At 68.7% G+C, this 57,671-nt stretch carries 44 protein-coding genes, 7 pseudogenes and 2 CRISPR repeat arrays (1 of these 53 running past the window's edge); of the genes and pseudogenes, 26 read left to right on the top strand and 25 right to left on the bottom strand.

What is annotated here, in order from left to right; all coding sequences use genetic code 11:
• The 10 genes from OHS33_RS36880 to OHS33_RS39930 all read left to right on the top strand — a co-directional run.
• Positions 1–435, top strand: partial view of a CpaF family protein gene (locus tag OHS33_RS36880; protein ID WP_330335339.1) — the final stretch only. 1,092 nt of this gene lie to the left of the window's left edge; the window shows 435 of its 1,527 coding nt (coding positions 1,093–1,527); its start codon lies beyond the left edge, outside the window; the stop codon is at positions 433–435.
• A complete protein-coding gene (locus OHS33_RS36875) occupies positions 432–1,358 on the top strand; it encodes a type II secretion system F family protein (protein ID WP_330334775.1) in 927 nt (308 codons plus the stop codon). Before OHS33_RS36880 ends, OHS33_RS36875 begins: the two co-directional genes overlap by 4 nt.
• Positions 1,355–2,248, top strand: a complete 894-nt coding sequence (locus OHS33_RS36870) for a type II secretion system F family protein (protein ID WP_330334774.1) — start codon at positions 1,355–1,357, stop codon at positions 2,246–2,248. The genes OHS33_RS36875 and OHS33_RS36870 overlap by 4 nt, the downstream gene beginning before the upstream one ends.
• A gap of 46 nt (positions 2,249–2,294) precedes the next feature.
• Positions 2,295–2,474 carry a hypothetical protein gene (locus OHS33_RS36865; RefSeq protein WP_443065497.1) on the top strand — a complete coding sequence of 60 codons (180 nt, stop codon included), beginning with the start codon at positions 2,295–2,297 and terminating at the stop codon, positions 2,472–2,474.
• A gap of 40 nt (positions 2,475–2,514) precedes the next feature.
• The gene (locus tag OHS33_RS36860; RefSeq protein ID WP_330334772.1) at positions 2,515–2,949 is read left to right on the top strand and encodes a TadE/TadG family type IV pilus assembly protein; all 435 of its coding nucleotides are present in this window, start codon (positions 2,515–2,517) and stop codon (positions 2,947–2,949) included.
• On the top strand, positions 2,946–3,413 hold the full coding sequence (locus OHS33_RS36855) for a TadE/TadG family type IV pilus assembly protein (protein WP_330334771.1): 468 nt from the start codon (positions 2,946–2,948) through the stop codon (positions 3,411–3,413). Before OHS33_RS36860 ends, OHS33_RS36855 begins: the two co-directional genes overlap by 4 nt.
• 2 nt (positions 3,414–3,415) lie before the next feature.
• Complete coding sequence (locus OHS33_RS36850) at positions 3,416–3,868, top strand: pilus assembly protein TadG-related protein (RefSeq protein ID WP_330334770.1); 453 nt, start codon at positions 3,416–3,418, stop codon at positions 3,866–3,868.
• A gap of 29 nt (positions 3,869–3,897) precedes the next feature.
• Positions 3,898–7,146, top strand: coding sequence for a LysM peptidoglycan-binding domain-containing protein (locus OHS33_RS36845; protein ID WP_330334769.1), 3,249 nt, complete (start codon positions 3,898–3,900; stop codon positions 7,144–7,146).
• Positions 7,147–7,222: 76 nt separating this feature from the next.
• Positions 7,223–7,954, top strand: a complete 732-nt coding sequence (locus tag OHS33_RS36840) for an SMI1/KNR4 family protein (RefSeq protein ID WP_330334768.1) — start codon at positions 7,223–7,225, stop codon at positions 7,952–7,954.
• Between the two features lie 67 nt (positions 7,955–8,021).
• Positions 8,022–8,782: a CRISPR direct-repeat array (repeat unit 29 nt; unit sequence CGGATCACCCCCGCGTCGGCGGGGAGCAC).
• 169 nt (positions 8,783–8,951) lie between these two features.
• Positions 8,952–9,215: an HD domain-containing protein gene (locus OHS33_RS39930; protein ID WP_443065496.1), complete on the top strand. Its 264-nt coding sequence runs from the start codon at positions 8,952–8,954 to the stop codon at positions 9,213–9,215.
• Here OHS33_RS39930 and OHS33_RS36835 read toward each other — a convergent pair.
• The 9 genes and pseudogenes from OHS33_RS36835 to cas3 form a co-directional block, all read right to left on the bottom strand.
• Positions 9,193–10,172 (bottom strand): annotated as a pseudogene (locus OHS33_RS36835) (IS481 family transposase); the annotation flags it as partial. The gene OHS33_RS39930 and the pseudogene OHS33_RS36835 overlap by 23 nt on opposite strands.
• A gap of 104 nt (positions 10,173–10,276) precedes the next feature.
• Complete coding sequence (gene cas2e / locus OHS33_RS36830) at positions 10,277–10,597, bottom strand: type I-E CRISPR-associated endoribonuclease Cas2e (RefSeq protein WP_330334767.1); 321 nt, start codon at positions 10,595–10,597, stop codon at positions 10,277–10,279.
• 1 nt (position 10,598) lies between these two features.
• Positions 10,599–11,528, bottom strand: coding sequence for a type I-E CRISPR-associated endonuclease Cas1e (gene cas1e / locus OHS33_RS36825; RefSeq protein ID WP_330334766.1), 930 nt, complete (start codon positions 11,526–11,528; stop codon positions 10,599–10,601).
• 59 nt (positions 11,529–11,587) lie between these two features.
• The gene (gene cas6e, locus OHS33_RS36820; RefSeq protein ID WP_330334765.1) at positions 11,588–12,238 is read right to left on the bottom strand and encodes a type I-E CRISPR-associated protein Cas6/Cse3/CasE; all 651 of its coding nucleotides are present in this window, start codon (positions 12,236–12,238) and stop codon (positions 11,588–11,590) included.
• A complete protein-coding gene (cas5e, locus tag OHS33_RS36815) occupies positions 12,235–13,038 on the bottom strand; it encodes a type I-E CRISPR-associated protein Cas5/CasD (protein ID WP_330334764.1) in 804 nt (267 codons plus the stop codon). Before cas5e ends, cas6e begins: the two co-directional genes overlap by 4 nt.
• Positions 13,035–14,144: a type I-E CRISPR-associated protein Cas7/Cse4/CasC gene (gene cas7e, locus OHS33_RS36810; RefSeq protein ID WP_330335337.1), complete on the bottom strand. Its 1,110-nt coding sequence runs from the start codon at positions 14,142–14,144 to the stop codon at positions 13,035–13,037. Before cas7e ends, cas5e begins: the two co-directional genes overlap by 4 nt.
• A gap of 17 nt (positions 14,145–14,161) precedes the next feature.
• Positions 14,162–14,863, bottom strand: a complete 702-nt coding sequence (casB, locus tag OHS33_RS36805) for a type I-E CRISPR-associated protein Cse2/CasB (protein ID WP_330334763.1) — start codon at positions 14,861–14,863, stop codon at positions 14,162–14,164.
• The gene (gene casA, locus OHS33_RS36800; RefSeq protein WP_330334762.1) at positions 14,860–16,488 is read right to left on the bottom strand and encodes a type I-E CRISPR-associated protein Cse1/CasA; all 1,629 of its coding nucleotides are present in this window, start codon (positions 16,486–16,488) and stop codon (positions 14,860–14,862) included. The genes casB and casA overlap by 4 nt, the downstream gene beginning before the upstream one ends.
• A gap of 461 nt (positions 16,489–16,949) precedes the next feature.
• Complete coding sequence (gene cas3, locus OHS33_RS36795) at positions 16,950–19,847, bottom strand: CRISPR-associated helicase Cas3' (protein ID WP_330335336.1); 2,898 nt, start codon at positions 19,845–19,847, stop codon at positions 16,950–16,952.
• A gap of 174 nt (positions 19,848–20,021) precedes the next feature.
• A CRISPR array of direct repeats spans positions 20,022–21,941; the repeat unit is 29 nt; unit sequence GTCCTCCCCGCCGACGCGGGGGTGTTCCG.
• A 17-nt stretch (positions 21,942–21,958) separates the two neighbouring features.
• On the opposite strand from cas3, the pseudogene OHS33_RS36790 reads away from it, so the two are divergent.
• Positions 21,959–22,450: pseudogene (locus tag OHS33_RS36790) on the top strand (winged helix-turn-helix domain-containing protein); the annotation flags it as partial.
• Positions 22,451–22,589: 139 nt separating this feature from the next.
• Here OHS33_RS36790 and OHS33_RS36785 read toward each other — a convergent pair.
• Positions 22,590–24,218 carry an IS4 family transposase gene (locus OHS33_RS36785; RefSeq protein WP_330334760.1) on the bottom strand — a complete coding sequence of 543 codons (1,629 nt, stop codon included), beginning with the start codon at positions 24,216–24,218 and terminating at the stop codon, positions 22,590–22,592.
• A gap of 128 nt (positions 24,219–24,346) precedes the next feature.
• Positions 24,347–25,507: pseudogene (locus OHS33_RS36780) on the bottom strand (IS110 family transposase); the annotation flags it as partial.
• Between the two features lie 547 nt (positions 25,508–26,054).
• Here OHS33_RS36780 and OHS33_RS36775 point away from each other — a divergent pair.
• Positions 26,055–26,663: pseudogene (locus tag OHS33_RS36775) on the top strand (transposase); the annotation flags it as partial.
• Positions 26,664–26,668: 5 nt separating this feature from the next.
• Here the strand turns inward: OHS33_RS36775 and OHS33_RS36770 are convergent.
• Positions 26,669–27,499: a HEAT repeat domain-containing protein gene (locus OHS33_RS36770; RefSeq protein WP_330334758.1), complete on the bottom strand. Its 831-nt coding sequence runs from the start codon at positions 27,497–27,499 to the stop codon at positions 26,669–26,671.
• Between the two features lie 192 nt (positions 27,500–27,691).
• On the opposite strand from OHS33_RS36770, the gene OHS33_RS36765 reads away from it, so the two are divergent.
• Positions 27,692–28,381: an SMI1/KNR4 family protein gene (locus OHS33_RS36765; protein WP_330334757.1), complete on the top strand. Its 690-nt coding sequence runs from the start codon at positions 27,692–27,694 to the stop codon at positions 28,379–28,381.
• Positions 28,382–28,556: 175 nt separating this feature from the next.
• Positions 28,557–29,957 (top strand): SMI1/KNR4 family protein, encoded by a 1,401-nt coding sequence (locus tag OHS33_RS36760; protein ID WP_330334756.1) that lies wholly within the window; start codon positions 28,557–28,559, stop codon positions 29,955–29,957.
• 288 nt (positions 29,958–30,245) lie between these two features.
• On the opposite strand, the gene ltrA (OHS33_RS36755) is transcribed toward OHS33_RS36760, so the two are convergent.
• On the bottom strand, positions 30,246–31,676 hold the full coding sequence (gene ltrA / locus OHS33_RS36755; protein ID WP_330334755.1) for a group II intron reverse transcriptase/maturase: 1,431 nt from the start codon (positions 31,674–31,676) through the stop codon (positions 30,246–30,248).
• A gap of 766 nt (positions 31,677–32,442) precedes the next feature.
• Between ltrA (OHS33_RS36755) and OHS33_RS36750 the strand changes: the two genes are divergently transcribed.
• Positions 32,443–32,841, top strand: a complete 399-nt coding sequence (locus tag OHS33_RS36750) for a hypothetical protein (protein ID WP_330334754.1) — start codon at positions 32,443–32,445, stop codon at positions 32,839–32,841.
• A 282-nt stretch (positions 32,842–33,123) separates the two neighbouring features.
• Positions 33,124–34,314, top strand: coding sequence for an IS110 family transposase (locus tag OHS33_RS36745; RefSeq protein WP_330334753.1), 1,191 nt, complete (start codon positions 33,124–33,126; stop codon positions 34,312–34,314).
• A gap of 48 nt (positions 34,315–34,362) precedes the next feature.
• Here the strand turns inward: OHS33_RS36745 and OHS33_RS36740 are convergent, their stop codons facing one another.
• Positions 34,363–34,800, bottom strand: a complete 438-nt coding sequence (locus tag OHS33_RS36740; RefSeq protein ID WP_330334752.1) for a VOC family protein — start codon at positions 34,798–34,800, stop codon at positions 34,363–34,365.
• Between the two features lie 297 nt (positions 34,801–35,097).
• Between OHS33_RS36740 and OHS33_RS36735 the strand changes: the two genes are divergently transcribed.
• The gene (locus tag OHS33_RS36735) at positions 35,098–35,325 is read left to right on the top strand and encodes a hypothetical protein (protein WP_330334751.1); all 228 of its coding nucleotides are present in this window, start codon (positions 35,098–35,100) and stop codon (positions 35,323–35,325) included.
• Between the two features lie 79 nt (positions 35,326–35,404).
• Here the strand turns inward: OHS33_RS36735 and OHS33_RS36730 are convergent, their stop codons facing one another.
• Complete coding sequence (locus tag OHS33_RS36730; RefSeq protein WP_330334750.1) at positions 35,405–36,223, bottom strand: hypothetical protein; 819 nt, start codon at positions 36,221–36,223, stop codon at positions 35,405–35,407.
• Here OHS33_RS36730 and OHS33_RS36725 point away from each other — a divergent pair.
• Entirely contained in the window at positions 36,123–36,710 is a 588-nt protein-coding gene (locus tag OHS33_RS36725; RefSeq protein ID WP_330335334.1) for a helicase associated domain-containing protein, read from the top strand. The genes OHS33_RS36730 and OHS33_RS36725 overlap by 101 nt on opposite strands.
• Before the next feature lie 209 nt (positions 36,711–36,919).
• Entirely contained in the window at positions 36,920–37,090 is a 171-nt protein-coding gene (locus tag OHS33_RS36720) for a hypothetical protein (protein WP_330334749.1), read from the top strand.
• A gap of 634 nt (positions 37,091–37,724) precedes the next feature.
• Here the strand turns inward: OHS33_RS36720 and OHS33_RS36715 are convergent.
• Together OHS33_RS36715 and OHS33_RS36710 are read right to left on the bottom strand one after the other, a co-directional pair.
• Positions 37,725–37,877 carry a hypothetical protein gene (locus OHS33_RS36715; protein ID WP_330328285.1) on the bottom strand — a complete coding sequence of 51 codons (153 nt, stop codon included), beginning with the start codon at positions 37,875–37,877 and terminating at the stop codon, positions 37,725–37,727.
• 310 nt (positions 37,878–38,187) lie between these two features.
• Complete coding sequence (locus tag OHS33_RS36710; RefSeq protein ID WP_330334748.1) at positions 38,188–40,407, bottom strand: ATP-binding protein; 2,220 nt, start codon at positions 40,405–40,407, stop codon at positions 38,188–38,190.
• Between the two features lie 630 nt (positions 40,408–41,037).
• Here OHS33_RS36710 and OHS33_RS36705 point away from each other — a divergent pair.
• Positions 41,038–41,806, top strand: a pseudogene (locus OHS33_RS36705) (transposase).
• Positions 41,807–41,876: 70 nt separating this feature from the next.
• Here the strand turns inward: OHS33_RS36705 and OHS33_RS36700 are convergent.
• From OHS33_RS36700 to OHS33_RS36685, 4 genes and pseudogenes are all read right to left on the bottom strand, one after another.
• Positions 41,877–42,308 carry a VOC family protein gene (locus OHS33_RS36700; protein ID WP_330334747.1) on the bottom strand — a complete coding sequence of 144 codons (432 nt, stop codon included), beginning with the start codon at positions 42,306–42,308 and terminating at the stop codon, positions 41,877–41,879.
• Positions 42,309–42,491: 183 nt separating this feature from the next.
• Positions 42,492–43,241: pseudogene (locus OHS33_RS36695) on the bottom strand (helix-turn-helix domain-containing protein); the annotation flags it as partial.
• 406 nt (positions 43,242–43,647) lie between these two features.
• A complete protein-coding gene (locus OHS33_RS36690) occupies positions 43,648–44,541 on the bottom strand; it encodes a hypothetical protein (RefSeq protein ID WP_330334746.1) in 894 nt (297 codons plus the stop codon).
• Between the two features lie 428 nt (positions 44,542–44,969).
• Entirely contained in the window at positions 44,970–45,173 is a 204-nt protein-coding gene (locus OHS33_RS36685) for a hypothetical protein (protein ID WP_330334745.1), read from the bottom strand.
• Between the two features lie 680 nt (positions 45,174–45,853).
• On the opposite strand from OHS33_RS36685, the gene OHS33_RS36680 reads away from it, so the two are divergent.
• The 5 genes from OHS33_RS36680 (at position 45,854) to OHS33_RS36660 (ending at position 51,079) form a co-directional block, all read left to right on the top strand.
• Positions 45,854–46,528, top strand: a complete 675-nt coding sequence (locus OHS33_RS36680; protein WP_443065395.1) for a HalD/BesD family halogenase — start codon at positions 45,854–45,856, stop codon at positions 46,526–46,528.
• Positions 46,529–46,848: 320 nt separating this feature from the next.
• The gene (locus OHS33_RS36675) at positions 46,849–47,649 is read left to right on the top strand and encodes a bestrophin-like domain (RefSeq protein ID WP_330334743.1); all 801 of its coding nucleotides are present in this window, start codon (positions 46,849–46,851) and stop codon (positions 47,647–47,649) included.
• Positions 47,650–48,233: 584 nt separating this feature from the next.
• Positions 48,234–48,950, top strand: coding sequence for a transposase (locus tag OHS33_RS36670; protein ID WP_330335333.1), 717 nt, complete (start codon positions 48,234–48,236; stop codon positions 48,948–48,950).
• A gap of 267 nt (positions 48,951–49,217) precedes the next feature.
• Positions 49,218–50,455 (top strand): IS3 family transposase gene (locus OHS33_RS36665; RefSeq protein WP_330334711.1). Its coding sequence is split into 2 segments (ribosomal slippage): positions 49,218–49,542 and positions 49,542–50,455, totalling 1,239 coding nucleotides; the frame shifts between segments, so codons are not numbered across the junction.
• 87 nt (positions 50,456–50,542) lie between these two features.
• Positions 50,543–51,079, top strand: coding sequence for a transposase (locus OHS33_RS36660; protein ID WP_330334742.1), 537 nt, complete (start codon positions 50,543–50,545; stop codon positions 51,077–51,079).
• Between the two features lie 37 nt (positions 51,080–51,116).
• Here OHS33_RS36660 and OHS33_RS36655 read toward each other — a convergent pair.
• Positions 51,117–51,629 (bottom strand): annotated as a pseudogene (locus tag OHS33_RS36655) (NF041680 family putative transposase); the annotation flags it as partial.
• A 227-nt stretch (positions 51,630–51,856) separates the two neighbouring features.
• Positions 51,857–53,182: a hypothetical protein gene (locus OHS33_RS36650; RefSeq protein ID WP_330334741.1), complete on the bottom strand. Its 1,326-nt coding sequence runs from the start codon at positions 53,180–53,182 to the stop codon at positions 51,857–51,859.
• Positions 53,183–53,673: 491 nt separating this feature from the next.
• On the opposite strand from OHS33_RS36650, the gene OHS33_RS39925 reads away from it, so the two are divergent.
• The gene (locus OHS33_RS39925) at positions 53,674–54,387 is read left to right on the top strand and encodes a transposase (protein WP_443065495.1); all 714 of its coding nucleotides are present in this window, start codon (positions 53,674–53,676) and stop codon (positions 54,385–54,387) included.
• Between the two features lie 6 nt (positions 54,388–54,393).
• Here the strand turns inward: OHS33_RS39925 and OHS33_RS36635 are convergent, their stop codons facing one another.
• Both OHS33_RS36635 and ltrA (OHS33_RS36630) read right to left on the bottom strand, forming a co-directional pair.
• Complete coding sequence (locus OHS33_RS36635; RefSeq protein WP_330334740.1) at positions 54,394–55,035, bottom strand: hypothetical protein; 642 nt, start codon at positions 55,033–55,035, stop codon at positions 54,394–54,396.
• A gap of 317 nt (positions 55,036–55,352) precedes the next feature.
• Positions 55,353–57,119: a group II intron reverse transcriptase/maturase gene (gene ltrA / locus OHS33_RS36630; RefSeq protein ID WP_330334739.1), complete on the bottom strand. Its 1,767-nt coding sequence runs from the start codon at positions 57,117–57,119 to the stop codon at positions 55,353–55,355.
• Between the last annotated feature and the right edge of the window lie 552 nt (positions 57,120–57,671).

Genomic DNA, 57,671 nt, shown 5'->3' with positions numbered 1-57,671 from the left:
ATGACGAACGGCGCGGGGGGCAACCTGTGCACCCTGCACGCCATCCACCCCAGCGTCGTATTCGACCGGATCGCCGAGCTGTACCTCCTGGCTCAGGCCAACATGTCGGAGGCTCTGGCCTACCGGCAGGCCGCCAACGGACTGCACTTCATCGTGTTCGTGTCGTCCGTGGACGAGACGAAGATCGGCGGCCACCGTCACCGGTTCGTCTCCCACGTCCTGGAAGTCACCGGCATCGGCGAGGGCGGACGCCCCGAGACCAACACCGTCTTCGGGCCGCGTCCGGAGTGGGGCGAGTACCGGGCCCTGCCTCTGATGCATCCCCGCTGCATTCCCGACCTGCGCCGGGCCGGGTTCGACGCCAACCTGCTCAACGACCCGTCCGGCACGTGGGGCGAACCACTGGCGCTGCTGGTCCAAGGGGAGGCGCTGTGACGGTCCTTCTGTGGGTACTGGCCGGCCTGGCTGTCGCGGGCGGGCTGGTCGCATTGGTCGTCGGGGTGGTCGGGACGACCGCGCCGAAGGGGCCGACGCTGTCCGCGAGGCTGCGGGCCGGGCGTCAGCTGGCGACCCGGGATGAGCGGATGGCCCGCCGGACGCGCCTGATCGGCGGTGCGCTGGCCGGGGTGCTGTTGTGGCTGGTCAGCGGGGTGTTCATCGCGGGCGTGATGGTGTTCCTGGCGGTCATCGGGGTGCCGTGGCTGCTGTCCCCGACGAAGTCGGCCACGGCCCGGATCGCGAAGCTGGAATCGCTGGGCGACTGGACCCAGCGCCTGGCCAACGTCCTGCGACTGGGACGTGGCCTGGACGAAGCGCTGCAGGTGTCGCGCAGGGGCTGTCCCGAGGCCATCGCCGGTGAGGTCGCCGACCTGGTGGACCGCCTCCAGGTCGGATGGCGGCCCACGGACGCATTGCGCGAGTTCGGTGACGCGCTGAACGATGTGACCGCGGACAAGGTGGTCGCCGCGCTCGTACTCTCGGCCGCCGATCGCGGCCCGGGCCTCGCCCAGGCCCTTGAGGACCTCGCGGAGTCCGTCCACGAGGAAGTCGCCCGGCGCCGGGCGATCGAGTCGGACCGCGCGAAGCCCCGCACCACGATGCGGTGGATGACGATCATCACCCTCGGCGTCATCGGCTGCGGATTCCTCATCCCCTCCTACACCGCCCCCTACGGCACCCTCCTCGGACAGCTGGTCCTGGCCGTCCTACTGACCGGCTTCGTCGGAGTCCTCGCGCTGATGCGGCAGATCGCCGACATCAAGCCGGTCCCCCGTTTCCTGATCGCCGATCCCCGCAGCGCCGTCGCTCCCGCTCCCGCGCCCGACACCGAGGAATCCACGATGGAGGTGAGCGCATGATCCCCGTCGCCGCGATCCTGTCCGGCGCAGCCATCGGAGCGGGCGGCGCCCTGCTGGTCCGCGAGATCCTGCGCCCGGCGCCCGCGCTCGGACCCGCGCTGCGCCGGCTCAACCACCCCGCACCCGCCCCGGCCGCTCCGGCGACCGGCGACGGCGGGGCCGACCGCGACGAACAGTGGGGGCAGTGGCTGCTGGAGCGCCTCGCCGGCGTCCCCGGTGTCCGCATCCCCTACAAGGACCTTGCCCTGACCGCAGCCACCCCGTCCCGGTTCATCCTGACGAAGGTGGCCCTGGCTGGGGCCGGACTGCTGCTGCCACCACTGTCCACGATCCCGCTGCTGCTCCTCGGCCTGCCCCTCTACCTGCCCGCGATCGTGGGCATCCTCGCCGCCGCAGTGCTGTGGTTCGCTCCCGACCTCGCGCTGCGCGACAAGGCCAGGCGGGCACGGGCGGAGTTCGCCCACGCCATGGCTGCCTACCTCGATTTGGTCGCGCTGCGCCGCGCGGGGAACGTGTCGGCCGAGCAGGCCATGGAACAGGCCGCGATGGTAGGCCGCGGCTGGGCGTTCGGGCGGATCCAGACGGCCCTGGCCCAGTCCCGGGTGGACAAAGTCCCCCACTGGGAATCCCTGGCCCGCCTCACCGCCGAACTCGACCTTCCGGTCATGGACGATCTCGCCGCCATCATGCGCCAGTCCGCCGACGACGGCGCCAGCGTCTACACCACCTTGCGCTCCCGAGCCCGCAACCTGCGCACCGAACTCCTCTCGCAGCAGGCCGCCGAAGCCAACGCCGACAGCGAGAAGATGACCGCCCCCGGGGCGCTCCTCGCCGTCCTGGTCATGCTGCTGATCGCCTTCCCGGCCATCATCCGCATGCTCACCACCTAGACCCGACCGATCAGAAGGAGACCCTCTCGTGAGGACCTACGTTCACCTGACCGCCGCGCTGCGTGCCCACTGGGAGAAGATCCAGGACCACGCTGCGCAGGACCGCGGTGACATCTCCATCACCACCATCATCATCTGGGTCGCCGCCGTCGCCGGGGCCCTGCTCATCGCCGGGACCATCGGCGTGGTCATCACCAAGTACAACGGCAAACTGTCCGGAATCTGACCGAGCCTCACCACGCACCACAGGAAGGAAGGGGGGACGGGTGTCATCAAGAGCAGGGCAACGGCTGCGCGCCAGGGTACTCGCGGCGCTGCGGCGACGGTGGGGCGGGGACCGGGGTGAGGCGTCCCTGCAGATGGCCATCGTCTTCCCCGTCGTCATCCTGGTGACGATCGCGGTGGTCCAGGCCGCGATGTGGGTGCACGCCCGGAACATCGCCCTGACCGCCGCCCGCGAAGGCGTCGCGGCCGCCCGCGTCTACCAGGCCCCAGACAGCGCGGGCACCGCCCGCGCCCGCGAGACCCTGCAGCGGATCGCGGGCGACAGCCTCACCGCCACCGCCGTCACCTCAGGGGGTTCTACGACCGAGGTACGGGTCACTGTCACCGGCAGCGCACCGTCCCTGATTCCTGGGGTGTCCGGGCTGAGCGTGTCGCAGTCAGCTGGTGCTCCGAGGGAACGGTGGACCAGCCCGTGAGCGGCAGTTCGGGATTTCTGGGTTGGGCGCGGCGCCGGTACGTGGGGGGTGACCGGGGCAGCGAAACGATCGCGGCCGCGATCGTCACCCCGCTGCTCCTGGTGCTGCTGTGTCTGGCCATCGCGGGCGGACGGATCGTCACCTCAGGGGCGAAGATCGACGCGGCCGCCGAGGACGCCGCCCGCGCCGCTTCGATCTCCCGTACATACGAAGGTGCGCAGGCCGAAGCGGCGGCCGCGGCCGCGCGCTCGCTTAACGACCAGGGCATCCACTGCGCTTCGACGAGCACGAGCGTGGACGCTTCCGGGCTGGCGGTGCCCGTCGGGCAGGTCGGCACCGTGACCGTGACGATCTCCTGCACCGTCGCCATGGGCGACCTTCTGCTGCCAGGGGTTCCGGGGTCCAAGACGATGACCAGCCGGTTCACGTCCGTTGTGGACGCCTACCGCTCGAAGGAGGGCTGACCATGACCGTGCAGCACGTGCGTGCGTGGTGGCTGGGCCGACTGCGGCAAGACCAGGGTGGGATCGCCGTCTACACGGCGATCGTGACCGTGGCCCTGCTGGGGATCATCGGGCTGGCCATCGACGGCGGCGGGAAACTCCGCGCCACCGAACGCGCCGACGCCGTCGCGATGGAGGCAGCCCGCGCGGCCGGGCAGGCCATCGATCCCGCGGCCGCCATCACCGGCGCCCCGGTCCGCGCCGACCCCACAGCCGCGCAGGTTGCCGCCCAGGCATACCTGGGGCGCGCAGGCGCCCAGGGCAGCGCGACTGTTTCCGCCGACGGCACCCAGCTGACCATCACCGTCCACGGCAGCTACCAGACCAAGTTCCTCGGCATCGTCGGTATCGGGTCCATGGACGTCACCGGACACGGATCCGCCCGCCTCCTCTACGGCACGACCCAGCCCCAGTAACCCCCGTCACCGCGAGAAGGAACCGGCCGATGCCGAACCCCACTGCCCCTACCCCGCCCCGGCGGCGCGGCCGGGCCCAGACCGCAGGCGCGCTCCTGCGCGGGCTGCTGGCCCTGACCGTGCTGGCCGCGCTCCTGGCCGGTCTGCCCGTCCTGCTGTGGTGGGCCACCTCCATCGTCGGACCGCCCGGATTCACCACTCTCTCCAGCCTCTTCTCCACCCAGGACTCCGGCCAGGTCTTCCTCCTCGCCCTGGCCACCGCCGGATGGGCCGGATGGGCATGCTTCGCGTTCGCGGCGCTCCTGGAGATCCCCGCGCAGCTCCGCGGCCGCGCCGCACCCCAGATCCGCGGCCTGGTCGGACAGCGGGCCGCCGCCGCGCTCGTGGGGGCCGTCATGCTCGCCCTGCCTGCCGGAACCGCGCTCGCCGCCCCCGCCACCGCCGCCGGTCCCCCGGCCAGCGTGAGCGCCTCCCCCGTCCCCGGCACCCCCCAGACCGCTGAGACCCATGCCGGCAGCACACCGGCCACTGCCGCTACCGCTACCGCCACGACCCACACGGTGCGGGACACACGACCGGCCGAGAGTCTGTGGTCCATCGCCGCGCAACGCCTCGGCGACGGCGAGCGGTGGGGCGACATCGCAGCCCTCAACCAGGGGCAGAGCATGACCGACGGCACCGTCTTCCACGCTGACCAGCCGATCCAGCCTGGATGGACCCTGCTTCTGCCTGCCGACGCCCGCCCCGCCGCCACGACCGCCAGCACCCCGCAGCAGAGCGCAGCAGAACCCACGACCTACACCGTTCAGCAGGGCGACAGCCTTACCGGGATTGCCCAGGCCATGCTGGGCAGCGCCGACCGGTTCCAGGAGATCTACGACGCGAACCAGGGCCAGGCCCTGCCCGGCGGCGGGACCTTCAACGACCCCGACCTCATCCGCCCCGGACAGCAACTCACCCTCCCCCAGACCCCACACACCACCCCCGCGCCCGCGCCCACCCAGCAGAAACTAGCTCCCACCCCGGCCCCATCCGCCCCGACGACACCTTCACCGACCACTCCGGCTCCCTCCGCGTCTTCACCCACGACCCCGGCACCCGCCGCATCCGCTACAGCCCCCACAGCCCAGGTACCGCAGCAGAGCACCCCCGCTCCTGCCACCCCCTCCCCCAGCACTCCCGCCAGGGCCAGCTCACACAGCACCGCAAGCATCAACTGGGCCCTGGTCGCGGGGCTGGGCACCCTGCTGGCCGCGTCCCTCGCCGGAGCCCTCGGCGTCCGCCGGATCCTGCAGCAACGCCAGCGCCGCGCCGGCCAGACCATCGCCCAGGACACCGACCCCACCACCCTGGAACAAGTCCTCGGCGCGGCCGCCGAGCCCGACGGAGTCGCCCTCCTGGACCAGGTCCTGCGCACCATGGCCCAGCACGCGGACACCAACAGCCACCCCGTGCCCGTACTACGCGGCGCGCTGCTGAACGGGCGGACTGTGCGGCTGCTGCTGGACGAGGCGGCCGACCCGATCTCCCCGTTCACTGCCCCGGACGATGCCCGGACGTGGGTCCTGGACCCCGGCGCCATCCTCGCTAACGCCGTAGACCTGCACGAGGTGCCGGCGCCCTACCCGCACCTCGTGACGCTCGGCGCCCACCAGGACGGGCTGCTCATGGCCGACCTGTCCACCTGCGGTGTCCTGCTCCTGGACGGCACCCCCGACGACATCCTCGAAGTCACCCGCGCCCTGGCCCTGGAGCTGGGAACGTGCGGGTGGGGCGGTTACAGCGAAATCCTGACCGCGGGTCTCGGTACCCGCCTGGCCCAGCTCCTGCCCCAGGGCCGCGTCCGGACGATGCCGCACCTACCCGCCGTCGCCGCCGACCTCGGCGAACTGCTGCTGGAAACCCATCAGAGCGGTGAACAGGCCCTGCCCTGGATGCTGATCGCCGCAGGCGAACACGACAGCGAGCACCTGATGCAGCTTGCCGACGCCCTGGCCGCCGCCCGCACCCTGACCACGGCGGTTGTCCTGCCCGCCAGCGACACCGCCCGGCAGGCCTTCCCACACGCCGAAATCCTGGACGTCACCACCAGTGCGGAGCCCACGCTGGAGCCGATCGGCCTGCCGGTCACCCTGCAGCGGATCACGGACGAGCAGTACCAGCAGTACCTCCACGCTCTGCAGGTCTCCACCCAGGAAGCACAGCCGGCCACCGGCGCATGGGGGTTCGCGGAAGGCCACGACCAGACGGCCGCGGCCGGGCATCCCCTAACGGTCCATGCCACCACCGCCGAAGCCCAGGACCCGGGCAACCCCTTCCCCGCACTCCTCACAGGAACCGGGCACGGGCCTGCCACCACCCCCCAGCCCGAGCCCGAGCCCGAGCCCGAGACCAAAACTGGTCAGGAGGTGCCTCAAGAGGAGGAGTCGGAGGGCGAGTCCGGCGCTGACGCCCCGGCCACCGCACAGGCCCGAACCCCGGAGCGCGCCCCCGCTGTTCTTCCGCGTCCTGCTGCCGAAGGCCCCGGGGTGCGCATCGACGTCTTGGGGCCCCTGCAGATCACCGGTACCGCGACGACCGCTCACAGCCCCCGCACCGCCGCCATCGCCGCGCTCCTGTGTCAGCGGCCCGGACGGGGGATCGAGTACCTGTGCCAGGCCATGGACCCGGTCACGCCCTGGTCCCCGCGCACCATGCACTCCCGCCTGTCAGAGCTGCGCTCGGCCCTGGGCCTCACCAGCGACGGCCGCCCGCTCCTGCCCCGCCCGAAAAACGGCGCCGGGTACACCCTGGACCCCTCAGTCAGTTCGGACTGGCGTGTCTTCAAAGACCTCGCCTCGCGTGGTCTTGCGGCCGGAGCGGGAGCCGGGACCGCCGACCTTGAGGCCGCGCTGGCCCTGGTCCGCGGCCGCCCCTTCGAAGGGCGCACGCTGCCCTGGGCCGAGCCCGACATCCAGGTGATGCTGTCCAGGATCACCGACATCGCACACACCCTCGCCCGCTGGCACGCCGACAGCAGCACACCCGACCTCGACGCCGCCCGCCGCACCGTCCACAAAGCCCTCACCGTCGAGGAGACCTCGGAAGTCCTCTACCAGGACCTGCTCCGGATCGAAGCCGCCACCGACGACCAGGCAGCCATCCGCCGGACAGTGGCCCGGCTCCAGCAGATGGCCCGGACCTACGACATCACCCTCACCGACACCACCGAAACCGCAATCAGCCACGCCCTCACCGGCACACCACCGCGTACAGCAGCAGGCACCACACACACCTGACCTCCCCCGCGCCTCAACGGACTTCGACGCTGCTGGCGCCAAAGGACTGCGTAGACGGAGCCGATATCGTCCTTCCATGACACATGAGTTCGATATGAAGCGGTCGCTCGCTGCGGGTATTGAAGGCAGCAGGGATGCCTGGGAGTTCATCCGAGGGTTCGTTGCGAACTGGTCGGAGGCGCTCGGCGATGACGACGGCTGGAGCGAGGCAGACCTCGTGGCCGCGGAGGAGAGACTCGGTATCCGGCTGCCACTGGCGCTTCGAGAGGCGTATGTGCTGTTCGGCCGTCGCCGGGACCTGACCAGCAACCATGACGACCTGCTCAGCCCGTCCGAGCTGTATGTCGACGAGGCCAAGGAAGCGCTCGTCTTCCGGCATGAGAACCAGGGGGCCGCCTCCTGGGGAATCCTCCTCGACACCCTCGTGGACGAAGACCCCGCCGTCTTCATCAGGGCCGACTTGGCCGACAAGGCTGCCGAACGCTGGGAAATCTGGCTGGAGCGGCTATCCCTGTGCTTCATCGAAATCGTGCTGTCGGAATCCCTGCAGACCAATGGCGAGCGCTGCGACTTCCTGATCGACTTCGACGACCATGGCATCGAAGTGCTGGAACAAAACTGTACTCAGCTGCCGTTCCCCGCCTATCCGATGGGCGAGGAAGAACACAGCACCCGCTGGTTCCTCGGCCATGACGTTCTCCTGCGTGACGACGACGGCATGGCTCTCCTGGCCCGTGCCCGCACCGAAGCAGCCCTCGACGCACTACGCGACCTGCTCCCAGGCGACTGGCTGAACGACTTCCGATAACAGGGCCGTGGCGACTGCGGGGACATACGGCTCCCGGCTACCCCGGGGCACCCGCCGCTACCTGGCCCGGATCACCCCCGCGTCGGCGGGGAACACCGCGCCGGCCCCACCCCGACACCGACCGCATGCGGATCACCCCCGCGTCGGCGGGGAACACTGCCGGGCGCGGTACTGCTCCCACTCGTACTCCGGATCACCCCCGCGTCGGCGGGGAGCACGGGGTGCACGGCCCGGACTTGTGGGCGGAGACCGGATCACCCCCGCGTCGGCGGGGAGCACTCCACCAGGGTGTTGGGCGAAACGCCCCACGCCGGATCACCCCCGCGTCGGCGGGGAGCACGTGCTGGGCGCCGTTTTCCTCCTCATCGGCATCGGATCACCCCCGCGTCGGCGGGGAGCACGGGTCTCGCGCCGTATTGTCAACAGGGCTAGCCGGATCACCCCCGCGTCGGCGGGGAGCACATTACAGCGAACGACTCCACCAACCTGCCCGCCGGATCACCCCCGCGTCGGCGGGGAGCACCCTCGGCGGGGAACCCCAGGACGACGGGCAGACGGATCACCCCCGCGTCGGCGGGGAGCACCCTGGCAGATGTGGAAGCAGTGGCGCGCAGACCGGATCACCCCCGCGTCGGCGGGGAGCACGGCCCGCCGCTCCTCGTCGCTCACTGCCACCACGGATCACCCCCGCGTCGGCGGGGAGCACGCGGCGGTGTCCCAGGCCTTCCGGCCCGCTGCCGGATCACCCCCGCGTCGGCGGGGAGCACGGGCCGATCCAGAGGGAACAGCTCCGTGAGGACGGATCACCCCCGCGTCGGCGGGGAGCACACTTCGCCACCTGCACCTTTCTAGCCGGTTTGCAATTGCTTTGCCAGATAAGGATCAGCAGGGATGACTGTCATGAAGGAAGCGTAAGGCTGTACCGCGACAGGTGTTGTCAGTTACCTCTGATTGAGTCCGTGTCAGGCAGTCGGTCTGCTGGAAGAGTCCAGCCGTGATGAAGAAACCGGGATATGAGCCGGACCAGACCCTGTGGGAGAAGGCGCGCAGGTTGGCGGAGGTGCTGCCGCCGTATCCGGTGGTGAGGCATCTCCTCGACGCCGCTGCTATGACCCTATTCCTCTGGGACCGCGGTCTCTCCGGGAATCAACGGAGGTGCATCGCTGTCGCGTTCGATCTCGGAGACGAGCCGGAGCGGGCCCGGACGCTAGGTGTGCATTTGCCGGAGCTTGATTACAGCGGGTCTGGGTCTTCTGCTTGAGTCGTTCGTATGGCGTTTGGCCGCCGAGGGCGCCGTGGGGGCGGTGATAGTTGTAGTAGTCCTCCCACTCGCGGAGCTTGTCGTTGAAGACGCCGGTGTCATCGATGACGACGCCGTCGAGCATGCGGTAGAGTTCCTCGGCGTCGATGCGGTGGGACCGTTCAACCTTGCCATTGAGGTGCGGGGATGCCGGTTTGATGTAGGTGTGGGCGATGCCCTTGTCGAGGACGTTCCAGTGGAAGGCGGACTGGAACTCGGCTCCGTTGTCTGTCTGGATCACCTCGACGCGAAAGGGCAGACTCTCCAGGACGTAGTCGAGGAACTGCACAGCGGTCTTCTGGACGCACCGCGGGTAGATCCGCAGGTCCCGCAGCCGGGTGCAGTCGTCGGTGGCGGTGAACTGGTAGCACTTCGCCCGCCGCCGTCGCTTGGGCAGGGTGGCGGTGACTGGCGCTGCGGCTGGGTTCTGGGCTGGGAGGCCGATCGGTTCGGAGAATTTTACGTCGATCTGGACTCGGTTGCCGGGCTGCTGCTTCTCATAGCGGGTGTAGCGCTTGTCGTGCCGTTTGTAGCGCTGGGAGGCCGGCAGACGGTTCATCCCGAGCCTCTTGAGGATGTAGTAGACGGCGGAGCAGGCGATGTCGATGTCGTGGTACCGCTTCAGGTACATCTTGATCTTCATCGGACCGAAGTGGTAGTGCTGCCAGAGGTAGACGATCTTGTTGACGACGTCGTCCTCGGTGGCGTGCGGGCAATGATGCGGCTTGCTGGAGCGACCCCGCAGGCCGTCGAGGCCCTCGTCTTGGTACCGGCGCAACCACTTGTAGAAGCACGTGCGGCTGATGCCGTAGTAGCGACAGGTCAGCGCGACGTTCCCGTGACTTCCTCGGCATGGCGCAGGACCGCCAGGCGATGCTGGGCCTGGCGGTCCTGCTGCTGTTGCAGCGAAGGGGGCATGGCAGATCTCCGTTTATTCGGAGACCCATGTGTAACCAACATCCGGCAGTTTTATAGCTAGGCAGTGTCTGATGGCTCTTTGATGAGGTCGCGGAGCCGGGCACCTACAGGTGCTCTGGCCCCGGCTTCTGCTGGGTCGCTGCCCCCGTCATTCGAATCAAGGTGAGCCCGTCGAAGTCCGTTGGGACCCGACGCCGGGTTCCAGCGGTGCGGAGGGCGTAGCCCTGTTCTGTGGGGGCGGTGTGGACAAGGACCGCCTGGCCGTCGCCGACCACAGCTGAGACTGCGGTCCACAGCTCGTCGCGGACGCGGGCGGAGATGGTGCCGACGAAGATCCCGGGGACGACTTCTGCTGTCCACCGGCTCAGGGCACCCCGAAGGTGATCGGGGACTGCGGTGGTCGCGATGACAGCCATTGATGGCATGTCAGCCTGATTCCGAGCCGTAGTTGACGCCTGCGGGCAGAATGCCGCCCTTGGGGTCCCACAGGTGGACCATGTCGACGTGGTGGCGCTCGGACGGGTCCTCGTCCGGGAGTATCGAGTCCGGTTTCAGAAGGGACTGCACGTCGTGCACGATGCGGGGCAGCAGCCGAAGGAGCCGGAGGTCCTCACGGAATTTACGGCGAGCCCCCCGTTCCGGATCCGGGGAGTCATGCAGGGAGAAGGCCAGCGGGAGGGTCGTCTGCGCCTTGTAGAGATCGGCGACGTCGTAGACGAAGGCGTGCTGCGTTCCACTGTGGACGAAGCCGAGTGCAGGTGAGCAGCCCAGCGCGAGGAGGGCCGCGTGCACGATCCCGTACAGGCACGTATTGGCGGCTGACAGTGCGAGGTTGACCGGGTCCTGTTCGTGCCACTGGTCGGGGTGGTAGTTGCGGCGGAATCGGCCGATGCCGTGCTTCTGTGCCAGGAGGCGGTACAGGGCCTTCATCCGCTGCCCTTCCATACCGCGGAGCTTGTCCAGGTCCACGCCCGCGGGTACTTCGTTGTCGAAGCGCATCTTGTACATGCGTACCGCGACCGCAAGACGGCGGTCGGTGTCTGAGACGGCGTGGACCTGGTGCTCGAGCCAGGTGGTGGTGAGGGAGTCCGGCAGCACTGCCGCGTAGGCGCGGACGCCTCCGGCTCCGGTCACCACGACGCTGGTGCCATGGCGGGCGAGCGTTGCCATCGCGCGGGTGGTGATGGAGACTCCAGGGCCCAGCAGGAGGCAGGACAGTGCGGCGGTCGGGAGGTAGACGAGGTCGGTGCGGTTGTCGTCTACTCGGATCTGCGCGCATACCCCGGTGTCGTCCTGTACGACGCGGACCATGTCGAGGTAGAGGAATGACAGGGAGTCGGCTACGCGCGGGAGCATGGCTAGGGTGGGGGCGGCCAGGCGCCGTCGTGCCTGGCCGCCCTTGCCGGAGGCTCCTGTCATGCCGCGGCCGGGGCAAGGGTCAGCAGCCCGGCACCGTACGGTTTGCCGCGTCCGATCCCGGACAGCAGCGCGGCCGTCAGGGTCTCCGGGTCGGTGACAGTGGCGGTGCCGTCGTAGCGGACCAGGCTGTGGCGTAGAGGCGCGGCGTCCTTGCCCCGTCGGCGGGCCGGCTCCATGGGTGTGGGCAGAAGCGAGTTGAGGTGCAGTCCGGCCTCGGTGGCGCGGCGCGTCCACCACTGGTCGGCCTCCGGCCCCGCGAGCGGTATCACCTTGCCCCGCTGGCTCTTCTGCTCCAGCGGCAGCCGCTCACGTTTGACGGGGTTGACGGCGATCCGGTAGCGGACACCCAGGCCCGGCCGGAGCGCGGCGAACATCGGGCTGAGGTCTTTGACCTCCATCTGCCCGTACCCGGCGGGCAGGCCCCGCCCGTCGAGCACCGAGTGAGCCTGCACGAGAAGCGTGGTGGCGTCCTCGGTGATCTCCACCCGGTAGAGCAGCCCGCTGCGCAGCCGAGGGCTGTCCCCCAGGCCGTCCGGGACCAGACGCATCAGGGTCCGGTGCATCTGGGTGGCATCACGCAAGTCCCTTTCCGCAGCGCGGTTGTCCGGGTTGAGGCGGATGCGGGCGAGGGCGACGCGCTGGTTCATGCGGGGATCTCCGTGCTCTCCGTGTTCGGTGCACTGCCGGTGGCGTAGTCGATGAGGCGCTGGTGCAGGGTGCGCTGGTTCGTCTCCAGGAGCTGGACGGGCAGCTCCTCCACCGTCCGGTACAGGTGACGCTTCGCGTGGCTGCGGGCATGCGGGGCGAAGGTGACCGGGTGGTCGTTGATGGTGAGGCGGACCGCTTCTCTCTCATCCGTGGGGGGCTGCTCCCACAGGAATTCCACCCGCGGCGCGTGCTGCGAGGCTCGGCTGGGGCGGCGTTCGTCGGTGTACGGGCTGCTCAGCGGGACGGCGGTCAGCAGCTCTGCGACCGGATCTGCGACGGCGGACCGCAGCAGGAACGGCTCGTCCGGAAGGCAGGACCGGCGCCCCAGGTAGGGCGCCCAGTGCGGGTACTGAAGGGCTCGGGCGAGCTGTTCGATCTGGTCTTCGTGGCCGCTGACGGCGGCCACGAAGACGGCGTCGGCAAGGTAGTGGCGCCGGGTGATCACGGCGTCGCCCTTGTTCTTCCCTCCGCTGGTGGCGGCGGTGAGATGTGTGGGCAGACCCCCGCCGACGGTGTGGAAGTCGCTGAGCAGGATGCCCGGCCGGTCGATGCGGATCGTGAATTCGAGGTCGTCGTATCGGGCGAGGGAATCACCGCGGGCCAGCCCCTGGGCGGCGGCGAGGATCCCGATGATCCCTGAACGGGTGGGGAAACGCGCGGTGTCCCGTACAGCGGAGAACACCGAGCGCTCCCCCCAGGACTGCAGTGGCCCCGCCAGGCGCAGCAGCAGCCCCGTCACTGGCCGCCGTCCCCGGTCTCGGGCAGCGCCGTGTCCACGGCGGCGCTGATCAGCTCGCTGTAGGACTGGTGCATCCCGCCCAGGTTTTCGTACGCGTCAGCGTTCACTCCGGCGTGCCCGTGGAAGGACCGGTTGCGGTCCCCGGTCAGCCGGTGCACCTGGCCCGCGTAGGCGGCCAGTGCGTCACGGGAGGGCCCGGAGAACCCGCCGCCTCGGTTCGCACTGACCGGGGTCTCGAACGCCGCGGCCAGCGAGAGCGGACGGTGTGAGCGGACTGCGAGGTAGGCGAGGTCGGGGATCGTGTGCGGGGCGGTGCTGTTGCGCTTGGCCTGAGGCAGCGACATTACGAAGTGCTCGGCGAACGACCCGAGGACGGTCCTCGCGGCCTTTGCGTCTCCTTCAAGGTTCTTCAGGAGGTCGGTGACGTTGACCGTCGCGAAACGGTAGAAGACCCCGGCGCTGAACTCGGCGGTGCTCAGGTGACCGCTGCCGGTGTCCGAATCGCCCAGCCAGTCGTCGACTGCGGTGAAGTAATCCCGCTGCGGCTCACTGGCATGCGTGGTGAACGCGTGTGCGACCTGCGCCGCACCGTCCACGTTCGCGCCGGGTAGCTCGGCCAGCATCCGGCCGAGGAGACTAATGGAGGCCGTGCGCCGCTTGAGGATCGCCTCGATCCGGTCGGTGGGCAGCACCGCCGCGGGCTTTGCCTTGCCTAGAGCCGCCTCCAGCTCCGCGCGCAGCTCGGTGCACACAGCTGCGAGTTCGTCGATTCCGGTTTCGGGAAGGAACAGGAGCACGGAGGTGTGTCCTGCCTTCTCAAGGGCCAGGCCCTTCTTGTTGGCGCTGGCGGCGACCTGGGCTCCGGCGAACGCCGCGAGGTCTTCGGGCCAGCCGGCCCGCATGAGGGTTTCCTTCACCTTGATGGGCACCTGGCGGGTCCGGGCGGCCTTCTCTCCGAGGTCCTGCTCCACGCCGTGGCGCATCACGCGCTTCCAGGACTGGCTGGAGACGCGGATACGGTTGACGTTGCCGTACCGGACGCTCTTGGGCGATCCAAGATCATCCCGGTTCAGGTTCGCTGCGGGAACCGACTGGATGGCGTTCATGTCCAGGAACAGGGAGGTCACTGATTCTCCTCAAGAACTTCGGTGGTCAGCTCGTCAGCGCCGCTGTCCGGGGCGCGGTCTTCGAGGCTGCGCAGGCGGAAGTAGCTCTCCAGCCAGCGCGTCGCGATGCGGTCCTGGTCGTTGTCCCACCAGGAGAGGTCTTCCAGGAGCACGGCCCAGTCGAGGTGCACGCCGGCGCCGGTGAGCTGGCGGGTGAGGGCCGGAAGCCGGGTGTGCAGGGCATCGCTGCCGACCCGTGCCATCAGGTGGAGTTCCGACTCGGCCGAGTTCGGTTTCAGCACACCCTTGTTGACGGCTTCGGCCAGCGCGGCCCCCAGATTGGGCCGATCCCACCACGCCCGTACCGGTGCGCTTGCTGCAACATCCGGGGCGGTATCCGTCGCGCGTACCTCGTCCCGGTCCTGATCGCTCTGGCGGGCGGTGCGGGAGCGGGCGGCGATCAGCGCGGCGAGAGCGTAGTACGGCCGGCGTGCATCCGGGTGGCGGCCCACCTCGCGCGGGACCAGACGCGTGAGATGGCGGTGCAGCCGGTGGCAGCGGTCATACGGCAGCGCGAGCCCGCTGCGCAGATCGGCCTGAGCGCCCTTGTCCCGCGCGCACAAGGACAGCACCCCGGCGACGAACTCCTCTGAGGGCCGGGGCTTGGACTGGCCCGCAGAGTCTGTCCTGGCGACGCCCGACGATTCGATGGTGGTCATGTGTTCCTCCCTGAGGACGCCTCGGCAGGCTGCGGTACTGTGCCCGCCCGGCGAAGCAGAGCCCGGAGCGTGCCGCGGGCCCTCACCCGCGCCCGGGCGACCCGGATATCGGCACTCCTGGCCCCTATCGCCGCATCCAACGCTTCGAGAGCCGCCTCCACGAACGGCAGCCGCAACGGATCACCGCTCTTTTCCGGGGTGAGCAGCATCCAGAACTCCCGCTCCGCCGCCGCCCAGTAACCGGCCTGGGCCACCTGTGCCCAGGGCCCGGGCTTCTTGAGATCCAGCTTGACCTTCGCCGTCGAGTCGATCCCGGCATCCGTAGCCAGCCTCCACGCCAGCCGCGCCGCGTAATACAGCCTGTCGCCGACCTGCTCCGCGAACTCCCGGCACTGCCCCACCCGTATGGCCATGCGGGGCTGGGGCCCGTCCTCCCGCCACTGCAGCACGGGGGGAGTCGTCGCCTCGAACCAGGAACTGTCCCGCTGCTGCCCGTCCTGATCAAAGCCGTACGCACGCACCCGCAGCCCGGTTCGCACCGTGCGCGGCAGACTCTCGAAAGCCGGCGGCCGTTGACTCTGCCCCCCGCCTTTGAGAAGCAGGGCATCCAAGTCGCGCCACAATGCCCGGTTGCCGTCGGCGGGGCGGGCGAAGGGCAGCCCTCCACCCGCCTTGGGCATGTCGAGAATGACGTACGGGTCCCGGGCCGCCGCGGCCGGCTGATGCGTGGACCAGGTGAGGTAGGCGTCGGTGACCATCGTGCCGTCCGCCGAAGGCTCCAGGAGGGCCGCGTGGCGGGCCCGGCCGGTCAGCAGGCGCCCCGGCCAGCTCGGCGGCGCAGCTGGCCCCAGCGGGTCGGGCAGAGCCTCCGCTTCCCAGGGGCACGCGTCGTCGACGTCGGGGTCCCCGCAGATACCGGGCTGCGGGACACCGAGCACCAGCGTGGTGAACAGGTCGTCCGCCCACGGGTGGTAGGACACCGATTTACGCAGCGGACCCGCATCGCCGTTGCCGGGCTTGACGGACGTGATCTTGCGCGGGGTGCACTGCCCGGCGGGCCCGTAGTACAACTGCGCGATCAGATGCCAGGCCGCCACCGCCGCAGGCACCGGAACCGGTTCGGTGTCGGTGAAATGCCCGAAGAGAACCGCTCCGTTGACGCCCGTCGGCCGGCCGAGAACTAGCTTGTTCACACCGGAAGGGTTCGGCCGGCCCTTCGGGTCTACACACTCTGTGCGCAGCCGCGGGTCCTGCAGAAAAGGACGCGTGGGATGGAACAGGTCGAGGTGGCCGTCGGGCACTTCCTCGTCCAGGTACGCATCCACCAACCGAGGATCGAAACGACCCTGCTCCAGCACCTGGTCTCGCTGGTTGAGCCAGTCTCGCGCGTCTTCAGCAAGGTCCTCGTCATCAAGCCGGACCCCATCACGGCCCACTGCAATCCTGGCCGTCATCGAGGCGAGAATCCGCAGCAGCCCGGACGCCGCCGGCGGTACCGGTAACTCCAGGTCCTCGATCTCATGAGCCCGGTGGAACAGATCCCGTAGCCCAACCGAAGCCGAACTCCCGCCTTTCAGCGCCACCGGGATCCACGGCATATCCCGTAAATCGAACCCGTCGGCCATGGCCTCCCCTCCTCTCTCTTTTTGGCCTGCACAGCCCCCAGGGCACAGCTCCGCCCCATCACAAGCAGGCTTCGCTTGTTCGCACCGATAGTGACAGCCACCACTGACAACGAGCCTGCCCTCGTGTGCGCAGCCACCTCAGCAGTGCTCCAGCCTTTCCGTCTTCATGTTGTGAGAAGTGGAGAAGATTTATGGCGAACGCCCTGAGCCAGGGCCTAGGTTCGTGTAGCCTGCCGCGGCGTGGCCCCAGCCCAACCGGCGACCCGCGCCAGTGGCACCTCGGGAAAGCGGTTCGGAGCGTTCCTCGCTGATGTGAGGGTGTGCCGTGGAGCAGATTGAGGTGGCTCAACCTGCCTCAAGACTCCCCGCCGACGCGGGGGCGCGGCCGGTGAACTCGCCCACTGGATGGAGATACCCGAACTCTCTGCCGGTACAGGGCCCGCTACCGGGCTGTGGGGCACTCACTCGCGCCGCAGGCCCAGTTCTTCGTCCAGCCAGATACGGTGCTTGCCGATGGCAACGCTCCCTGTCTGGCCATCGAGTGCCGGCTGCCGCAGCACAACGAGATCACCAAGCAGTGGATGATCAGCCCAGCTGGCAGGCGGGTCCAGATCAGCCCTGTCCGCATCCCGGAACCAGTCCTCGCTCACCGGAACGGTGCGCCCCATCACCTGTCGTACATCGGAGACCGCCAGCTTGCCGCCGACCGCCGCGGTGGGCAGCGGCCAACGGCCCTCCACATCCAGGGTCTCCTGGCCATCTTCCTGCCTGTACACGCACAAAAGCCGTACAGAGTCCGCTCCCAGCCGGGTCGCCGCCTCCCACTCATCCTCCGTACCGGGCTGCTGGTGAAGCAGGTGCAGCTGGGCCACACTCCTGGCTTTGGGGATGACGCTCATGTGCCCGGCACCGCGCTGCGCCGCCTCGTCTCCCAAGAACGCCGTCCACACCGCGGACTTATTAGGGTTCTGCCAGTCAAAACGGTCAGGACGGTCCCCGTGCACACGCTCCACCAGGCCCTGAACATCATCCGGAACCACCACGGGATCCCCGCCACGCTCAGCCAACACCTCGGAGGTCTCCCGCAGCAGCGCCTCGTGATACACCGTCCCCCACTGCTGTGGAACCGACCCTCCATCAGCCAGCGGGTCCAGGACAACCAGCCGCGGGCCCGCCTCCCGCGCCCACGCGGGCCGCTCCCGCCCGCCCGGCCTCCCCCGCTCTGCCCACCAGTTCTCGTGCCGCCAGCAGCGGCCCGCTCGCTGCAACAACAACGCCAACGGCGCGAGATCACTGATGACCAGATCCGCATCAAGATCGAGAGACTGCTCGACTACCTGCGTCGCGACAATGACACGACGCACCGGCCGCGGCCCCGAACGCCCCATCCCGGACGTCACACGCCCCGTCCGTTCCTCCCGGACATCAGCCGGGAACCGCGCATGCAGCAGCTCCAGATCCCCACCGCTACCCTGCTCCGCCATCAGGGCGCGCACGTACGTGTAGGTGTCCTGCGCCTCACCGACGGTGTTGCACACGACGAGAACACAACCCTCACCCCCCTCGAGCACCGGCTGCAGGAGCCTTCCGATCACTGCGAGACGTGACCGGTCGCCCTCCATCTCGCCGTGGACCACGGGCTCCACCTGCACCGTCAGCTCCATCCGGCGCTGACGAGCCTGCTCTTCCCTGTCGGCCTCACCGATCTGCGCGCACTCCCCGCTGCCCGCGTCCACGTACAGCCAACCCGGATACGGCACCGGGAACGTCATGCCCCGCAAAGCGCTCTTCTTGTGCCCCGCCCCCTGGAGATACTCCCTGACCAGCCGGTCACTGACGGAAGCGGGCAACGTCGCCGAAAGCAGAACCACAGGAACCCCATACGCCCCGAGCCAATTCAGCAGACGGCCCAGCAACACCTGCATATACGGGTCATAGGCATGCGCCTCATCGACAATGAACGTCTTGCCCGAAAGGGCGAGAAGCCGCAGCGCATTGTGGCGCACCGGGAGCACTGCCATCAGCGCTTGGTCGATGGTCCCCACCGCATACTGGGCCAGGAGCGGCCGCTTGGCACCCCTCAGCCAGCGCGTAGGGCGCATATCCGCCCGATGACGCGCAGCGCTTGGGCCTCCCGCCGCCTCATCGCCGTCACAGACCAGCACCCGCTCACCCTCCGAGAGCTCGTCCTCTCCATAGGCACGGCTGAGCCAGGCCATGCTGTGGGTAAGGGTCAGGCTGGCCCCGACACCGCTCTGGCGGGCAAGGACACCCGCGACACGGCCATGCATCTGGTCGCTGGTGGCCATCGTCGGCAGCAGAAAAGCGAACCCACCCGTGCCGAACGCCTCCGAGAACACACGCTCGGCTTCCAGAGCAGCCTCGGTCTTCCCGTCACCGGGAGCCGCGGTGACCACCAAGATCCCCGCCCCGCCATCCCTGTACCCACCCTCCGGCCGGCACTTCGCGAGCGCGGCCCTCAGCCCGGACGCGAGCGACCGCTGCAAGGCATTCGGTTCCCCATCGATGCCATAGGCCTTCGAAAACCCCCCGCGCACCAACTCCACCGGCAACAGACCGGCCTCCCGCACCAGCGCCTCCGCATCGGCACACGACCGCGTGAAGTGGTCATCCAGGCTCGTCCCGGGCGAGCAGCGCTGGCGCAGCCTGACGTACCCCTCCTGGCTGACCAGCCAGTCGGCAAGGATCACCACACCTGTTACCAAGACCGCAGCGTCAGCCCTGAATTCCCCCGGCGGCAGCGGCCCGCCCACAGCAGCGAAAACAGCCGCGGCGTGCACGGCACGCTGCTCGGCCCACGCCGCCCCGCCCAGCAAGTCCCGGTACTCCGCCCCCGCGTACAGATCCTCGTGACGGTGGAAGCGCCCATGATGGCCGCCGATCACCTCGGCAATCCGATCGATGGCCTCGGCAGCACCGTCCTGGCCGGGCCCCTCACCGAACCCCAGCGCGGCGAGAACAGCCGACGCTGCCCGCATCCCGGCCACATCATGCCCCACACGCTCGGCCCCGATCGCACCCAGGTCACCGACGAGTTCCCCACTCAGGTAACCGGCAGCACGACGGTCACAGAACTGAAACCCGGAAATCTTACCAATGTCATGCAAACCAGCACACAGACCCACCAGCACCCGCGCCCGCTCCTGCTCGGCACCAAGGCCGAACCCGACAGCGATGCAACACCGTTGATTCACGGACAGATACCGGTCCCAGAGAAACAGGGCCATAGCAGCAGCGTCGAGAAGATGCCGCACCACCGGGTACGGCGGCAGCGCTTCCTCCAACCCACGCGCCTTCCCCCACAAAGTCTGGTCCGGCTCACATCCCGGTTCCCGCACCACAGCTGAACTCCTCCGACACAGCGACCGCCCAACTGGCACCGACTCAATCAGAGACCACTGACAACACTCCCCGCAGCCAGACCGCTAGGATTCGCCCATGTCCTTCACCCCTGCCGACCCGTACCTGGTAAAGCAACGGCAAACCAGCTAGAAAGACGCAGGTGACGAAGGGTCCTCCCCGCCGACGCGGGGGTGTTCCGGCCCTCACCCTCGACGCCATGGCCACGCTCGCGTCCTCCCCGCCGACGCGGGGGTGTTCCGGCCCGCATGAACGGGCGCAGCGAGGCGAACAGGTCCTCCCCGCCGACGCGGGGGTGTTCCGCCACCCGCCGCGGAACGCGCCCCCGTGCCCGAGTCCTCCCCGCCGACGCGGGGGTGTTCCGGCCCTGTACGACCTGGTCGCTCTGGCACTGGCGTCCTCCCCGCCGACGCGGGGGTGTTCCGCCGTCAGCCTCGCGAGGCCGGTCGGAGGGGTTGTCCTCCCCGCCGACGCGGGGGTGTTCCGTCGCGCAAGAACCGTGCGTTCCGCCCCGGTTCGTCCTCCCCGCCGACGCGGGGGTGTTCCGATGTAGTGGAGCGTCTTGCTGGGCTCACGGACGTCCTCCCCGCCGACGCGGGGGTGTTCCGTCGACACCCGTGACCATCACCCGGCGTCCGAGGTCCTCCCCGCCGACGCGGGGGTGTTCCGAATCAGGATGAGCATGTCGGACAGGGCTTCCTGTCCTCCCCGCCGACGCGGGGGTGTTCCGATCCACAATGATCGGATGAGGGCGCTCTTCGCGTCCTCCCCGCCGACGCGGGGGTGTTCCGGCGCTTCTACCCGGTCCACCCCCGACAGGTCGGTCCTCCCCGCCGACGCGGGGGTGTTCCGTCGAGTCCGCCAAAGGTTCCAAGCTTCGTCCAGTCCTCCCCGCCGACGCGGGGGTGTTCCGGCGCTGCCGCCGTACGGCCTGCCGTGCCGCGCGTCCTCCCCGCCGACGCGGGGGTGTTCCGGATGCGCTGGACAGCGCGCGGGACACCCTGGAGTCCTCCCCGCCGACGCGGGGGTGTTCCGTCGGAGGCGCCCATCTTGTAGCCCGGGGGCACGTCCTCCCCGCCGACGCGGGGGTGTTCCGGACGGCCTGGGCAACGGGCTGGACTGGATTCCGTCCTCCCCGCCGACGCGGGGGTGTTCCGACGAACTCCCAGTGGACCCAGTACGCCTCGAAGTCCTCCCCGCCGACGCGGGGGTGTTCCGGTCGGGGCGGGTGACCGCGGTCAGCGGGGGCCGTCCTCCCCGCCGACGCGGGGGTGTTCCGGTGGAGATCGCCGCGGCGGACAGCTGTGGGTTGTCCTCCCCGCCGACGCGGGGGTGTTCCGGCGCGGCAGGCAAGTACGTCGATCTCGCCGACGTCCTCCCCGCCGACGCGGGGGTGTTCCGGCCTACGCGATCGCACAGGCCGCGGTGAACGTGTCCTCCCCGCCGACGCGGGGGTGTTCCGGCGTTGAGGAGGTGCGGGTTGAGGGAGGACGAGTCCTCCCCGCCGACGCGGGGGTGTTCCGGCGTTGAGGAGGTGCGGGTTGAGGGAGGACGAGTCCTCCCCGCCGACGCGGGGGTGTTCCGCCAGTGATGTCCCCCCTCGTGACTGAACGGATGTCCTCCCCGCCGACGCGGGGGTGTTCCGATCCGCGAGTTCGCGGTGACCTTCGTGGTGCTGTCCTCCCCGCCGACGCGGGGGTGTTCCGATCGCTGCGTCGCCCGCGACGCCGGAGGTAACGTCCTCCCCGCCGACGCGGGGGTGTTCCGAAGAAGCCTCCGTCTACTCTTCGCGGCTGACCGTCCTCCCCGCCGACGCGGGGGTGTTCCGTCGGATGACGCAACGGGCCTCGTCGCCTGCCGGTCCTCCCCGCCGACGCGGGGGTGTTCCGCAGCTGGCGGACGAGTACGACGCGGGGACGTCGTCCTCCCCGCCGACGCGGGGGTGTTCCGCAGCCCGAGTCGGCAGCCCGCCTCAGGATGTCGTCCTCCCCGCCGACGCGAGGGTGTTCCGGTCCGGCTGACCTACTCCCATGGCTACGTCGAGTCCTCCCCGCCGACGCGGGGGTGTTCCCTGCGGTACTCCGGTGGTATGCGCTATCCGGAGGGTGGGGGCCTGACTGCTGAGCATCGGGCGTCTCGGGAGAGGATCCGGCTCCAGGCCGGGGAACGGTTCGCGGTGGGTGAGAAGTCCGCGGTGATCGCGAAGGATCTGCGGGTGAGTGTGCGGTCGGTGGAACGCTGGCGCCGTGCCTGGCGCGACGGTGGCATGGAGGCCCTGCGCTCCGCGGGCCCGGCCAACTCCCCGACCGTCACCGAGGCCCAGTTCGCCGCGCTTGAGGAGGAACTCGGCAAGGGGCCGTCAGCGCACGGCTTCGACGATCAGCGGTGGACCCTGGCCCGGGTCCAGACGGTGATCCGCCGCCGTCTGCGGATGAGCCTGTCATTGGCGACGGTGTGGCGGCTACTGAAACGGCACGGCTGGTCCTGGCAGGCACCCGCCCGCAGAGCACTCGAACGCGACGAGCACGCGGTGGAGCTGTGGAAGAAGGAGACATCCCACGCGGACAAGGAGTCAAGCCGCTTCGGTGCAGACCTCTCCCGAGGGCTGGTGGGGGAAGGCCTTCGTCTCGTCGTAGGTCGTTCCGTTCTGGAGGCAGTGGAAGAGCATTCCCATGAAGCGGTTGAAGCAATGCCACGAAGTTAGCGCTGCGGCCGCCGCGTCAAGGGCGGTGTCTGTCGGTCGGGGAAGGCTGAGGGGGTAGGCAAGCGGGGGCGATCTTGTAGGTCGCGTTCGAGACCTTTTCGAGGAGACCTTCCTTCGTCCAGCGGCTCAGCTGGACGCAGAAGCTGTCGTAGTGGGTGAAGTCGAGGACTGTGGCCAGCTCGCGCGCATGCCAAGACCGGTGGGGTGCGGTTCGCATGTGCTGGAGGACTTGATTGCGTTGACCGCTGCGGCCGGGTGCTGCGGATGACGGGGGCTGGGTGTGGATCTCGATGGCGAGGATGGTGATGTTTTGGCTGGTCAGGGGATGCTCACTGGTTGGATTCGCCGGATATCGGGAGGTCGGACATTTGACCTTCCGGGCGCTGGTGCGTGAGCGCCTGGGTGGCAGCAGAGCGGACAAGACGGCAGTGGAAATGCCGCTGGCGGTGTGGTTCGACGGGGCCGGCAGGACGTGGTCTGCGCGGATCACCTGGTCGCGGACGGCCTGAAGGGCGACGGTGAAGCTTGCCCGGTCCGGGTCGGCCCCGGGCACGGACTCGACGGCCTCGGCCATCGCCATGCGGAGCGCTTGATAGAGAGTGAGCAGAGCCCATACTTCCTGCTCGAGTCCGCGCGGTTCTTGGGAACGCAGGACCCGTCCGGTCAGCAGCGTGTGTCGCAGTGAATAGAAGGCGGACTCGATCTCCCAGCGCTCGTGGTAGAGACGGACCAGGACCTCGGCCGGGTCGTGGCGGTGGTCCAAGAGGGTTGTCGCGAGCCCGTAGCGACCCGTGATGCGCTGTCCGCTGCTGGTGGTGAGGGTGATGTCGGCATCGATGACGCGGACACGCAGACCGTGGAAGAGGGTGAGGTAGGACCCATCGGGAAGGACCGCCAGAACCGCAGGGCGTCGATGAGCACACAGTCGGACCAGGAACTGAGAGCCGGTGCCGGCGACGCCGCGAAGGAAGTCGTCGCCGTCGAAGGCCCGGTCTGCCAGGAGGAGCATCTGTGGGGTCAGCCTGGGCAGCAGCTGGGTTGCCTGGACGGTTTCCCCGTTCTCGGACGGGCCGAAGACCGCACCGAGCAGCCCGCGGGTCCCGGTCTCGCACAGGACGGTCAGCCTCAAGGACGGGTAGCCGGACATGCCCCAGTGGTGTCGGACCTTGCCCAGCAGAGCCCGGACGCGTGGCAGGTCAGGAGCCTTGAGGGAACTGCAGCCATCAAACGCCACTGTCCGCCAGCGCCGGTAGCTGACGCCGGGCGTTGACGGCCGCGCCAGCGGCACCGCCAGAACGTCGAACAGAGCTTTCATCGGCTCGGGCCCGAGACGTCGGCGCAGCTGTCGCAGGGCGGCTTCCGAGGGAGTGCACAGGTTCAGGTCCGACAGGCCGGCTACGAGCTTGTCCCACACACGCCGGTATCCCAGGGTGGGGAACAGTCCCAGGGCCAGGACGAAGTAGATGCCGACTCGCGACGGAAGCGTACGCACGCGAGCCTGAACGGTTCTGGTCTCATCGAGAACGTCATCGACGAGCTCGAACGGTATGTGCTGAGTCAGCCCACCGAGGTGGCCCGGCGCGAAGGCGCCCGCGGCAACTGTCGTAGTGCGTGTCATGGTGCACGTGGAGAACTGACTCGGCAACGGATCCCCTGGCCAGGAATGTCTTGGTCAACTTCCTCCTACCCGGGGATCACGCTCTGCACTGCCAGAACCACCCATCTCGGACCCGCCCTTGACGCGGCGGCCGCAGCGCTAACTTCGTGGCATTGGCGGTTGAAGAGGTTCCGCTGGGCGGCGACGTGGCGGTCTCCGGCTTCTTTGCGGCGGTCGTAGTGGGCCCGGGCCCCTGGTGACCTTGTGAGGGAGACGAAGGCCCACACGTAGCCGACTGCTGCTAGTCGCTGGTTCTTGACCCTGCGGCTCATGACAACGCAGCTCTTGCCGCTGGCACGGGTGACGGGTGCGCTTCCGGCGTAGGCCTTGAGTGAGCCAGCGTTCGCGAAACGGGTCCGGTCGTCGCCGATCTCCGCGAGGACCCGGGCACCGGTGAGGGATCCGAGGCCGGGAAAACTGCGGATGATCGGCGCGTCCGGATGCTGCTCGAAGGCCTCGGCCGCGGCTTCTTCCAGCTGGTCGGCGTTGCGGCAGGTGGTGTCGAGCTGTCGCAGCAGCGCCGACGTCTGCTGGCCGAGGGCGGCTTCGACCTGCGGGAGCTGGTGGAGGTACTCGCGTTGGAAGACCTCGTGGAGTCGGCCAGCTTCCGCTTCGATCCCGCGGAGCCGGCCGGCTTGCCGTAGGAGGGACTGGAGCCGTCGGCGCGTGAGTTTCGCTGCCGCGGTGGGTGTGGGAGCCGCGGCGAGGATGGTGCGGGCTTCGCGCGAACACAACCCGTCGCGCTTGTCGGCGAATGCTGCGAGGACGCTCGGGTAGAACTCCCGAAGCTGGGAGCGGAGTTTGTTGTGGGCCTGGCCGCGGTCCCAGACCGCGTCCTGCTGAGCCCGGGCGAGCACCGCAACTGCCTGGGCCAGCTCAGAATCCGCAGGCAGTGTGCGGTGGGCGGCCATGTCGACTCGCAGAATGTTGGCCAGGGCCGCGGCATCGACGGCGTCGGACTTCTTCCGGGCGACGGAATGCCGGTCGCGGTAGCGGGCGACCGCCAGGGGGTTGATCGCGAAGACCCGTCGGCCGGTGGCCCGCAAGCGGGCGACGAGCAGTCCGCGGGAGGTCTCGATCGCGACAGGGATTGGATCCTTCTCCGTGTCGCCGTGCTCGGCCAGCAGCCCGGTGAGCTGGGTGAACCCGGCAGCGTCGTCACTGATCCGCAGTTTGGCCAGTTGCTTGCCGCCTGAGTCGACCAGGGCGATGTCGTGGTGGTCTTCGGCCCAGTCGATGCCGCAGAACACGGGTGTCGGCAGCCCGACGATCTCCATCCAGCACTCCTTCCATCACAACGTTTGTGCAGGCCAGAGCCTGTGCAGGGTGCGCGTGCTCCCTAATGGAAGTGCTCAAGGCACGACATCCCACCAGCCGTTCGCAACCCCAGCGAGCTGCACGGCCCTCGGTCTTCCCAAGGGCTGGTGGGCCCGCGATGGGATGAGAGGTGATCCGTGCAGATGGCTCAGGCCACGGACATCGAATCCGTGCAGGTCAGCAGCAAGTGAGCGACGGTCGGAACTGCCCCCTCTGGGATCACAGCAGGACATTCCTGTCGTCCGGAGGGGAGATTCTGCCCGGACAGGGACCGGATCCGTCTCAGTACAGGACCGAAGACCTGGGTGCGGTGGCGGAGAGATCTGATCCCCGACCGGAAGCACCCCCCGGGAGCGGACCGGCTCCCGCTCTATTGCTAGCGCTCAAGGCGCCGGGTGGAGCCAGGGCTACCAGCCCGCTCCCGAGGTGAAGCGGGACCCGCTGTCTCCTTCAAGGCTTCGAGGAGCCTGGTATGGCCTGGCGGTGCCTCACTTCGCTGCCCATTAGGTGTGGCCCCAGGTAAGGCTCGCGGCGGCGTGTGACGGCTGGATCGTCTTCGAGGACGAAGCCGGATTCTCGATGACGCCGCCCCGCGCCCGCACCTGGGGCCAGCGCGGACACACCCCCGTCATCCGGGTGAGAGGCAGGTCCCGCCGCCGGACCTCGGTCGCCGCCCTGTGCTGCTACAAACCCGGCGAGCCGAGCCGTCTCATCCACCGGCCCCGCACCCACCTCCTGCTCAAGGGCGCCCGCAAGAGCTTCTCCTGGCCGGACTACCGCGACCTGCTGGTGAGGGCACACACCCAGCTCGGCGGCCCCATCGTGGTCGTCTGGGACAACCTCAACACCCACCTGGCCGCCGGGCTGAAGCAGTATGAGGCCGAGCACGACTGGCTCACTACCGTCCGGCTCCCGCCGTATGCACCCGACCTGAATCCCGTCGAGGCCGTCTGGTCACTCGTGCGCAGAGCGATGGCCAACACCGCTTTCGACACACCCGACGACCTCGACCGCACACTCCGCCGCGAGTTACGCAGGATCCAGCTCCGGCCCCACCTGATCGACGGCTGCCTCACCGCCACAGACCTGACCATCGACCCACCGACCACACCCTGAAAACCTCAGTAGCTGCGGAGGGGCTTGCGCTGACGGGCTTCGGCTGCCTGGTCGCGAACGTACGGGTCGGCGTCTGCTGCCAGTTGGTCGAGCACAGCTGAAGTCGCGGCGTCTACGGGCTCTGGGGTGGGAAAGCGGCCCAAGGCGATTGCGACCCAGGCTCGAACGCGGGGGTTGTCGTCGTTCGCGAGCAAGCGGATCTTCGGCAGGGTTCTGGGTTGCTGAAGGAAGCCGAGGGAGCTGAGGGCGGAGATGCGCACCTGCGGGGAAGGGTCGTCCAGCAGGTTCAATAGCAGGTCGATGGCCGCCGGCTCTGTCCCGTGGCTACCGAGCGTGCCCACGACCGCGCTGCGGACTCCTTCGTCCGAGTCCTGCGCAGCGTGGGCCAGCAGGTTGAGATCGGCTGCTTCGGGGACGAAGCCGAGCAGCCAGATTGCCGCCCTGCGAAGGTCCTCATCGTTGCCAACGGCGCACGGCAGGAGGATTTCGCGCGCGGCGGCGGGGTCCTCCTGCGCGAGTACATGGAGCCTCGTCGAGAGGGAGTCCTGGTCGTCACCCAGATTGCGGGAGTAGGCCCGCAACAGGGCGGCAAGGGACGTGTGGCTGGCGGTCTCGGCCAGAAGCCGGGCGAGCACATGACGGGCGTACCAGTTGCCCGCTTCCACGGCTGCCGCGAGATGCCGTTCGAGGTGCGGAATCAGCTCCCGCCGCCGGGCGGCTACGAGCTCCTCTTCGATTTCTGCAAGGTCGTCGAGGTCGCAGTCCGGATCCGTGAGTCCGGCCGCCAGCTCATCAAGGCGCAGGGTGAGATCATCCCCTGCCCGTTGATCTTCCAATCCATCCTCCTTGTGATCCTTCAGACCGCACCGAACCTGCCACTGCGGGTCCCCCTGCTGCGGTCACGGACCGGATTGTCCAACAGGCCTCTGACAACGGCGTTCGTGGCAGCCAGCGCACTCAGCGGCTCAGACCTCTCAACGTCCGCGCAGGGCCGGTCCGATGTCGGTGGCTCCCCGTACGGTCTGCGCATGGTTGATCAGCAGTGGAATGGTGTCCGTCAGCGTGTGGTCGCGTTGGGTGCACAGCCGCCGAGCGGCGAGGTGTTCGGCTCTCACGGGCATCAGTGGGTCCTGGAAGACCCACTGCCCGATGACGGGCTCGCCGACCTCGAAGCGCAGGTAGGAGTGCGGTTGCCGGATGACTACCGGAGCTTCCTCACCTGCGTGGGCGCCGGCGGCGCGGGTCCCGCATACGGCCTCTTTCCCGTTCGACGCGTGCAGGGCCGCTGGCGCTGGGAAGGGGACAGCGCCGACCTGGCCGACCTGGCCATGCTCGCTCAGCCCTTTCCTCAACACGGCCCGGACCCCGAAGCCCTCGACGCACTTCTCGCCGCGCGTCCAGAAGAGGGAGACTTCGAGGAGATCGAGGACTTCGACGACGCCATCGAGGCGTGGGACGAACGCTGGGAACCTCTGATGTTCGCCCCCGAGCGCACCGCTGGCGCCATCGTGATCTCCCACCTCGGCTGCGCCCAGTGGGAGTGGCTGATCATCAGCGGCGCCCACCGCGGCACTATCTGGTCCGACCGCCGGGCAGACGACGTAGACCTCGTCCCGCTCCTCGACCAGGGCGGGAAGCCGGTCACCTTCACCCGCTGGTACACCGACTGGCTGCAGGAAGCGGAGCTCACCGCACACCAACGAGATCCGAACGCCTGACGCCCGATGGCGGGCACGGCACTTCGCCGTCGACACGATGAGTGCCGTAGTTGGCCTTGAGCGCCATGGTTGGCCCGACGTATGCACGCTCGCTGGCACGTACTGTTCAGTGGCCTGCCCGCGGCATGTGGGGCCGGTGCCTTCTGATGTCAGCGGCCCCGCGTACGGTCTGCGCATGGTTGATCAGAGGCTCTCCACTGCATCGATAGGCGACTTCGCGACATGGGAGCCGGTGCTGCGGCTCCTTCTGGCCGAACAGGCGCGGGGGCACGTTGCCAGGCCCGTTCGAGTGGCCGGGCGTATAGGGCGAGGGGGCTGGAGTCTGGCTCTGACGCGACGGATGCCGCCGCCCGGTCGGGCCGCTCAGGTAGAGGACATGCGGGAGGAGCTCGACGCGGTGGAGCGGGTGCAGGGCGCGCTTGCGGCCACTGGAGTCGACGACGTCTCGTTCACGGCGGAGATACACCCGACCGGGAAGACCATGCTCCGCCTGCTGGGTCCCAGCCCCGCCGTCGAACCCGGCATAGGTACCCCGCACCCGGGGGCGCTCATCCTGGTCGACGGTGCTCTCCCCGAGCCCTGGCGCCGTCTCCCTGAACCGGCTCCTGGGGCAGCGCCTGCCCCTTCGGCGGACCTGGCGTTGCTGGAGCGGACACTGCGTGAACGCTTGCCGCACGCCATCGGCGCGACGGAGGAAGAGATATCCGCCGCCGAATCACGCCTGGGCGTCGCGCTCCCCGACGAGCTCAAGACCCTCTACCGGGTGACGCGGGCACGGTGGGAGGACCTGGGTGACGACTACGAAGCAGCGATAAGCGAGTGCGAAGCGGTCGGATGCGAACTGTTCGATCTCGACAGCTTGTACGTCGCCGACGCGGCGTCGCGTGACTGTCGCTGGGAGTTCGCGGCGACGAAGGCGGTCGTCACTCGGCCCGACGCCATGGTGCAGGGCCTCGTCGGCTCACCGGGCTGGATCGCCTTCGGCGACAACGGGGGCGGAGACCGGCTGGCCGTGGATCTGACGCCCGGCCCCCGCGGACACACGGGCCAAGTCATCATGCTCTCCCACGAGGAAAGTATCGGCGCCGAACTCGTTGCCCACTCCCTCACTGACCTGGTGCTGGGCCGACTCGGCGCGGAGCCCAGACCCCGAGAGAAGCGGCCTCCTGCCGTTGCCAGGGTCAACATCGCAAGCCTGACCAGCATCCAGGCCGCCGCGCACCCTGGCCTGGAGGCCCTGTCCATAGGCGTGTGGGACGATGCGCCGCTCAGTCTCGCCCTCGTCGCCGGGCTGCCCCGCCTACGCACCCTCACCGCTTACCCCGGCACCCTGGCCGACCCGTTGGAGATCGCCGAGCTCACGGGGCTGGAGTTCCTGGAGCTCGGCCCAGAGGAGTGGAGGGTTCTCCTGGACGCTGGAGCCGTACCGCGCAGCCTGTCGGCCGCAGCCATCGAGGTGCACGGCGACCAGGCCCCCGTGCCGATCGTGGCCATCGCGAACGAGATCCTGGCCCTTTGGGACCGGCCCCAGATCATCCAGACGGTCCTCGAAGGAGATCTCGGACCGCTGGCGTAGCCAGGAGGGCAAGCAACTGGTCGCAAGAACGTACCCCGGCCGCCGACCATCCGACCAGGGGACCGCTGCCAGCCCCGAACCGGTCTTCCCGCTGTGCGCCGTAGTTGGCCGGAGGGGCCAACTACGGCGCTGAGTCACAGCACGTGCGGTCGGTGGTGAAGTCGGCCCGGGGCGCGGTTCCGGTCTTTCGACCGGCCCGTTTCCCCGGAGCCGCTTCCCGAACCGGGCATGCGACTTGGCACCGCACCCGGCTCTCCACAAGCCCCGAGGGCTTCGTGGTGGTTGTTCTCATCCCGTGGCGTCCCAGGGAGTGGGAATCGTCAGTCCCCGGTAGCGGTAGCGAGTGGTGCCTACCGTGATCGGGTTGAACAACTCCCGGGTCTCCCCGGTCCACCATGATCTGCGACCGCAGTAGCGGCGGAAGATCTTCTTCCGGCCCGTCTTGGGGTGCTTGCGCTGGGCCCATCTCCAAACCGTGTGCCACATGTAGTTGCGCAGGTAGGAGAAGGTCGCGAAGGACACCCCGGGCCGGAAGTAGGCGCACCAGCCCCGTACTGCCGGCTTGATCCGGACAAGCAGGGCGTCGAGCGGCTGGTTCGTGCCGACCTCCCGGCACAGTGTCTTGACCTTGGCCATGACGGCCCGCAGGGCCTTCTTGGCCGGGTAGGTATAGACGTAGTGCCGGTTGGTGCCTGGTTTCCGGTGGCGCTGGATGTGCCAGCCGAGGAAGTCCAGGCCCTGCTCGATATGGGTGATCAGAGTCTTCTCCGGCGACAGGCGCAAGCCCATCGTGGTGAGGACTTCCGCGATCTCTTCGCGAAGCGTTTCGGCGTCTGCCTTGGTGCCGTGAACCATCAGGCACCAGTCGTCCGCGTACCGGACCAGCCGGTAGTTGGGCAGACCTCGGCGTCGACGCCTGCGGCGCTCGTTGAGGTCAGTTCCGGCGCCTCCCGACGCCTGGGCGATGTGCTCGTCCAGGACCGAGAGAGCGACGTTGCTGAGCAACGGCGAGAGGATCGAGCCCTGCGGGGTGCCGGTGTCGTTGTCCCGCAGCTGGCCGTCCTCGCTGAGGATGCCCGCCTTGAGGAACGCCTTCACCAGGGCCAGGACGCGTTTGTCCCCGACTCGTGCCCGCACCCGCTCCATGAGAGCGGTGTGTGAGATCTCGTCGAAGCAGGCTTTGATGTCGCCTTCCACGATCCACTCGTACTTCTTGGACGTGAGCAGACGCACCTCGGCCACCGCGTCATGAGCCCGGCGGTTCGGGCGGAACCCGTAGGAACACGGGAGGAAGTCCGCCTCGAAGATCGGCTCCAGCACCAGCTTCAAGGACGCCTGCACCACCCGGTCGGTGATCGTCGCGATCCCCAGACGGCGGAGCTTGCCGCCCGCCTTGGGGATCATCCGCTCCCGCACCGGCATGGGCTGGAAACTGCGGTCCTTGATCTGCGACCGCAGTACGTCGAGGAACTCCTCGACGCCGACCCACAGCGCGATGGACGACGCCGTGCGTCCGTCCACCCCGGCCGTGCGTGCACCCTTGTTACCCCGCACCCGATCCCAGGCCACCAGCAGGAAGCCGGGATCGGCAACGAGATTGAACAGGTCGTCGAACCTGCGATGAGGATCATCACGAGCCCAACGGTGCAGCTTGGTCTGGATCTTCAGTACCTGACGCTCCGCCTCATACAAGGCGCGCTCCAGCTCGTCGGTATTCACCGGCGCCCCTCCCGACATTCCAGTGCTTCGGCCACTGACTTGCTGGCCCCCTTTGCCCTGCGACCGGCGTTCCCGGTCTCCACGACGGGTCGTTACTCCCGCGACTACTACGGGGCCTCCGCCCCACCCACGGCCATCAGTCGGCAACGGACCTGCCCACCACCGAACCGGCTGTCCGGCGGCTCGGGCGACCGCGGATGGTTCCCACGTTCACCACACAATCGATCGGTCAGGGAGACGCCCAGCTCTACTCCGGCAACATCGCCACGCCTACGCCGCAGGCTTTCAACATGGCCTCCCCACCGGAACAGGAAATCCGGCTTCGGAGTTGACCCACCCGTCCGAGGACAAGCAGGTCACGCGCTGCATACCGGCCCGTATCCACCAGGTTTGAGCCGGCTCGCTGCTTACGGAGCTTCAACCACTGGTTCGCTTTCGCTACACCTTCTGACCTCGCTAGACGGGCCCGCACCGTCCGGTAGTCCCGGCACGTCCCGCCGTTGTCGGGGGCTGCTTGCCACCCTCCCCGGCGTTCCCCGGATCAGGCTGCCCCCTGCTTCACCAGACCGCTGCGACGGCCCGGCAGAGAAGGTCTTCCACCTCCACTCGATTGCGTAGCGCCTCGTGGCGCACTCCCGTGACAGCGAAGATCGATCTTTGCCATCGAAGCTTGATGATCAGTAGGTTCGTGCCATCGAAGTTTGAGCGGCATGGGTGCTGCGGGGGTGCGACCTCCGGCCTGCCTCTCCGACAACCAGGAGCCTGCATGTCAATCGAACTCGACTTCCCGGAGTTCCCCTTTGAGGAGCCCCCCGGCTGGATCGGCTGTCTGCAGAAGCCTTGGAATGGCGTCCTCGTCGTGGTGGACCACATACCGTTCACGACCGGCGACCAAGTCACTTTTGAAGTCACGGTCTGCAGCGACACCGCCGGGCAGACCTTGGTCGCGCAGACCCAGGGCGCCGTGACCGTCACCGCCGACACCACCTCTGTCAGCTACACCATCCCCTGGGACGGGGTCCTGGATGCCGTCACCGAGGGCTCCATCATCGCCTTCTACACCCTCACCCCCGCCGATGGCAGCGCATCTTCGAGCTCGCAGGAAGCCATCGTCCGGTACTCCCGCCAACAGCCCGGTGGCACCGTCTGCGGTCCGGACAGCTGAGCCGCATCGCCATCTGCGCGAGCGCCGGCGCAGCACCTGCGTCGCTCAGACTTCCCTACGTTGTTCTGCGGGACCGGGCGAGCCCTTCGTATGGTTCTCCCACCCAGGGGCGTCGGGTGTGGCTTTCAGACTTCTGCCGCTTGTGGCTACCAACGATTGGCCGCCCGACGCCCCACGACGACTCGGCTGCCAATTAGGAATTGCGACTCGATCGCTCGGTAGGGAATCGACAGCGACGTCGTCCGTGGTACGTCCGCACAGTCCGACGCACGGAGGAACCAAGTGGCCGCCATCTGGGCCGGTATCGACGCAGGCCAGACCCACCACCACTGCGTGGTCATCGACGAGAACGGCCGCCGGCTGCTCTCGCGACGAGTCGCCAACGACGAGCCGGAGCTCCTCCAACTCCTCGCCGACGTCCTGGACCTGGGCGACGAGGTGACCTGGGGCATCGACCTGGCCGACGGCGGAGCCGCCCTGGTGATCGCAGTGCTCATGGGCCACGGCCAGCGCGCCTTCTACATCTCCGGACGGGCCATCAACCGCGCCTCCGAGGGCTACCGCGGCGAGGGCAAGACCAACGCCAACGACGCGGCGGTGATCGCCGACCAGACCCGCATCCGCCGCGACCTGCAGCTCCTGCGGACCGGCGACGAGGTCGCCACTGACCTCAAGATCCTCACCGCCCACCGCTCGGACCTGGTCACCGACCGCACCCGCACCGTCAACCGCCTCCACGCCCTCCTGACCGGCATCTTCCCCGCGCTGGACCGGGCCCTGGACCTCACCAATGCCGGGCCGCTGACGCTGCTGACCGGCTATCAGACCCCGGCCGCCCTGCGGCGCCTGGGCACCAAGCGGCTGGAGAGCTGGCTGCGGAACCGCGGCGTTCGTGGCGCCGGCCAGATCGCCGAGGCTGCGCTGGAGGCCACCGGCAGCCAGCACACGAGCGTCCCGGGCGAGAGGACGGCAGCCTGGATGGTCCACACCTTGGCCGCCCAGGCGATAGCCCTCAAGCAGCAGGTAGCCGAGATGGACAAGCTCATCGCGGCCCGGTTCCGCGAGCACCGCGATGCAGAGATCCTCGCCAGCCTGCCGGGCCTGGGTCCCATCCTCGGGGCCGAGTTCCTGGCCGCCACCGGCGGGAACATGGACGCCTTCGCCACTCCCGATCGCCTCACCGGCTTCGGTGGAGTCGCGCCCGCACCCCGTGACTCCGGCAAGATCAGCGGCAACCTCCGCCGCCCGCAACGCTACAACCGCAAGCTCCAGCGCGTCTTCTACACCTCCGCGTTGATCAGCATCCGCTGTTGCGAGGAATCGCGGCGCCTCTACGACCGCAAGCGCGCCGAGGGCAAACGCCATACCCAGGCCGTCCTCGCCCTGGCCCGGCGTCGCGTCAACGTCATCTGGGCGCTTCTGCGCGACGGACGGCGCTACGAGCCAGCTCCGCCGGCAAGGGCTGCCGCATAGGAAGGGACGCGACACACTGCGCGCGGCCAGTTGGTCCGACCGACCCCGTCAGACCAGGCAAAACTCGTTACCTTCCGGGTCTGCCATCACCACGTGATCCGGCCTGCCCTGCAACTCGTCCTCGCGGACCACGGTCGCGCCCGCAACGGTCAACCGCTCCACCGCCTCGACCACGCGCGGCCAGCGCACCTCCCACGGGGTTTCACGGCCGCCACCAACTTGCACGTCGATATGCAGCCGGTTCTTCGCCACCTTCGGCTCCGGCACCTTCAGGAAGGACAAGGTGGGGCCCACGCCGTCCGGATCTGAGAGGTACGCCCCGTCATCCCACTCGTCCTCCGGAACCTCATGATGCGAGAACCACTCCTCCCAGCTCCCGAACCCCGCGGGCGCGGGCTTCTCCTCGTAGCCCAACGCCAGCGCCCAGAACGCGGCCAGTTTCGCCGGGTACGCGCAGTCGATCGTCAAGCTCCACTTGGTCCCCATGAGCCCTCCCCAGTCGGATGAACGGACTGTACCGCGCACCTCCGACACATCCTGCCCGCTACCTCAAGCGTGCGCCGCGGCTTGACGAACAGCATCAGGAATCTTTGAAACTCGTCAAAGTTGAGACGGGTCAGCCGCGACGCCAATGGCGGCCGCGAGCGCAATGCGCGGGGTACGGATCACGCCGGGTCAACGACGTCCCCCCGCGAACCGGAACGCCCGGCCGACAACGTGGGTGCTCAGGCGACCGGCCGCCCTCGGAGTGCTGGAATGAGCGAGTAGCGGCAGGGTGGAGGGATGAGCCCTGCTCTACGCGTGGTCATCTATCCGCCGGACGCCGAGGGCGGGCGCCGGGTGCGCTGCGACGGCGAGATACTCGGCCGCGCCCTCGGCCCCGCCGATCTCCTGGAGTTCCTGCGGCGGGCCGGCCTGGACCCGGACAACGTCCGCCTGGACGATCCCCTGCTGATCGAGTGGCGCGGCGGCGGGCCGGCCGTCTGGAGTCCGGGCGGCGACGAGGAGTGAACACAGGCCACTGCGGCGCTGCTGACGACGGGGCCCAAGGAACGTCAGGGCCGGCCGACGCCACTGACAGGAGCCACCGTCATCCGGAACGGTGGCACCACCAGGAGTGGACTCCGTCCTCCAGGTCGATCATGTTCGCCGGTTCCCGGTCGTAATCGTCCACGCCGTCGCACGTGCAGGTGCCGCCCTCGTAGACGACGCGTTCGCAGTGGTCGCCGTGGTGGGGAGCGCGGGCCGCCTCCAGCGCAGGAGAGTCCCTGCGCGAGGCGGGCACGGTAGCCGCCGCTGGAGTGCCGGCGAGTTCGGCCCGGATGTCCGCGAAGGTGCGGCCCTCCCAGCCCTTGCACTCCTCGCAGCCGCCTCCGGGCAGGGTCCCCGGGCAGTCGTACATGTGGATCTCGGGGTCCTCGATGTACATCTCAGCTCTCCAAAGCGGTGGTCGGGATGGTGAGTTTGCCGTGGCCAGGAGCCACGCCGCGACCGCGCCGCGACCGAACAGCGGGCGCGTGGAGGTGCCGGCGGTCAGGGGCGGGGCGCCGGGCAAGGTACGGCGCCAGGAGACGACTGACGCGCGCCGCACTCCGGCGATCCGGGCGACGTCGTCCAGGGACACCACGTCCTGCCCCGGGGCGGCCGGGGTCAGGGCGGCGAGGAGGGAACGCCGGCCCGGGGCGGTGCGGCGGATTGCTGCCCAGTCCACCTCGGGCCGCACCACCGGGAGTAGGGCTACCTGGCGGGCCGAGTAGAGCGGGACTTCCACGGCACCGCCGTTCGCCTTCCCCCAGTCCACCCACACCCTGGCAACCTCAAAGATCCAGCCGAGGCGAACCACATGGGCGAAATCCGCCCGGCGCAACCAGGTCTTCAACACCGAGCGCCAGGACTGGCGCCGGGGCATCGAGGCAGCCTTCCGGTACCGGGAACGCGAGGGCGACCTCGACGTGCCGTACGGGCACGCCGAGGGCCCGTACCCGCTCGGCCGGTGGCTGTCCGACCAGCGGCGCGCCTTCCGGGCCGGGACCATGACCGGCGAGCACGCGGGCGAGCTGGAGGAACTGGGCATCGTCTGGGATACCGCCGACCAGGCCTTCGCCGAGAACCTCGCCGCCCGCGCCTACTACGAGCTGCACGGGACCCTGGCGGCCCCGCGGCACGCCACCGCCCTCGACCGCCCGGTCGGACAATGGCTCACCAACGTGCGCCGCCCCGGCGGACTCGGCACCGACCCCGGACGCGCCCGCCGGCGGGCCGAAGCGCTCGCGGCGATCGACGAGGACTGGAACCCCGGCGCGCGCGGCTGGACGGTGGACTGGCAACGCCACCTCGTCTACTTCGCCAAGCTCCTCGTCGACGGCGCCGCCTCAGCGCGATCGTCCCCGGGGTGACCCGCACGGAGAGGACATCGGACGGTGGCTCACCACCCAGCGCCGGGACTTCAGCGGGCTCGGCAACGAGCAGCGCGAACGGCCCGGCGCGCTCGGCGTCAAGGCTGCCGTACGGGCCCGCAAGACCGCCCCGGAGGCGCCTGCGGCCTTCCACGTCCGGGCGGGGTGCAGCGGCCTTCCAGGCGGGCGTTGAGGCCCTTGCGCAGTACGTGGAGCGGGAGGGCGGAGGTCTGCCGGGGCGCGGGCACGTCGAGCTGCTCCCAGACGGCAGTGAACACCGCACGGGGGTGTGGATCGTCAACCAGAAGCAGCGCCGCGACCGGCTCGACCCCTCGCAGCTCGCCGCGCTCGCCGAGCTGGGCGTGGACTGGGCCCGGTAACCGGGCCGGCCGGGCACCGCAGCCTGCCGCAGCCAAACGGTCTAGCTTCCCGTGCGGGGCAAGGGGTGCCCGTCGAAGGTGGGGACAGGCCGACACGGGGTCTGCCGTCACATCGCCGAAGGAAAGCCATCCATGCGCGCCTTGAAAACCACCACCCTGACCCAGGGACTACTTCTTGCCGTAGCCGCCACAGCGGCCATGATCAGCCCCGCAGCCGCCTCCCCGGCGCCTGCCGCCGCACCATGCCGCACGGACACCGCGATCCCCTGCGTTCCCCGTGCGCAGTGCACGCGGTATTACGGCGAGTACCCCACCGACATCGCCGAATACGGCATCGTTCTCCCCTGCCTGAGGCTCGGCTACGTCCGCTGCCTGGACTCCCTCCTAGGCCCCCGCCCTTCCGAAGAGCACGCATAGGGCCCCTCAGCCCGAGGGCCGATACAGCCCGGACCATCACCCGCCTCCGGACAACCCTCCACGAGGCGGGTGAACCAGCGAGAGCCCCCACCGGCACCCCACCCCGCAACAGCCGGTCACCCGGCGGACAGGACGCCCCCCGCCCGAGCCGCGGTACGTCCTCGACACCTGCATCGACGCACAGCTGCAGACAGGCAGCCCCGAGAAGGCGTCCGGTTCACACACGCGGGTATTCGTGGCCGGGCGGCGGGTACTCCTGGCCGGGGAGTTCGGCGACGCCGTAGAGGACGATCCACTCGAACTCCGACAGCTCCCCGCCCCGCCCGAGGCCGTCGTCGGCGGCTTCGTCGATCGCCTTCAACAGCCGCATCGACCGGCTCCCGGTCCGCCATGGTCCGCGCCAAGGACGGCCGGGGCAGACCGGCCGTGGTCTGCGGGCATTCGGACCGGATGCCGGGACTGCCCGCAGACAGCCCCAACCGCCCACCACAATTCTCAATACGCCTGCGGGACTCTCATCCAACTTGCGGCACCGCAGGTCAAGACCCCTCCGACACCGGAAACAACCATCACCGACCGCCTCATCGCCCCGCAGCACCACAGGCCAAAGAGACAACCTTTCAACGGCCACACCGCAACATGAACGAGAACGCACACGCGGGTGCTCCGAGTGACACTGGCTACCTCCGGTTCGCGGCGGCGACGTCGCGGTCCAGTTCCCGGGTGAGCACCTCGTCGTGGATCTCCTCGGCGATCCCCCGAGCCTGTGCGAACCGTCGCAGTGCCACCGCCGTGGCACCGGATTCGGCGCTCACTCGCCCCAGCCCTTGCAGCGCTCTGCCCTCGCCCCTGCGGTCCCGCAGCTGCCTCGTCATGTCGAGGCTCCTGCCGAACGAACGGCCCGCGGCGTCCGTGTCCCCGTTGTCCAGCTCGGCCTGAGCGAGGCCGCGCCAGGCGTACGCCTCGGCCCGCCGGTCCCCGAGGTTCTGGAACTCGGCCAGCGCCTCCTGGAACAAAGGGATGGCCTCGCCGACCCGCCGCTGGCCGCCCCGGACTACCGCGAGGCTCCGCAGGGCCTGAGCGGTGAGTCGACGGTCCCCGGCGTTCCTCAGATGCTCGGCCGCCTCTATCAGCCGCTCCGCGGCCGGCTCCCAATCCCGCCGGTTGCGGTGGATGATGCCTTGGAGCAGCATGACGGCGCCCGTGCCGTGCTGGTCGCCGGACGCTTCGTAGCCGGTCAGCGCTTCGCCGTACAGAACCATTGCATCGTCGAGGCGGCCCAGGTCTCGCCGGAGCGCACCGGTATCGAAACGCGTGATGGCCTCAGCCCAGCGATTGTTGGAGCGTCGAGCCGCGTCCAGCGCCAATTCGACCGCGGTCCCCCAGTCATCCCAGGTGGCCAACATCTCGAAGAACGGCGCGCCGATGTGGGTGAGTTCCCAGGAGGCGTCCCAGAATTCCCGCGCGTTCGCGAGCCGCACGCACGCCACGACGTTGTGCTGCTCGGTGATGAACCAGGTGACCGGGTCGCGCAGGAGCGCGTCGAGATGGACGTCATCGACCTCGTGCCGCGGGTGGGTGCTGATCTTGCGCACCTCGCCGGGCTGGAACCGGTCTTCCGCCGTGGCCGCGAGGGTGAGGTACGCGCCCAGGAGCCGACCCGTCGCCGTCGCGGACTCGGGTTCCGGCTGCTCGCGGGCGAGCGCGCGGAGCAGGTCGTGGAAACGGTAGCGGGCGGTGCCTGTCTCGTCGGGCCCGATGGCGTCGAGCATCTGGGCCGACACCAGCGCGCCGATGTGGCGCTCGGCGACGCGTAGGGACACATCCATCAGCGCGGCGAGCGGCCAGGCCGCGAAGTCGGCGCCGGGAAAGAGCCCGAGTAGTCGGAAGGCCCGCTGCTCCGCCTCCGGCAGCCCTCGGTAGCTGATCATGAAGGTGGACCGGACATCGAGGTCTCCGATTTCGAGGTGATCCAGCCGTTCACGCTCGTCTGCGAGTCGGTCGGCGAGGTCCGCCACTGGAATGTCCGGACGCTCGGCCAACCTGGCCCCGGCGATGCGTACGGAGAGCGGCAGGTGCCCGCACAGCGCCACCAGCCGCAATGCGGCGGCGGGGTCGCCAGCCACCCGGTCCGCGCCGGCAACCCGGCCCAGCAACTCGATCGCTTCTTCGGGCTCCAAGAGGTCGAGCACAATCGTCTGGGCTCCTTCGAGGGTACTCAACGGACTGCGGCTGGTGACGATTACCGCGACGTCCGAGGCGCCTGGCAGGAGCGGACGTACTTGCCCGGGCCCGTTGGCGTTGTCCAGGACGATGAGCAGGCGTCGCCCAGCTGTCAGGGTACGCAGCATCTGCTCGCGGTCGGGGCCGGCGTCCGGAATCGTCCGCGGGTCGGCGCCCAGGGACCGCAGGAAGGTGGCAAGGACCTCGTTCGGGTCGGCGGGCAGGGGGTCGTACCCCCGTAAGTTCGCGAAGAGCTGCCCGTCGGGGAACTCGGACGCCGAGCGCTGGGCCGCCCGCACCGCGAGGGTCGTCTTTCCCAGGCCTCCCTTGCCTGCGATGGCCACGAGCGGACCGGTCACCCGGTCTGGCGGGCCCAGTAGGGCTTGTATCCGGACGAGTTCCTCGCTGCGGCCGGTGAAATCGGCTATGTCGCGGGGCAGTTCACGCGGCACCGGATGGTGCGGCAACTCCGGGGCTTGCGGGGGGCGGCCGGCTTGCATCCAGGCGAGTGATCCGCCCACGAGCGCGGTCACCCCGGCGAACGCATACTGCGCCGGTCCGACCTCCCCGAACGCCTGCCATCCGGCGGCGGCCGCCGCGAACGCGCCGACGGTACTTGCCAGACCCACGAGCCATCGCGCCGCAGTTGGATTCACGACGCGGATGATAGCGAGCACGGAACATCCTTGCAGGGCTTATCACTTGGTCACTTGGAGGACGGTCACCGAAGAAACTCACCGTCGGTGCGGTGGGCGCGCTCACCACACCGCGACGCCCGGTCAATGTCGCTCCGTCGGAAGCCACTCGTTTCCGTCCAGCCCCGGGAACCTGATGCCCGGGCGCCGATGTGGCCTTCGACCTTGACGAGCAGCATCTGCCAACGAGCGGAAGAGCACGTGGAGCCCAGGCGGTCGAGCCAGATGTGGATCGCGGTCGAGAACTGCGGGTGGTCGAGGTTCCATCTGTCCTCCTCCGTCCACGTACCTGACCTCAGGGCTCGTCGTCAAAGGCGGCGACGAGGTCCACCATCAGGCGCGCCCGTACAGTTCGGACGCCCGGCCACTCACCGAGAAGGACGGCACCGCGCTGGCCGACAGGCTGCTGTCCGCCATGACGTCGACAGCGGCTCTTCCCGGCAGTCATCTCCTGGTGCTCCACGAGGTGGGCGACATCTCGCCGAACGGAACTGGACTCCAGTGGGCCCGTGCCGCGATGAACAGCACCGGTGAGAGCTCCCGCTCCATGAAAGCCCCCGCGCAGCGCTAGGGCTGTCCCGTAAGTGATCTTGCCGTGGAATGATCTCGGCCGTGGCTGGTGTGATCACGGCGTCTGAGCCGTCCTGGATAGCCCCGTTCGCCGGACTGAGCCCGCGCGCCTTCGGCAAGTTGATGAGGCAGCTGCGCCGCGAGGGCGGCTACGCGCCGGGCCGTGGCCGACCGTGGAAGCTGTCCCTGGAAGACCGGGTGCTACTGGTGGCCGCTTACTGGCACACCAACTTGACTCTGCGCCAACTCGCACCACTCTTCGGAGTGTCGAAGTCCACCGCCGATCGCGTCATCGACCATCTCGGCCCCAGGCTCGCGCTTGCCCCCCGTAGGCGATTCGCCAAGGACGCGGTGCTGATCGTGGACGGGACACTGGTACCCACTCGCGACCACCAGGTCGCCGAGCAGTCGAAGAACTATCGCTACTCGACGAACCATCAGGTGGTCATCGACGCCGACACTCGCCTGGTTGTGGTGGTGGGCCGGCCCCTGCCCCGGCAACCGCAACGACTGCACGGCATGGGAGGAATCCGGGGCCAAGGCCGCCGTCGGCCGGACAGCCACGATCGCCGACGGCGGCTCTCCTGGAACCGGCCTTGTCATCCCGCACCGCCGACCCCGAGGCGGCGAACTGACTGATTGGCAGGCCGAACACAACCACGACCACAAACGGGTTCGCGCCCGCGTCGAACACGCCTTCGCCCGGATGAAGACCTGGAAGATCCCGCGCGACTGCCGCCTGAGAGGCGACGGTGTGCGCCACGCGATGCACGGCGTTGCCCGTCTGTACAACCTCGCTCTCACGGGATGACTCCCGCCACGTGCGGGACCTGAAAGGTTCCCGGGAGAGGGCTCCCCACCTCGCAGTCTCGGAGGGGAAATCAGGCGAGGCAGAACTCGTTGCCCTCGATGTCCTGCATCGTGATGCACGACTCGTTGACGCCGTCGGCGCGCTGCGTCAGCACGTGTTTTGCGCCGAGCTCCGTCAGCCGTGCGCATTCGGCCTCGAGTGTGGCCAGGCGCTCGTCACCCACGAGCCCGACGCCGGCCCGCACATCGAGATGCACTCGGTTCTTGACGACCTTGCCTTCGGGAACTCGCTGGAAGAGCAGGCGCGGGGCCACACCCGAGGGATCAGTGCACGCGAAGTAGATCGCATCCTCGGGCGGCAGTGAGCGGTAGCACTCCTCCCACGTGGCGAAGCCCTCTGGGACCGCCGGCATGACGTACCCGAGCACCTCGCACCAGAAGGCGGCGAGGCGCACGGGCTCCGCGCAGTCGAAGGCCACTTGGAACTGTTTGATCGTTGACATTGGCGCACGATAACAGGGGACCTGCTCATCTCCCCAGGTCAGGAGGTCCGCACGTTGTCGGGAGGAGGGCTGCTACCCGCTGTCGTGTCGTGCGGTCGCAAGGGTGGACCGAGGTCAGCGCCTCCCCAGCGGGAACCTGGCCGGCCACTCCCGTGCTGTCGAAGAACAGTTACGGGACAACCCGTAGGCGCGGGTGAGCTTGCCGGCCGCGCCGAGGTCGGCAAGGACGGCCTTCCAGGCGAGGCCCTTGCGATAGGCCCAGGCGTTGTCCGTCAGGACCCGTTCGATGCGGGTGATGCCCTGGCTGTGGAAGAACGCGGCCGCGCGGCCGAGGAGGCCCGAGAAGGTCGCGACCTTCTCGTCCGCGTGAATCTCGCTGTAGGCGAGGCGGGAGTGGTCATCCACGGCGGAGTGAACGTAGTCGAATCCCATGGCGGAGCGGGTGGCCCGGCCGGCCTGGCGGCCCAGAGCCTTGTGGCCGCCGCCGTCGGGGATCCGGCCGAGTTTCTTCACGTCGACGTGGATCAGTTCGCCGGGACGTTCGCGTTCGTAGCGGCGGATTACGGTGCCGGTCGGACGGTCGAGCCAGGCGAGGCGGTTGAGGCCGTGCCTGGTCAGGATGCGGTGGACGGTCGAGGCGGGCAGTCCCAGGATCGGGCCGATGCGGGCCGGGCCGAGCTTGCGGGCCCGCCGCAGTTCGCAGACCCTCGCCTCCATCGCGGCCGGAGTGCGATGGGGTGTGCTGCAGGGTCGGCTGGATCGGTCATGGAGGCCCGTCTCGCCCTCGGCCCGCCACCGGCGGACCCGCTTATGGGCAGTGGCCCGCGATATGCCCATCTCAGCAGCCACGTGAGCGACCGGACGTCCCGATGCGACCCGTTCGACGAGCAGCCGCTTACCGAAGACCGTCAGCCGGGCATTACGGTGGGTCACGAAGACCTCCGTGCGGTGAGTTCCTAGACAGCTCCCACCACACCGGAGGTCTTCGCCATGTTCAAGACCTGCCCAGTGTCAACAACGCTCGTGACCAATACACCTAGCGCCAGACCACCACCCTCTAGTTCGCCCTTGTTGACACCGAGGGGAAGACCCTGCCTCTCTCCCCGGTCGGCCGGCTGCGCGCCGGTCCGCTCGTACGCCAGGTGCGGGCGATCCGCTGGAACCCCGCGGCGTTCGCGAGGCACAAGACCAGCGGTGATGGGCCGACGTCGACGACGACGTCGTGGCGGCCACGCGGTCGAACACGGAACGGGTCCCACTGCCCAGTACGAACGGAGCTGCCAGGCACCGGCCGGCGCCTGGCAGCTCCGCTGCGGGGCGGGCGAGCATCGTCCCGGTGTCAGCCGAGGAGGCCGGCGATGGGTCCGAACAGGCCGGTGAGCGCGACGGCCTTCACCGGGTCGGGCTGGGCCTGGCTGGGCTTCCAAGCGGCGAGGGTCCAGGTCTGGCCGGGGCCGCCCTTGCTCCTGCCGATCAGGGAGCCGCCCTCGTCGGTCCAGTAGGTCCGCTCGGCCGGCACCGTCTTGCTGTCCGCGCCGTAGATGTGGGTGCCGTCGTACGCCCACCGGTAGGTGCTGTCCTTCTCACGGCGCGCGCCGCAGCCGTACATCCTCGTCGACGTCCTGCCCGCCTCAACCTGCGGCCGGTGAAACCCTGCCTCGGCGGCCGCGTCCATGTAGGACTGCGCGGCCTCGACCCCGTCGTGATCCTCCTCGACATGGTGCTCGGGGAAGGTGACGGAGGCGCAGTAGACGTGCCAGAGTTCCAGCTTCTTCGACAAGCTCGCGCCAGCTCCCAGCTGGGCGTTCGCCTCCTCCCAGAATGCTTCGGGCGGCAGTACGGCGAGCTTCTCCTTGAGGTCCGGGGGCATGTCGTCCAGCGTGCGTCGGAACTCGTCGGCTGCGCGGTTGCGGTCCTCGGCCGTGGGGAACCAGTTGATGTCCAGCCACACGCAGTAGTCGCCGATGTTCTGGTACTCGCCGACGGCGTGGCTGACGATCTGGTTGAACGACCGGCGCTCAACGCCGTCGTGGATGGTGCTGAACCACCAGGCGGTCGCCGCACTGCCATCCGGCTCACCCAGCTCCAGATCCGGCTCACCAGTGACGGACTGAAGGTATTTGGTGCCCGCCTTCCACTTACTGACGTCCTCCGTCCAACCCAGCCGTACGCGGATACAGCGGCCGGTCTCGTTGTTGACGATCGTGAAGTTACCGTCGGGAAACGTTGCCATGACCGCAGTATCGGTGCCCGGGCCTGATGGATCAGGCGTCCTCCGTGATCTTCAGCCGAAAGAGGCGATCGCAGAGTCACCACCCCAGACATGGACGGCTCCCGCTCCGGAAGGGGCCGCACCGCGCGCGCGGCCAGCCGGCCGGCCAGGGGTCCGGGGACCAGACATGGAGCTTGCCCGGACGGGAGCGGGAGAGCCCGCCGCGCGCTTCCTTGTCGGTCTCGGCGGCCCCACGCCAGGTCAAGCCCAGTGCTCTGCCACCGGTCGTTGCCGGACTCCCACAGCGGGGAGCCGAGGAAGCGGCTGGCCTCGCACTCGGCCTACTTCGTATCGCCGGCCAAGGAGGCGCCGGTGGGCGGTAGTCGCGCGCCTCGGCGCCGAATTCCCAGCGGGTCGGGTGACCTGCTTTCATCCGGGCGCTGCCGTCCTCACAGACCGGCCATGCCCGGAGCATCGGCCAAGGCGATGTTCTTTGCCTGAAGCGAACCCTTGGACTCCACCACGTGGTACCGAACCCTGTCGCCCTCCTTGAGCTTGTCGGCGACCTGCGGCTCATCGGCAAAGCGAAACACCGCGTGCAGCTCGGTGTCGTCCTCCTCGATGATGCCGAACCCCGTCTTGAGCACGTACACCCTGCCAGCCTTCATGACGCTCCCTCCAACGACACGGACAGCCCCACCACACGGCACGGACCGATACCGGTCACCCTGCCCCCAGGCGACGCTCCAAGCCCCCACAGGACACAAGATCACCCGATTGGGTGGAACGGGAGGATGCCACCGCCGGCGTACTGGTGCCCCCCTCCAGGCCGGAGCGCACAACCTCGTGGCGGATCAGCCCCGGCGGGGCGTCGGCCGCGCCCCGGCCCACCTCGAACGGGAGTGAGTAGTGGAGCCTCAGGGAACCCGGGGAGAGCAAGCCCCGTGTACGACGGCGTTTACGCCCTGCACTTCCAGGCGACGCTCTGACACGCGGTGCCAGCTCAATCCAGGCCAAGCGGATCCTGCGGGGGTTCGGCGAACACCCCACTCCTCCGCCGGGTGCGCGCTGACCTCCGCTTGCTCGGGCGTGCGGGACCTCTTCGCCAAGAAGGCGGGGACCAGCGCCCGCCGCGACGGCTCGGCGGGCGAGGCGGTACGGACGCCCCGTACGGCCCTCGGACCCGCACCGCCCATCGCGTGCGCTCGCGGGTTCCCGGGCCGGCGACGCGGTCCGCGGTGGGAACTCTGGCTCCGCTTCGGTAGGCGAAGCACACGGCGTCCAGATGGTCGAGGCCGGGTTTGTCCCCCCGGACCAGAGGGATGCATCGGCCGTGTTCTCGTTGCCCACGTCCCCAGGCTGGGAATCCCTGCGCCGGCAGTTCACCGCCGACGGCTACCTCCCCCTGCCCTCGCTCATCAGCCCCGCCGGGCTCGCCGACCTCGGAAGCGAAGCACGCCGACTCCAGGCCGACGCCGTGCGGCGGGACTTCCGCATGCCGTGCATGGACGACAGCCCCCGCCACATGACCACCCTCGGCGGAGACCACATCGCCCGCACCTCACCCCTCATCACACAGGCGTACCAGGACCTGAACCTGATGCGGCTGCTCTCCTCGCTGTTGGACGAAACGGTCGTCGCCGTGCACGACCCCGTTGAACGGCACGTCCTGAACGTCCTGCACCGGCCCGGCGACACCCATGGCGCACACACCGACGACTACCCCCTCGCCCTGGTCCTCTTCCTCGAAGCCCCGCCCCGCCCCACCGACGGCGGACTCCTCGAATTCCACCCAGGCCGCAGTGATCTCGCCGCCCTCGACGCACCCGGCACCCGGCGTGTGCACCACCGGCCGGCCGACGGATATCTCCTGCGCAGCGACCTCACCGCCCACCGCGTCACCCCACTGGAGCGTCCCGGGGTACGGCGCACCGTACTCAACTTCGCGTACACCACACCCGACCGCCAGGGAGCGACCACGTCCTCCGCCTTCCTCCTCTACGACTGAGGCCCAGGAGGCGGCACGACGGACCCGCCGAGTGGCTCGCCGCCATCCCTCCGACCGGCGACCGGCGCGGCTCGGCACGTGGCCGGGGCAGCCGGCGCGGTCCCGCCGTGTTCGGTCGCGTGGGCTTGGGCAAGCGGGGCTGCGTGGGCGGCCGGGGGCCGGCGGCCATTGGGGTGTGGGGCCTTCTGGCACACGGGGCGTCACTCGTTCGGGGGCGAGGGGACGTTTCCTCTGTTCGGGGCGGTGCGCAGCGCGGGACATGACCCCGGCGCCCCGTACCCCGGGGTCTTCCCCTGTGTCTCCCCCGGAGGTGTCCCGCCGTGGTCCTCGTCATCGTCGTCGCCGTACTCGCCCTGCTCGTCGGCCTCGCCGCGAACCGCTTCCTCCGTCCCCGTCTCCTCAACGAGGACGACGACACGGGCATGGCCGTCAAAGACCTGGTCGGCCCCCTGCTCACGCTGACCGTGCTACTGCTCGCTTTCGTCCTGGTCACCGCCAACGGCTCCTACGGCAAAGCCGAAGTCTCCGCGCGCGGTGAGGCACGCGCCCTGGACCAGCTCGTGGAGACCGCCGAGTACGCGCCCGCAGCCGAGCGTGGCCGCATCCAGGCCGACGCCGTCTGCTACGCACGCGCCGTCCGCACGCAGGAATGGCCGGCCATGGTCGACGGCAAGGGCTCTGCCGCGCCGAGTGTGTGGTCGACGGACTTCCGGCACACGTTCCGCGATCTGGAGGGCAAGCCGGTCTTCGGCATGCTGATCGCCGCCGACAACAAGCGCTCCGACGAGCGGGAGGAACGGCTCACCCAGGCCACCGCCAGCATCCCGAGCACCATCTTCTGGTTCCTCCTCGCCACCCTTGCCATCACCGTGATCGCCCTCGGTATCTGCCTGCCCCGCCGCAACAACCGCGGGCAGCTGCTGACGCTCGTCGTGATCACCGCGTTGCTGACGACGACGCTGTGCATCATCCGGGACGTCGACCGCCCGTTCAACGGCCTCATCAGCGTGCAGCCCACAGCCATCGCGGAGACCGAACGCCAGGCAATCCGTGACTACACCGTGAACCATCCGGCCTCCGAGGTGCCCTGCGACGACCAGGGCAACCGCAAAAACGCCTGACCACAACCCGCCCGACGCGGCGATCAACTCGGCGCCGAGGACGGCGCCTGCCGGGAAGGTCGGGGCCACTCCGCGTCCCGGTGCCTGCGGAACCGCGATTCAATCCGTGCGCCGAGCCCGGATTTCACTGTTGGCCTCCGCGACGACGTACGCCAACCGGGCGACCAGTCCGGACGGCCAGGGGAAAACCCCATTCCGGTGGACAGCCCCTGCCGCCCGGTGACCGCAGGAGTGGTAGAGGCGACACGCCCTTCTCCAACATCATGCGAAGAGGTACCACTCCTAAGCTTGAAATTCAATCTCTGCGGGCTTGGTGTTCCTTGATCGATTTGGCTCGTTTGACGGTTTTGCCGACGTTGTGGTGCTCGGCTCGGTGCTTGTTCTTCGTGCCCGGGGGTCGTCGTCCGGGCTCGGGTCGCGACGGTTTCGGTGCGGCTGCCGGGCGGTCCGGAGGCTGTCGCACAACTGCCGCCCACTGGTGGTCAAGTGCGAGCCGATGTTCGGTTCCGGTCTTCTGTGGGGCGTCTGAGCCTGGATCTGTGGGGCGGAACTTTCTCCTGTGTGACCGTAACCGTGTGCTTGAGATGCCGCAGGACGTGCGGGAGTGGCTGCCACCCGACCACCTGTGCTGGAAGGTGCTCGACGTCGTTGATCACCTTGATTTGTCGGAGTTCGTGGACAGCTACCGCGATGACCGTCAGGGACGAGCGGCCTATCCTCCGCAGGCTCTGATCGCGCTGCTTCTGTACTGCTACAGCAAGGGAATCCGCTCTTCCCGCAAGATCGAACAGGCCTGCTTCGATGACGTGGGATGCCGAATCATCACCGCGAACCGAAGAGTCGACCACTCCACCCTCGCTCGCTTCGTCCGACGTCATCGGGAGGCTTTAAAGCTGTTGTTTGTGCAGGTCCTGGCGATGTGCAGTCGTCAAAAAGGACTGCTTAACCTCGCGGCCGTTGCAGTGGACGGCTCTCCGATGGAGGCGAATGCCTCACGTGATTCGAACCAGCGCCTGCAGCGGATTGACCGTGTGATCTCGGAGTGTGAAGCCGAGATCGACAACATGGTGGCCGGATCCCTGCAACCTGACGTGGGCCGGGACGGGGGGCAAAGGGAACAGGCTCGGACAGCGACGTGGTGCCGAATGAGTGGCCGCGGTTTTCGCGTTTGTTGGACCGGTTCAACCGGGCGGTCGCGGCCAGACAGAAGCTCTTCGAGCGTGTTCTTCCCTCGGCTGGGGAGATTCGGCTCAAGGTGGAGGCGGCCGAGCGCATGGTGGCTCGGGCGGAGAGGCGACTGAACTCAGAATCTGAGGCCCACAGGAAGAAGCTGGAGAAGTACGCCGAACGGACCCGTGCGGACCTGGCGGCGGGGCTTCGCGGGGCCAACGGCCGGCCACCGGTGCCGATGGAGCACAAGACTGTACTGATCCGGCAACGGAAACGGCTGGTCAACGCCCAGGCATGGCTTGAGCGGGCCCGCAGCCCGAGGCCGGGGGGCCTCCCCCTGAGTGGTGGACACGCTGATACTGGATCTGCTTGATCCGGAGGAAGCGAGAAGACCGCCGATGGCGCTGAAGGACTATTCGGACGAGTTCAAGGCCGATGCTGTGGCCCTGTACGAGTCCACACCCGGGGCGACGTACAAGAGCATCGCCGCTGACCTGGGCATCAACCGGGCGACTCTGCGGGAGTGGGTGCTGCGGGACCGCGAACGCCGTGGCGTCAGCGCCTCGGGTACGAAGCCGGCTGCCGTCCACCGGGCGGCGGCGCCGTCCGAAGATCCGGACGAGCGGGTCCGGCGGCTGGAGGCGAGGGTGGCGGAACTCGAGGCCAGTGAGCGCAAGCTCGCCACCGAGCGGGACATTCTCCGCAAGGCGGCCAAGTATTTCGCGGGAGAGACGAACTGGTGACCAGCCGCTTCCAGTTCGTTGACGACCACCGGGCCACCTACGAGGTGAAGCGGCTCTGCCAGGTCATGGACGTCAACCGGTCCAGTTACTACAAGTGGCTCGCCGGCGCCGAGGCCCGGGCCGCCCGGAAGCGCCAGGACCGAGTCCTGGCCGACGAGATCCGCCGGGTCCACGGCGAGTCCGGCGGCGCCTACGGCTCCCCGCGGGTGACCGCAGAGCTCCGCGAGATGGGACACCGGGTCAACGAGAAGCGGGTCGCACGGATCATGCGGACGTTCTCCATCACGGGTATCCGTCTGCGCAGACGCGTCCGAACGACTGTCCCCGATCCGGCATCGGGGCAGGTCGCGGACCTGTTCGGCCGGGACTTCACCGCCACCGAACCCGGGCGCAAGCTCATGGGCGACATCACGTATCTCCCGCTCCAGGACGGGACGTTCCTCTATCTCGCGACGGTACTGGACTGCTTCAGCCGCAAGATCGTCGGCTGGTCCATCGCCGGCCACATGCGCACTGATCTGGTCGCCGACGCCCTGCGGATGGCCGCCCGCACCCGCGGCTCGCTGGCAGGAGCGGTGTTCCACTCCGACCACGGAGCCCAGTACGGATCACGGGCCTACGCCAGCATCTGCGACCAGCTCAAGGTCACCCGGTCGATGGGCGCGGTCGGCACCAGCGCCGACAACGCCGCCTGCGAAAGCTTCCACGCCTCCCTGAAACGCGAGACCCTCCAAGGAGGCCCCGACTACGGCGACGCCGACAGGTGCCGCCGGACCGTCTTCGCCTGGCTGACCCGCTACAACACCCGCCGCCGACACTCCACCAACGGCCACCTCAGCCCCGACGAATACGAACGCCGACACCACGCCGCTAAACTCACACTCGCCGCGTGATCAATAACCGCGTGCCCACCTTCACGGGGGAAGGCCCCGGCTCCTTCCTCAACTGCTCAGGCCTCGCTCAGCGATCCTGATTCTCGGATGATGCTTTGCAAGCGCGGCGGGTTCGTCCAGGGCTACAACATCCAGATCGCCTGCGCCCGCCGCCAGCTTCTCCTGGCGATCGAGGTTCAAGACAACCCGTCCGACATGACCGCCCTCGTCCCCATGGTGAACAAGACGCAGGTCAACTGCCTTGCCGCCGGGATAGAGCAGCCGATCCAGCTCTGGCTCGCCGACAGTGGATATGCCTCGACCTCAGCCTTCGAGGCACTCTCTGACTTTCCACTCCTTGTCTCGGTGACCAGTGAGGCCCACCAGGCAGGCTTCGAGGCGAAACTCGAAGGTCCACGGGGTGGCCAGCACGAGATGGCAGCCCGCCTCGCCACACCACTGGGCAAGGAGCAGTACAGACAACGGGGTGCCCTGATCGAGCCCGGGTTCGCCCAACTCTTCCAGAGGTTCGGACGTCGGCTGAACTACCGCGGCCACGACGGCGTGGACACCGAGATCAAACTCCTCGGTGCGGTCCACAACCTCAACAAACTCTTCGATCACAAGGCCAGAACAAGGTCTTGAACGCTGCCGGGCGGCAGTTGTGCGACAGCCTCCCCGTCTTCACGCGGAGATTCCTAAACCCCCGGCGGACTCGGGCGGGGGTGAGTCTGTTCGGTTCTGCTGGCCGTTCCCACGGCCGACGGAGGTCGCGCGCGAGTGGCCGGGCGAGCCGGAGTTGGGCGTGGGCGGCCAGGATGAGCCAGGTCCAGCGGTCGGCCGCGGCGGAGTTCCGGAGCTTGGGTCGGGTCCAGCCGAGCGTCTGCTTGAGCGGGCGGAAGGTGTGCTCCACGTCGAACCTTCGCAGGAAGGCCTGCCAGCATCGGTCGACGTCCTCGGGGCGGGCTCTGGTGCCGGACCACCAGAGCCAGACGGGCTTGTTCACCCCGGCGCCGGGAAGTTTCGCGACCGTCAACCTGATCACGGTGCCCACGATGATGGGCAAGGGACCGTCGTGATCACCCCATGCCGCCCGGCGGGTCAGCCGGGGGTGTAGCCGGTCCCAGGCCTGCGCGGTCGCCGTCCCGTACCGCTCGGTGTCGGTCACGTTCACTACCGCCACCTCTCCCCACGTCTGATCGCCTGCTTCTTCCTCCAGGGCTTCGCCTGGCAAATGTTGGCGACCCCACCGGCTACCAGTTCTTCACCGACCTCGGCCTCTGAGGTCCTGCGCCGCCGCCCCCCGGCCAGCGCGACACGCGAAGGCCCCGCCTGCAACCCAACCGCAGGCGGGGCCTTCGTCATGCCGTGCTCGCGGACCGGGCCCCGGCCGCGGGGGCTGCGGACCGGCGCGCGGGGCCGTCAGGGAGCGGCGACGTACACGACCTGGCTCACGGCGTTCTCGAACTGCGGCGCGCCGGTGTAGGTCGCACGCCAGTAACCCGCCCCTGCCTGCGGGGCGGTGGTGGAGAAGGCGTAGCCCTCACCGTTCCACCTGGCGTCCGGCACGGTGGCAACGGTGGTCCAGCTGCCCTTGCCTGTGGCGGAGTACTGGATGTTCACTGGGATCGTGCCCGGCGTCGAGTTGCCTTCGAACCTCACGCTGCCGCCGACCTCCACGGTCGCGGCATCGGAGCGGGTCGCGGTGAGAGACCGGAACACGGCGGGCTGCACGACCATGATGTCGACGCTCGCCTGGGCGTCGGCCAGGAACAGGTCGTCGCTGTGCCAGCCGACCGCGATCGAGGAGTTGCTCCAGAGCGGCTGGGTCGCCGGGAAGAGCGCGTTGCCGCCGGCGTCCGTGGTGCGCTGGACGAAGTCGCCGAAGGAGTTGGAGCCCATCGTCTTGCCGGCCAGCGGCTGCCAGCCGGTGGGCGAGTTCCAGAGCAGGGTGGCGCTGGTCGAGTTCACCGTGCCCTTGAACGGGACCTTCCGCTCGCTCGGGGTCTCGACGATCTTGGTGGCGGTCTTCTTCACAGTGATCGGGAAGGTCTTCGAGGAGGACTGGTTGTAGAAGACGTGGTTCGGGTCGTACTGGAAGGCCGCCTCGATGCGGTTCTGGTATTGGTCGGTGACCGGGAGCGTGGCGGAGAAGCTGCCGTCCGCCGCGGTCGTCACCTCCGCGTACTCCATGTACGAGTTGACCGCCACGGTCAGCCCGCCCATCGGGGTGATGGCGCCGGAACCCGGCCACTGGCCCATCAGGTGACCGCTGATGGTGACGCTGCGGTGCTGGTAGTCGACCGTGGTGCGGTCGACCTTCGTGTCCTTCATGTTCGTCTGCACGGCGTAGTAGAAATAGCCCACGCCGGCGGCGGAAAGCGTGTCGCCGCCCTCGTCGGAGGCCGACACGTCGATGCGGTAGCTGCCCAGGTCCGGCAACTGGATGCGCCCGCGGTTCTTCCACGTACCGTTCTCGGCAGTGCCGGAGGTCAGATCGAAGTTCCCCACCGTGGCCACGGTCTGCTGGGTTTCCATCGAGTACAGGCTGACCTTGACGTTCTTGACGGCGCTCGGCGCGGTCAAGGACAGGACGATCTTGCCGTTGTTGGTCCAGTCGTTGTGAGCTTCCTGGACCGTGATGCCGGTGACTCCGCTGTCCGCGTGCGCGGCCGTGGTGCCGCCCAGTACGAGCCTCCCGGCGGCCAGCGCTGCGGCACAGGCCAGCAGGGCACGACGAGTTGCCATTGTTCCCCCCTTGTACACTGCTGTGTCGCCGACTGGCGATCAGCAGACGGACGCTACCAGCACCCCCGCCCCGTCCTCCAACGGGATATGCGGGACGTGGCGGGGCCGCGGTCACGACCCCGCAGGGCCGGTGCGGCGCCGGTGCCCGGGCGCTGGGAGGGCTTCGGGTGGCTCAGGCGGGTACGGCTCCGGTACGCAGGGCGAACTCCCGAAGGCCTGGCAGGCGTGCCGGACTGTAGAGCAGGCTCGACGTCAGCGCCCGCAGCGCCGGGCGCCGGACTTCTTGAGCAGCCTCTTGCTCGACGCGGCGCACTCCTGCGCACTGACGGGGACGCGCGACACTACTGCCTGTCGTCGCACGGCGACAGGGCGTGCGAGCAGGGCCGAACCCACTCCCGCACGGGGGCGCCGTGCGGGACGGTGACGGCAGCAGGCGGACGGCACAGGGCCGTTACGCTGCCCGCACCTCCCCGGAGGCACCCTTGAAGATCGTGATCACCGGCGGCGCCGGCTTCATCGGGTCAGCCCTCAGCCAGGCCCTGCGCATCGCCGGGCACACGGTCAGCCCGCTCGACAACCTGTCAGTTACCTCCACGCGCCCGCGCCCACAAGACCTCCAGGTCCGCGACGTCCGTTCGCTGACCGCACGGGACCTGGACGGCGTGGACACGGTCGTTCCCCTGGCCGCGCTCAAGTCCGTCCCCGCCTCGTTCGAGGTCGGCGGGTTCGAACACAACGTCAAAACTTGTTGGCTGGAGGGCCGGGGCGGACAGCCGGAGGGCTACTGCCACCGTCAGATGGTCGGCGCGGTCCGCTACCTGGTCGCGGGCGGTATCACGTGGCGGTCGATGCCCGCGGACTTCCCCGCCTGGGACCGCATCTACGCCTTCTTCCGACGCTGGTGCGACAAAGGCTGGACGGCCGAGTTCCACGACCGGCTACGGGACCGGGTCCGTGAAGCAGCCGGCCGCGACCGGGAGCCGACCGCGGGCGTCATCGACGCCCAGTCGGTGAAGGCGACTGCGTCGGTGCCAGCCGCGACCAGGGGCTTCGACGGCGGCAAGAAGGTCAACGGACGAAAGCGCCACATCGTGGTGGACACCCTCGGTTTGCTGCTGGCTGCCGTGGTCACGGCAGCGTCCGTAACCGCCCCTCCGTGGCGGGCTGAGCTTGGATACGCCTGCCCACCAGCCGCCTGCCCGTGATCAGCCCTAGTAGATCCAGCCGCCGTAGCGGGCCAGGAGAGCCCGGGAGTCGTCGATGTTCAGCCCCAAGGCAGCGGCCACCTTCTCCGGATCCTGCCCACGGGCGTCGTGGGCGGGCCCGTGCGCGGTGCGGGCGGCGATGAGTTCCAGGGAGCGGGCGGCTTTCAGGGCGGCTGTCGGTGCGTCCTGGCCGAGTCGCTCGATCGCCTCGCCGACGTCATGGAGGAGGGTCTCCAGTTCGGCGGGCAGGGGGACAGTGGTGTCGGCGACGGCTTGGATGTGCTCGTCCCAGCCGTCCTGGCACTCCCCGGCTGTCTCCCAGCCGTACTCGCGGAAGGGCAGATCGTCGGCCGTAGTCCGGTCCACGATGCGGGGCTCGCCCCGCCAGCCGCACGAGCACTCCCCCTGCAGAGCGTGCGCCTGGGGACGCTGCGGGTAGGTGCCGCCGTCGTAGACGGACCAGTGGCTGACCTCCCACCCGAAGCCGCCGGAGTTCGAGTCGAAGTACACCGCCTTGGGGCTGCTTCCGTCTTCCAGGAGCGTCCCGACCCGGCCCTCGTGCGACTTGCCGTACTCCTCAGACGTCCAGGTCTCGTCTTCCTTCACCAGCACCTCCCACACCGCACCATGGGCGGGATCCCCGCCCATGGTTAGACGATCTCGCACCCGAGCGACGTCTGTGGGCAATCGACTGAATCGGCTTCACAGCAGGGGCGATTCTCGTTGACGGTGGCCTTTTTCTGGCCCGAGGGACAGGGCAGTGAGACGAACTCCTGTCTGATGGTTCGCCCGTAGTAGTGCTGATCCCGGTCGCGATCTATGCGCGAGGTACGCGGAAACAGGGGGAAACGCTCGAGAGGTCGGGTAGCCGGAGCCCATCGCTGGGCCCCGGCCCCCTCAGAACCGGACGTGCGCCTTTCAACGCATCCGGCTCAAGCAAGCCACGAGGGCATCACCCGGACGGACTACCCCGGGGTCCGCTTGCTGTCACCCGCATGATGCTGGCGGTGGCACTCGGCGTGTACCAGGCGAAGGTTGGTTCGTTGATCCGTGCCGCCGTCTCTGCGGTAAACGAAGTGATGCTTGTTCAGCATCTTCTTCGACGCTGCGAACCACTCGATCCACTCGCGTGGACTGTCGGGCTCGTATTCGGCTCCGCTGATGAGCGCCTGTCGACAAAGAGGGCACAAGCCCCTTTGCCGGGCCGCCAGGTACAAGCTGGTCTTGTCCATCGGCGGTGGCGTTTTCCGGCGGCGGCGGCCGCGCCAGTACCCCGTGAGGGCCGGATCGTCGGGCGACGCAGCACCCTTGACCGGAATGTATCTGGCGTGTCGGACCCAGGCGAACTTCGGGAGATAGGCGCCCGAATGACGGTCGCCGAAAACCCAGTTGTCCTGTCGGGCCTTGTTGAACCTGCCGAAATAGAGGTTCTTGATCCACAGCCCCGAGCGGTTCTCGTGGCCACGTTTCGCCCACTTGTACAGGAGCTTGAACAGATAGTGATCCATCGAGCAGAACGCCCGATTGCACGCCGCACCCCGGTAATAGGCTGTCCAACCCCTCACAATCGGGGAGAACTTCACCAGCACGGCAACGGTGCTGGTGCCCCGATGTCGGAGCATCTCCTCTCGGAGCCGTTTCCGGAGTCTGTTGCACGCTTCCCTGCTCGGCCTGATGGTCAGACTGTCGCCGTGCCGCTGCACAGTGAATCCCAGAAAGTCGAACCCCTCGTCGAGGTGGACAACTCGGGTCTTTGCCTCATTGAAGCGAAGACCTCTGGGTTCCAGCCAGCCCATCAGCTTCTCTTTGACCTGGTATGCCTCTCCTTCACTGCGGCACAAGACCACGAAGTCGTCGGCATATCGGATCAACACGGGAGTTCCGGGCACAGTCTTGTTCTCGTGCCCCTTCCGCCCGTCGAGGCGGAATCCCGCGGCCTGTTCCATCCCGTGAAGGGCAATGTTCAGCAGCAAGGGGCTGATGACGCCGCCCTGGGGAGTTCCCTCCTCGGTCGGCGTCCATCGGCCGCGTTCCATCACGCCGGCCCGCAGCCATTGCCGGATCAGGTCCCTGGCGGGGAACTGCCCGATCATGGCGTTCAGGTGGTCGTGACTGATGCGGTCGAAGGCCCCTTCCAGGTCCGCATCCAGCGCCCAGCGGCGCTTGGCCAGCCGTCCCCGGGCCGTGACCCGGATGGCTGCGATGGCGTCCTGGCAGCTTCGTCCGGGCCTGAATCCGTAGGATTTCGACTCGAACCGGGCCTCCCATTCGGGCTCCAGCGCGTTTTTCACGCGGGCCTGGAGCACCCGGTCACGGATGACCGGGATGCCGAGCGGGCGCTGCTTCCCGTTGGCCTTGGGGATGTACACGCGCTTGACCGGCTGGGCCGTCCGGGGACCTGGCGAGCGATGGATATCGTCCGCCAGCCGGGCCCTCGCCACAGGGGTGAGGGCTCGTTCCCCGTCGATTCCAGCGGTCTTGCGGCCACTGCTCTGCTGTGTCACCCGCTTCACGCTGGCAAGCGTGTTGCTGCGGCTGCGCAGCATGAGCTTCTGCAAGTTACGGACCCTTTTGTGGCCTTTTTCCTGCGATGCCTTGAAGATCCGCTGCCTCAGCTGCCGTACGTTCTCCTCACACGTGGCCCAGTCGATGCTGTGCCAGTCGAGTTTCCCGCCCTCCGGTCCGTTCACCTCGGGCGCACGGGCAGTGGCTGCTGCCGCTGTGGTACTCATACGCGCCTCCGGCGTCCAACTTGTCCTTCGGTTCCGGTGTCTTTGCTTTGGGGCTTCAAAGGCTCACCTGGTCCACGTGGGCGCCCTTTCGGGCCAGGCCACGAGAGCCCGTATCCGGCGGGTTATACGCGAGAGCGGGCGGAGAGGGCCGCCCTCTCGTTTTCCCCTGGCCTTTCGGCCTACCGGCATTCGCTTCTTGGACCATCCTGTTCCTGCCGGGGACTTGGGCCTCCCTTACGGTCGACTTACCGGACGATTCCGGACCCCGACAGGGTTTCCGTGTTCCACACGCTGAAGATGCGGCCGGGGTGGGCGCCCCCTCTGTCCCGTGACCGACGGTGTCCCACAACCGATGTTGCTTGCACCGGATGCCGTCTGCGCCTCGCAGCACGGGCCACTCCCTGTCGAGTACGGACCATCTACAGGGTTGATATGACGAGACATTGACCAGGGGTTCACACGCGTTCGCCCGTCCGGCCTTCCCCTTGCCTGTGACGTCTCGATGGCCGAGATGCCCTTGGGCGTGAACGCTCAGCTCCACACCCCGCCGTT

This window comes from Streptomyces sp. NBC_00536 (assembly GCF_036346295.1).
GTDB lineage: Bacteria > Actinomycetota > Actinomycetes > Streptomycetales > Streptomycetaceae > Streptomyces.
This window is presented reverse-complemented; position numbering and strand designations above follow the sequence as displayed.

Bases quoted from the DNA above. Each gene is read 5' to 3' on its own strand.
- OHS33_RS36740 (WP_330334752.1), bottom strand. From the start codon at position 34,800: ATGGGGACCAAGTGGAGCTTGACGATCGACTGCGCGTACCCGGCGAAA.
- cas2e (WP_330334767.1), bottom strand. From the start codon at position 10,597: ATGCCATCAATGGCTGTCATCGCGACCACCGCAGTCCCCGATCACCTT.
- OHS33_RS36870 (WP_330334774.1), top strand. From the start codon at position 1,355: ATGATCCCCGTCGCCGCGATCCTGTCCGGCGCAGCCATCGGAGCGGGC.
- casB (WP_330334763.1), bottom strand. From the start codon at position 14,863: ATGACCACCATCGAATCGTCGGGCGTCGCCAGGACAGACTCTGCGGGC.
- ltrA (WP_330334739.1), bottom strand. From the start codon at position 57,119: ATGAGTACCACAGCGGCAGCAGCCACTGCCCGTGCGCCCGAGGTGAAC.
- OHS33_RS36760 (WP_330334756.1), top strand. From the start codon at position 28,557: ATGGTTGATCAGAGGCTCTCCACTGCATCGATAGGCGACTTCGCGACA.
- OHS33_RS36700 (WP_330334747.1), bottom strand. From the start codon at position 42,308: ATGTCAACGATCAAACAGTTCCAAGTGGCCTTCGACTGCGCGGAGCCC.
- cas1e (WP_330334766.1), bottom strand. From the start codon at position 11,528: ATGCTCCCGCGCGTAGCCGACTCCCTGTCATTCCTCTACCTCGACATG.
- OHS33_RS36670 (WP_330335333.1), top strand. From the start codon at position 48,234: ATGCCGCAGGACGTGCGGGAGTGGCTGCCACCCGACCACCTGTGCTGG.
- OHS33_RS36650 (WP_330334741.1), bottom strand. From the start codon at position 53,182: ATGGCAACTCGTCGTGCCCTGCTGGCCTGTGCCGCAGCGCTGGCCGCC.
- OHS33_RS36690 (WP_330334746.1), bottom strand. From the start codon at position 44,541: ATGGCAACGTTTCCCGACGGTAACTTCACGATCGTCAACAACGAGACC.
- OHS33_RS36840 (WP_330334768.1), top strand. From the start codon at position 7,223: ATGACACATGAGTTCGATATGAAGCGGTCGCTCGCTGCGGGTATTGAA.
- OHS33_RS36730 (WP_330334750.1), bottom strand. From the start codon at position 36,223: ATGCCCCGGCGCCAGTCCTGGCGCTCGGTGTTGAAGACCTGGTTGCGC.
- OHS33_RS36765 (WP_330334757.1), top strand. From the start codon at position 27,692: ATGGTTGATCAGCAGTGGAATGGTGTCCGTCAGCGTGTGGTCGCGTTG.
- OHS33_RS36850 (WP_330334770.1), top strand. From the start codon at position 3,416: ATGACCGTGCAGCACGTGCGTGCGTGGTGGCTGGGCCGACTGCGGCAA.
- OHS33_RS36735 (WP_330334751.1), top strand. From the start codon at position 35,098: ATGAGCCCTGCTCTACGCGTGGTCATCTATCCGCCGGACGCCGAGGGC.
- cas7e (WP_330335337.1), bottom strand. From the start codon at position 14,144: ATGAACGCCATCCAGTCGGTTCCCGCAGCGAACCTGAACCGGGATGAT.
- OHS33_RS36635 (WP_330334740.1), bottom strand. From the start codon at position 55,035: ATGGGCGGGGATCCCGCCCATGGTGCGGTGTGGGAGGTGCTGGTGAAG.
- OHS33_RS36715 (WP_330328285.1), bottom strand. From the start codon at position 37,877: ATGCGGCTGTTGAAGGCGATCGACGAAGCCGCCGACGACGGCCTCGGG.
- casA (WP_330334762.1), bottom strand. From the start codon at position 16,488: ATGGCCGACGGGTTCGATTTACGGGATATGCCGTGGATCCCGGTGGCG.
- OHS33_RS39930 (WP_443065496.1), top strand. From the start codon at position 8,952: ATGAAGAAACCGGGATATGAGCCGGACCAGACCCTGTGGGAGAAGGCG.
- OHS33_RS36845 (WP_330334769.1), top strand. From the start codon at position 3,898: ATGCCGAACCCCACTGCCCCTACCCCGCCCCGGCGGCGCGGCCGGGCC.
- OHS33_RS36750 (WP_330334754.1), top strand. From the start codon at position 32,443: ATGTCAATCGAACTCGACTTCCCGGAGTTCCCCTTTGAGGAGCCCCCC.
- cas6e (WP_330334765.1), bottom strand. From the start codon at position 12,238: ATGAACCAGCGCGTCGCCCTCGCCCGCATCCGCCTCAACCCGGACAAC.
- OHS33_RS36660 (WP_330334742.1), top strand. From the start codon at position 50,543: ATGATGCTTTGCAAGCGCGGCGGGTTCGTCCAGGGCTACAACATCCAG.